This is a genomic window from Ruegeria sp. HKCCE4148 (assembly GCF_017872495.1).
Classification (GTDB): domain Bacteria; phylum Pseudomonadota; class Alphaproteobacteria; order Rhodobacterales; family Rhodobacteraceae; genus Ruegeria.
The window spans coordinates 57,672-115,342 of record NZ_JAEDOS010000008.1 but is presented as its reverse complement, the minus strand read 5'-3'; the positions used below and the strand labels follow the sequence as shown (position 1 = coordinate 115,342).

General features: G+C 56.8%; 49 protein-coding genes (2 of these 49 cut by a window edge). 21 read left to right on the top strand and 28 right to left on the bottom strand.

Annotated elements, in window-relative coordinates:
* The 3 genes in view from I9187_RS17955 to I9187_RS17945 are tightly spaced (at most 46 nt apart) and all read right to left on the bottom strand, a layout consistent with a single transcriptional unit that may run on beyond the window.
* Window positions 1-479, bottom strand: the start of a protein-coding gene (locus I9187_RS17955) for a PAS-domain containing protein (RefSeq protein ID WP_171177077.1). It extends 1,735 nt beyond the left edge of the window; the window shows 479 of its 2,214 coding nt (coding positions 1-479); its start codon is at window positions 477-479; the stop codon falls past the left edge of the window.
* A 3-nt stretch (window positions 480-482) separates the two neighbouring features.
* On the bottom strand, window positions 483-1,652 hold the full coding sequence (locus I9187_RS17950) for an FIST N-terminal domain-containing protein (RefSeq protein WP_171177079.1): 1,170 nt from the start codon (window positions 1,650-1,652) through the stop codon (window positions 483-485).
* Window positions 1,653-1,698: 46 nt separating this feature from the next.
* Window positions 1,699-2,382, bottom strand: coding sequence for a response regulator transcription factor (locus I9187_RS17945; protein WP_171177081.1), 684 nt, complete (start codon window positions 2,380-2,382; stop codon window positions 1,699-1,701).
* Between the two features lie 230 nt (window positions 2,383-2,612).
* Between I9187_RS17945 and I9187_RS17940 the strand changes: the two genes are divergently transcribed.
* The 4 genes from I9187_RS17940 to I9187_RS17925 all read left to right on the top strand — a co-directional run bounded on the left by I9187_RS17940 (window position 2,613) and on the right by I9187_RS17925 (window position 6,946).
* On the top strand, window positions 2,613-3,137 hold the full coding sequence (locus I9187_RS17940) for a carbon monoxide dehydrogenase subunit G (protein ID WP_171238297.1): 525 nt from the start codon (window positions 2,613-2,615) through the stop codon (window positions 3,135-3,137).
* Between the two features lie 28 nt (window positions 3,138-3,165).
* Window positions 3,166-3,648 carry a (2Fe-2S)-binding protein gene (locus tag I9187_RS17935; RefSeq protein WP_209509363.1) on the top strand — a complete coding sequence of 161 codons (483 nt, stop codon included), beginning with the start codon at window positions 3,166-3,168 and terminating at the stop codon, window positions 3,646-3,648.
* A gap of 51 nt (window positions 3,649-3,699) precedes the next feature.
* Window positions 3,700-6,060, top strand: a complete 2,361-nt coding sequence (locus I9187_RS17930; RefSeq protein WP_171177087.1) for a xanthine dehydrogenase family protein molybdopterin-binding subunit — start codon at window positions 3,700-3,702, stop codon at window positions 6,058-6,060.
* A gap of 94 nt (window positions 6,061-6,154) precedes the next feature.
* Window positions 6,155-6,946: a xanthine dehydrogenase family protein subunit M gene (locus I9187_RS17925; protein ID WP_171177089.1), complete on the top strand. Its 792-nt coding sequence runs from the start codon at window positions 6,155-6,157 to the stop codon at window positions 6,944-6,946.
* A gap of 144 nt (window positions 6,947-7,090) precedes the next feature.
* On the opposite strand, the gene I9187_RS17920 is transcribed toward I9187_RS17925, so the two are convergent.
* From I9187_RS17920 to I9187_RS17840, 17 genes are all read right to left on the bottom strand, one after another.
* Window positions 7,091-8,917: a BCCT family transporter gene (locus I9187_RS17920; RefSeq protein ID WP_171177091.1), complete on the bottom strand. Its 1,827-nt coding sequence runs from the start codon at window positions 8,915-8,917 to the stop codon at window positions 7,091-7,093.
* Window positions 8,918-9,613: 696 nt separating this feature from the next.
* Window positions 9,614-10,177 carry a sarcosine oxidase subunit gamma gene (locus I9187_RS17915; RefSeq protein ID WP_209509362.1) on the bottom strand — a complete coding sequence of 188 codons (564 nt, stop codon included), beginning with the start codon at window positions 10,175-10,177 and terminating at the stop codon, window positions 9,614-9,616.
* On the bottom strand, window positions 10,170-13,124 hold the full coding sequence (locus I9187_RS17910) for a sarcosine oxidase subunit alpha family protein (protein ID WP_209940285.1): 2,955 nt from the start codon (window positions 13,122-13,124) through the stop codon (window positions 10,170-10,172). The genes I9187_RS17915 and I9187_RS17910 overlap by 8 nt, the downstream gene beginning before the upstream one ends.
* Complete coding sequence (locus tag I9187_RS17905; RefSeq protein WP_171177097.1) at window positions 13,121-13,408, bottom strand: sarcosine oxidase subunit delta; 288 nt, start codon at window positions 13,406-13,408, stop codon at window positions 13,121-13,123. Before I9187_RS17905 ends, I9187_RS17910 begins: the two co-directional genes overlap by 4 nt.
* A 12-nt stretch (window positions 13,409-13,420) precedes the next feature.
* The gene (locus I9187_RS17900) at window positions 13,421-14,671 is read right to left on the bottom strand and encodes a sarcosine oxidase subunit beta family protein (protein ID WP_171177099.1); all 1,251 of its coding nucleotides are present in this window, start codon (window positions 14,669-14,671) and stop codon (window positions 13,421-13,423) included.
* A 238-nt stretch (window positions 14,672-14,909) separates the two neighbouring features.
* Window positions 14,910-15,641 carry a response regulator transcription factor gene (locus tag I9187_RS17895; RefSeq protein ID WP_171235114.1) on the bottom strand — a complete coding sequence of 244 codons (732 nt, stop codon included), beginning with the start codon at window positions 15,639-15,641 and terminating at the stop codon, window positions 14,910-14,912.
* 107 nt (window positions 15,642-15,748) lie between these two features.
* Window positions 15,749-16,993 (bottom strand): gephyrin-like molybdotransferase Glp, encoded by a 1,245-nt coding sequence (gene glp, locus I9187_RS17890; RefSeq protein ID WP_171177103.1) that lies wholly within the window; start codon window positions 16,991-16,993, stop codon window positions 15,749-15,751.
* Window positions 16,986-17,471, bottom strand: coding sequence for a hypothetical protein (locus tag I9187_RS17885; RefSeq protein WP_171238294.1), 486 nt, complete (start codon window positions 17,469-17,471; stop codon window positions 16,986-16,988). The genes glp and I9187_RS17885 overlap by 8 nt, the downstream gene beginning before the upstream one ends.
* 14 nt (window positions 17,472-17,485) lie before the next feature.
* Window positions 17,486-19,696, bottom strand: coding sequence for a HEAT repeat domain-containing protein (locus tag I9187_RS17880; protein WP_171177107.1), 2,211 nt, complete (start codon window positions 19,694-19,696; stop codon window positions 17,486-17,488).
* Window positions 19,697-19,837: 141 nt separating this feature from the next.
* Window positions 19,838-22,519 (bottom strand): arsenate reductase (azurin) large subunit, encoded by a 2,682-nt coding sequence (locus tag I9187_RS17875; protein ID WP_171621072.1) that lies wholly within the window; start codon window positions 22,517-22,519, stop codon window positions 19,838-19,840.
* 14 nt (window positions 22,520-22,533) lie between these two features.
* A complete protein-coding gene (locus tag I9187_RS17870; RefSeq protein WP_171177111.1) occupies window positions 22,534-23,103 on the bottom strand; it encodes an arsenate reductase (azurin) small subunit in 570 nt (189 codons plus the stop codon).
* Window positions 23,104-23,108: 5 nt separating this feature from the next.
* Entirely contained in the window at window positions 23,109-24,293 is a 1,185-nt protein-coding gene (locus I9187_RS17865) for a cytochrome c peroxidase (protein ID WP_171177114.1), read from the bottom strand.
* An 11-nt stretch (window positions 24,294-24,304) separates the two neighbouring features.
* The gene (locus tag I9187_RS17860) at window positions 24,305-25,411 is read right to left on the bottom strand and encodes a cytochrome c peroxidase (RefSeq protein WP_245223287.1); all 1,107 of its coding nucleotides are present in this window, start codon (window positions 25,409-25,411) and stop codon (window positions 24,305-24,307) included.
* Window positions 25,412-25,547: 136 nt separating this feature from the next.
* Window positions 25,548-27,785 carry a PAS domain S-box protein gene (locus I9187_RS17855; RefSeq protein ID WP_171238292.1) on the bottom strand — a complete coding sequence of 746 codons (2,238 nt, stop codon included), beginning with the start codon at window positions 27,783-27,785 and terminating at the stop codon, window positions 25,548-25,550.
* A gap of 115 nt (window positions 27,786-27,900) precedes the next feature.
* Window positions 27,901-29,331: an NAD-dependent succinate-semialdehyde dehydrogenase gene (locus I9187_RS17850; protein WP_171177118.1), complete on the bottom strand. Its 1,431-nt coding sequence runs from the start codon at window positions 29,329-29,331 to the stop codon at window positions 27,901-27,903.
* Window positions 29,332-29,412: 81 nt separating this feature from the next.
* Window positions 29,413-30,378: a LysR substrate-binding domain-containing protein gene (locus tag I9187_RS17845; protein WP_171177120.1), complete on the bottom strand. Its 966-nt coding sequence runs from the start codon at window positions 30,376-30,378 to the stop codon at window positions 29,413-29,415.
* A 2-nt stretch (window positions 30,379-30,380) separates the two neighbouring features.
* Window positions 30,381-31,154, bottom strand: coding sequence for an aspartate dehydrogenase (locus tag I9187_RS17840; protein WP_209509360.1), 774 nt, complete (start codon window positions 31,152-31,154; stop codon window positions 30,381-30,383).
* Window positions 31,155-31,299: 145 nt separating this feature from the next.
* On the opposite strand from I9187_RS17840, the gene I9187_RS17835 reads away from it, so the two are divergent.
* The 7 genes from I9187_RS17835 to I9187_RS17805 all read left to right on the top strand — a co-directional run bounded on the left by I9187_RS17835 (window position 31,300) and on the right by I9187_RS17805 (window position 39,897).
* Window positions 31,300-32,253 carry a dihydrodipicolinate synthase family protein gene (locus I9187_RS17835; RefSeq protein WP_171722225.1) on the top strand — a complete coding sequence of 318 codons (954 nt, stop codon included), beginning with the start codon at window positions 31,300-31,302 and terminating at the stop codon, window positions 32,251-32,253.
* Between the two features lie 106 nt (window positions 32,254-32,359).
* The gene (locus tag I9187_RS17830; RefSeq protein ID WP_171177126.1) at window positions 32,360-32,902 is read left to right on the top strand and encodes a 3-hydroxyanthranilate 3,4-dioxygenase; all 543 of its coding nucleotides are present in this window, start codon (window positions 32,360-32,362) and stop codon (window positions 32,900-32,902) included.
* 24 nt (window positions 32,903-32,926) lie between these two features.
* Window positions 32,927-33,901, top strand: a complete 975-nt coding sequence (locus I9187_RS17825; protein WP_171177128.1) for a TRAP transporter substrate-binding protein — start codon at window positions 32,927-32,929, stop codon at window positions 33,899-33,901.
* A 63-nt stretch (window positions 33,902-33,964) separates the two neighbouring features.
* Entirely contained in the window at window positions 33,965-34,498 is a 534-nt protein-coding gene (locus I9187_RS17820) for a TRAP transporter small permease subunit (RefSeq protein ID WP_171177131.1), read from the top strand.
* Window positions 34,495-35,754, top strand: a complete 1,260-nt coding sequence (locus I9187_RS17815) for a TRAP transporter large permease (protein WP_171177133.1) — start codon at window positions 34,495-34,497, stop codon at window positions 35,752-35,754. Before I9187_RS17820 ends, I9187_RS17815 begins: the two co-directional genes overlap by 4 nt.
* 109 nt (window positions 35,755-35,863) lie before the next feature.
* A complete protein-coding gene (locus I9187_RS17810; RefSeq protein WP_171238289.1) occupies window positions 35,864-36,418 on the top strand; it encodes a thioredoxin family protein in 555 nt (184 codons plus the stop codon).
* Between the two features lie 173 nt (window positions 36,419-36,591).
* On the top strand, window positions 36,592-39,897 hold the full coding sequence (locus I9187_RS17805; protein ID WP_171238288.1) for an adenylate/guanylate cyclase domain-containing protein: 3,306 nt from the start codon (window positions 36,592-36,594) through the stop codon (window positions 39,895-39,897).
* A gap of 175 nt (window positions 39,898-40,072) precedes the next feature.
* On the opposite strand, the gene I9187_RS17800 is transcribed toward I9187_RS17805, so the two are convergent.
* On the bottom strand, window positions 40,073-40,765 hold the full coding sequence (locus I9187_RS17800) for a Crp/Fnr family transcriptional regulator (protein WP_171177140.1): 693 nt from the start codon (window positions 40,763-40,765) through the stop codon (window positions 40,073-40,075).
* A 184-nt stretch (window positions 40,766-40,949) separates the two neighbouring features.
* On the opposite strand from I9187_RS17800, the gene hemA reads away from it, so the two are divergent.
* Window positions 40,950-42,173, top strand: a complete 1,224-nt coding sequence (gene hemA / locus I9187_RS17795) for a 5-aminolevulinate synthase (protein ID WP_171235100.1) — start codon at window positions 40,950-40,952, stop codon at window positions 42,171-42,173.
* A gap of 56 nt (window positions 42,174-42,229) precedes the next feature.
* Here the strand turns inward: hemA and I9187_RS17790 are convergent, their stop codons facing one another.
* The 6 genes from I9187_RS17790 to I9187_RS17765 form a co-directional block, all read right to left on the bottom strand.
* The gene (locus I9187_RS17790) at window positions 42,230-42,439 is read right to left on the bottom strand and encodes a nitric oxide reductase F protein (RefSeq protein ID WP_245223281.1); all 210 of its coding nucleotides are present in this window, start codon (window positions 42,437-42,439) and stop codon (window positions 42,230-42,232) included.
* 83 nt (window positions 42,440-42,522) lie between these two features.
* Entirely contained in the window at window positions 42,523-43,071 is a 549-nt protein-coding gene (locus I9187_RS17785; protein WP_171177146.1) for a cytochrome c oxidase subunit 3, read from the bottom strand.
* On the bottom strand, window positions 43,068-44,993 hold the full coding sequence (locus I9187_RS17780; protein ID WP_171177148.1) for a VWA domain-containing protein: 1,926 nt from the start codon (window positions 44,991-44,993) through the stop codon (window positions 43,068-43,070). Before I9187_RS17780 ends, I9187_RS17785 begins: the two co-directional genes overlap by 4 nt.
* Window positions 44,994-45,002: 9 nt before the next feature.
* Window positions 45,003-45,818 carry a CbbQ/NirQ/NorQ/GpvN family protein gene (locus tag I9187_RS17775; RefSeq protein WP_171094613.1) on the bottom strand — a complete coding sequence of 272 codons (816 nt, stop codon included), beginning with the start codon at window positions 45,816-45,818 and terminating at the stop codon, window positions 45,003-45,005.
* Window positions 45,818-47,185: a cbb3-type cytochrome c oxidase subunit I gene (locus tag I9187_RS17770; protein WP_209509359.1), complete on the bottom strand. Its 1,368-nt coding sequence runs from the start codon at window positions 47,183-47,185 to the stop codon at window positions 45,818-45,820. The genes I9187_RS17775 and I9187_RS17770 overlap by 1 nt, the downstream gene beginning before the upstream one ends.
* A 16-nt stretch (window positions 47,186-47,201) precedes the next feature.
* Complete coding sequence (locus tag I9187_RS17765; RefSeq protein ID WP_171094608.1) at window positions 47,202-47,651, bottom strand: cytochrome c; 450 nt, start codon at window positions 47,649-47,651, stop codon at window positions 47,202-47,204.
* A gap of 239 nt (window positions 47,652-47,890) precedes the next feature.
* Between I9187_RS17765 and I9187_RS22145 the strand changes: the two genes are divergently transcribed.
* Together I9187_RS22145 and I9187_RS22140 are read left to right on the top strand one after the other, a co-directional pair.
* The gene (locus I9187_RS22145; protein ID WP_253282816.1) at window positions 47,891-48,505 is read left to right on the top strand and encodes a Hint domain-containing protein; all 615 of its coding nucleotides are present in this window, start codon (window positions 47,891-47,893) and stop codon (window positions 48,503-48,505) included.
* 1 nt (window position 48,506) lies between these two features.
* Window positions 48,507-48,998 (top strand): Hint domain-containing protein, encoded by a 492-nt coding sequence (locus I9187_RS22140; RefSeq protein WP_280922847.1) that lies wholly within the window; start codon window positions 48,507-48,509, stop codon window positions 48,996-48,998.
* A gap of 20 nt (window positions 48,999-49,018) precedes the next feature.
* On the opposite strand, the gene I9187_RS17755 is transcribed toward I9187_RS22140, so the two are convergent.
* Window positions 49,019-50,215, bottom strand: coding sequence for an NnrS family protein (locus I9187_RS17755; protein ID WP_171177152.1), 1,197 nt, complete (start codon window positions 50,213-50,215; stop codon window positions 49,019-49,021).
* 244 nt (window positions 50,216-50,459) lie between these two features.
* Between I9187_RS17755 and I9187_RS17750 the strand changes: the two genes are divergently transcribed.
* From I9187_RS17750 to I9187_RS17720, 7 genes are all read left to right on the top strand, one after another.
* On the top strand, window positions 50,460-52,136 hold the full coding sequence (locus tag I9187_RS17750; protein WP_171177154.1) for a cytochrome D1 domain-containing protein: 1,677 nt from the start codon (window positions 50,460-50,462) through the stop codon (window positions 52,134-52,136).
* A 123-nt stretch (window positions 52,137-52,259) separates the two neighbouring features.
* Complete coding sequence (locus I9187_RS17745; RefSeq protein WP_209940284.1) at window positions 52,260-54,044, top strand: NapC/NirT family cytochrome c; 1,785 nt, start codon at window positions 52,260-52,262, stop codon at window positions 54,042-54,044.
* Window positions 54,045-54,098: 54 nt separating this feature from the next.
* Window positions 54,099-54,500, top strand: coding sequence for a plastocyanin/azurin family copper-binding protein (locus tag I9187_RS17740; protein ID WP_171177158.1), 402 nt, complete (start codon window positions 54,099-54,101; stop codon window positions 54,498-54,500).
* A 188-nt stretch (window positions 54,501-54,688) separates the two neighbouring features.
* The gene (gene cobA / locus I9187_RS17735) at window positions 54,689-55,450 is read left to right on the top strand and encodes a uroporphyrinogen-III C-methyltransferase (protein WP_171177160.1); all 762 of its coding nucleotides are present in this window, start codon (window positions 54,689-54,691) and stop codon (window positions 55,448-55,450) included.
* On the top strand, window positions 55,443-55,823 hold the full coding sequence (locus I9187_RS17730; protein ID WP_245223280.1) for a cytochrome c: 381 nt from the start codon (window positions 55,443-55,445) through the stop codon (window positions 55,821-55,823). Before cobA ends, I9187_RS17730 begins: the two co-directional genes overlap by 8 nt.
* On the top strand, window positions 55,820-56,965 hold the full coding sequence (locus tag I9187_RS17725) for a cytochrome D1 domain-containing protein (protein WP_171621084.1): 1,146 nt from the start codon (window positions 55,820-55,822) through the stop codon (window positions 56,963-56,965). The genes I9187_RS17730 and I9187_RS17725 overlap by 4 nt, the downstream gene beginning before the upstream one ends.
* Before the next feature lie 3 nt (window positions 56,966-56,968).
* A protein-coding gene (locus tag I9187_RS17720; RefSeq protein ID WP_171177165.1) for an AsnC family transcriptional regulator crosses the window boundary here: on the top strand, window positions 56,969-57,671 show its 5' portion. It continues 287 nt past the right edge of the window; 703 of the gene's 990 nt are visible here — the first part of the coding sequence; it begins with the start codon at window positions 56,969-56,971; the stop codon falls past the right edge of the window.

Sequence of the window (57,671 nt, the reverse complement as noted above, 5' to 3'; positions counted from 1 at the left end):
GTTTGGCCCCAATCATGCGGGGTCATCCCTTCGGGTAGTGACAGGAACTTGGACTGGCTAAGTAATTCGACATAATCCGAAAACCCGAGCCCGGGGTTCATCCGGTCTTGAATGTCGGGCATATGTGAACCGAAACGGCTGTTGCACAGCACAAGTTGATCATCCCGATTGAACAGAGCAAAGCCTTCCTGAACCGTTTCGATTGCGTTGGCGAGGTCGGCCCGCGCCGCCTCGGTTTCCTGATTGGCCTGCGCCAGCCTTGCGTTTGACTCGTTCAGCAGCTCAAGTGCGCGTTCCAAATCGTCTGTTCTGGCTCGAACCTCTTGCTCCAAAACAGCTGCACGCTGGAACTGCGCATATGCAGCTCCTGAAGCATCTGTCGACTCTTCGACCCGCCGCATAAGAGCTTCGACAATTTTGCGTAGCTTCTCGTTTTGACGCTCTATCGTGTCGGAGGGGTCCGTCAGGTGCTCGATCATGAGTTACTCATCCTCCGGCTGATAAATCGCAACACCGGTGAGCGTCTGGTTCACATGGATTGAATTGTATTGTTCGCCATAGGTCGAAAACCCATACACATGATTGCGCGCCAGAATATCCGAGATGTCGCGCGTCTTCTGCTTTTCCTGCGCCTCTAACCGGCGCAGGATGCAGTCACAGCCCAAAATGGTATCCGGTTGGTGCTTTTCGTTCAGCGCACTAATTTCTGTTTGCAGATGTTCGACCATGTCACGAGGTTCAGCCAGCGTCAGAACCAAACCTTCATCAATGGCCGAGAAAAAAACCAGATCCCCATTGCCAGCCACCTGTTGGATCGCGCGGACGTGATGCTGCCCGCCAATTTGCACGACCACTGGATGGGCGGCAAAGGTGAATGTTGTCAGTTGCTCGGGGTCTTTTCCAAGAATGCGCGCATATTCGCGCGCGGCTGGTTCTGCGTTGATCTCCTGTACAATCCGCTTTGCCGGATCAGCCTTGGTGACAACCATGCGCCGTTGGGCCGGCACTAGGTGATCGGTTTTGAACACTTTGATCGGACAGCGGGTACGAACCTGAGCCAGAATGGCCGCATTGCTGAGCGCACGACCTTCATGCAACACAAAAGTTTGCCCAAATCGCGTTCCATCCCCGGCCGAGCCGCCAAACAAAGGCACCGGCCCCAAGCCAACTGCAAGTTCAGAGGTCAGTGCATCTTCTTTGGTCGACAACCCGTCGATCATCAGGAATGTGAATTCATGCGCCCAGTCAGGCGATGACTCCATCATGGCATGACGATTATTAATCATCTCGTTAATAATGCTCTGCGCATCAATGTTGTTCAGATCGGAAATAAGGACAGTGCGGGCTTCAAAGTGGCTTTGCGGCATGGCAATCGCGACGATTTTGCCTTCACAATAGCCATCATTCGCCAACTCTCCGGCGGTGGTGCAGCCGACAACAGGTGTTGGCGCAAAAATACGCTGAGCTTCGGAAATGACGGCAGACGCATTTGACTTGGAGCTTACGAAAAGAATGACAAGCGCAAAAGGCCCATCACCCAAATCGCGTTCAAGTGATTTGACCGCCTGGGTGCTGTCATAATGTACAAATGCCGTTTTAACGATGCCTGGCGCACGGGCCTGAGCTGTCGCACACCCGACTGCTTGGTCCATCGTGCGTCCTCCCTCAAAGCGCGACGGTTGAATGAGACTATGCCGCTTAGCCCTGCTCTTGCAAGACGCTGGCAAACGACGCTTTCTTGGCGATCAAAACCGCCTGCGTGCGGCTTTGCACACCCAATTTCCGCATGATTGCAGTAACATGCGCCTTTACCGTGGTCTCGGCAATTGAAAGGTCATAGGCGATTTGCTTATTCAATTTGCCTTCGCAGATCAGTTGCAGTATTCGCGATTGCTGATTTGTCAGCGTCGCCAGCCGGTTTACTGCATCGCTGTGTTCGTCGTCTTCTTCCGCCTCGATCAACACGCAGCCTTCGGGCACAAAGATGTCACCTGCTTGCACCGCTTCTATTGCTGTTCGAAACACATCCCGCTGACTGTGCTTGGGCACATAACCAGACGCTCCGGCTTGAATAACTTGATTGACAACACGGCTGTCCGTCAGGGAAGACACCACAATGACCGGCACATTGGCAGCAGCTTTAAGACGCACAAGCCCGTCCAACCCGTCCACATCCGGCAGGTTCAGATCCAGCATGACCGCATCCGGTTTTAATCCTTGCGCCAGTAGATCCATGGCACCTTCCAGCCTGTCCACAGTGTGGATGTCGCCAATCTTCGCCACCGTCTGTAAGGTCATCGACAGAGCGTCGCAAAACAAAGGATGGTCATCAACAATCAGCACATTCTTGAAATCTGTCCGTCGGGCGGAATCGGCAAGCATTTGGTATCGCCTTTTGTAATCCATTTGGTCCCAGCCTAACCAATCCTAACACTCAATGAAAACCGTCCCTACTGGCCGATGGTCGTAGACGACAAATGGTTTGCTTACAGGGAAATGCAGCGTCACAGTGGTCTATATTGGCCGCGCGCAGGGCGGCGACTACACCCAAGGTCTTATAGGCAGGGCAGCCAACACCGCGTAGCGTAACAAAAAATGGTTGGAGACATTGAATGGAACTGAGTGACAGCCGCGTCATAGCTGCGCCACGATCCAAGGTCTGGGATGCGCTCTTGTCGGCGGAGGTTCTGAAAGACTGCGTTCCGGGGTGTCAGGAGATGACAGGCTCGGTTGAAGACGGGTTCGAAGCAACGGTTGTGCAAAAAGTGGGGCCTGTCAAAGCGACCTTCAAAGGGGCCGTCACTCTTTCCGATCTCGTGGCGCTTGAAAGCGTGAAGCTCTCGGGTGAAGGTAAGGGCGGAGCAGCAGGGTTCGCCAAAGGGTCTGCAGATGTGAGTCTGGCAGACGCCCCCGAAGGTACTTTGCTGACATACAGCGTCGACGCTCGTGTTGGCGGCAAGCTGGCCCAGTTGGGAGGACGGATCATCGACGGCGTTGCCAGAAAACTGGCTGATCAGTTCTTTGAGAATTTTCAGAACGCGGTCGAACCGCAACCAGCGCCCGAGGCGGAAACTTCGGATGACGGTGAGGAAAAGGAAGAAAAGAAAGGCTGGTTCAAACGCGTATTGGGCGATTGAACCAAGGGAATTCAGGGAGGAGAAATTCATGAAGATTTCAATGACCGTGAACGGCAAGGCCGTAAGCGGAGACGTTGAGGGCCGGACATTGCTGTCCGGTTTTCTGCGTGAGCATCTGTCTTTGACGGGCACCCATGTCGGTTGTGACACTGCGCAGTGTGGCGCCTGCGTCGTGCATGTGAACGGTGAGGCGGTGAAGTCGTGCAACATGCTGGCGGCTGAGGCTGACGGGGCCGACGTTGGTACAATCGAAGGCCAGGCCAATGCGGATGGATCGCTGAACGTGATCCAACAGGCGTTTCAGGACCACCATGGCCTTCAGTGCGGCTTTTGCACGCCAGGCATGGTGATGAGTGCGGTAGCACTGCTGAAAGAGAACCCGCGCCCAACCGAGGCTGAAATCCGGAAATATCTGGAAGGCAACCTGTGCCGATGCACCGGGTATCACAACATCGTCAAAGCGATCATGGCCGCATCTGGCCAAGACGTTTCCAGCATCGCCGCCGAGTGAGGCGCACAAGAATTTTCGCCGAAAATTCTTTTCCAGGGAGGAGAACAAGCAATGCCCAAAGACAGTGGCATCGGAGCCAGTTCCAAGCGGCGCGAGGACGTGCGCTTTCTGACCGGAGCAGGTAATTACACCGACGACATAAACGTACATGGCCAAGCTTATGTGCATTTTCTGAGATCTGACATTGCGCATGGTCGGATCAAATCAATAGACACCTCTACCGCCGAAGCCATGCCCGGCGTGGTCAAGGTGTTCACCGGCAAGGATTTTGAAGGCGTCGGCGGGATGCCTTGCGGATGGGAAGTGACCGACAAGCATGGCGCTCCGATGCAGGAACCTCCGCATCCTATTCTGGCGCAGGGCAAAGTGCGCCATGTGGGCGATCCGATTGCCGCAGTTGTGGCCGACAGCCTTGAGCAGGCGCGTGACGCTGCCGAAGCCATCGATCTGGACATCGAAGAGCTGCCCGCTGTAATCGACATGAAGGCTGCAGCGCAGGATGGCGCAACGCTGGTTCATGACGATCTAAAGAACAACATCTGTTACGATTGGCAGTTGGGTGAAACTGACGACGCCAAGGTCGATGAAGTCTTTGCCAATGCCGCGCATGTGACGACGCTTGATCTGGTCAACAACCGTCTGGTCGCGAACCCAATGGAACCGCGTGTCGCCGTTGGCGAATACAAGCGTGGAACGGACGAGTATACGCTTTATACCACGTCGCAAAACCCGCACGTGATCCGCCTGTTGATGTGCGCTTTTGTTCTGGGCTTACCCGAACACAAGGTGCGCGTTGTGGCCCCAGACGTTGGCGGTGGCTTCGGCACCAAAATCTTCCACTATGCGGAAGAGGCATTCTGTACCTTCGCTGCCAAAGCTTGTGGCCGTCCGGTCAAGTGGACTTCAAGCCGGTCCGAGGCGTTCATGTCAGATGCCCATGGCCGTGACCATGTCAGCAAGATCGAACTGGCGCTGGATGCAGATAACAATTTCATCGGTCTGCGTACCAACACCTTTGCCAATCTGGGTGCGTATCTGTCGACCTTCTCAAGCTCGGTTCCAACCTGGCTGCATGGGACTCTGATGGCAGGCAACTACAAGACGCCGGTCATTCAGGTGAATGTGAAAGCGATGTTCACCAACACGGTTCCGGTGGATGCCTATCGCGGTGCGGGTCGTCCCGAAGCGACGTTCCAGTTGGAGCGCGTAGTGGATAAGGCAGCGCGCGAGTTGGGCGTCGACCCGATAGCGCTGCGCCGTCAGAACTTTGTCACTCAGTTCCCCTATGACACACCAGTAGCGCTGACCTATGACACCGGGGATTACAACGGAACGATGGACAAGCTTGAGGCCGCTGCTGATCTGGCAGGCTTTGCCGCGCGTCGTACGCAAAGCGAAGCCAAAGGCAAGCTGCGGGGCTTGGGCATCAACTGCTACATCGAAGCGTGTGGCATTGCGCCATCCAACATTGTTGGGATGCTTGGGGCCCGCGCGGGTCTTTATGATGCAGCCACTGTTCGCGTGAACGCCACCGGTTCAATCAGCGTCATGGTCGGCGCACACAGCCACGGACAAGGGCACGAGACCGCCTTCCCACAGGTTGTGGCCGACATGATCGGCATTGATGAGTCGTTGGTCGAAATCGTACATGGCGATACTTCGAAGATTCCGTTTGGAATGGGCACATACGGCTCTCGTTCGTTGGCTGTCTGCGGCTCGGCTATGGTCAAGGCAACTGAGAAGGTGATCGAAAAAGCCAAAAAGATCGCCGCGCACCTGTTGGAAGCGTCCGAGGCCGATATCGAGTTGAAAGACGGTCAGTTTAGTGTAGCAGGAACCGACAAATCGGTGGCCTGGGGCGATGTAACCCTGACGGCCTATGTTCCACACAACTTCCCGCTAGAAGTGGAGCCAGGGCTGGAAGAGACTGCGTTCTATGACCCGGCCAATTTTACCTTCCCGGCTGGTGCCTACGCCTGTGAGGTTGAGGTCGATCCGGATACCGGCCAGGTCAGCATCGAAAAGTTCACGGCGGCGGACGACTTTGGCAACATCATCAACCCGATGATCGTCGACGGTCAGGTGCATGGCGGTATTGGCCAGGGCATCGGCCAGGCTCTGCTTGAGAACTGTGCCTATGATGAGAACGGCCAACTGCTCAGCGCCTCGTACATGGACTACGCCATGCCGCGCGCGGATGATGTGCCGTTTTATGGTGTTGACCATTCCAGCCAGACGCCCTGTACGCACAATCCGCTTGGAGTGAAGGGTTGTGGTGAAGCTGGTGCAATTGGCTCGCCACCTGCAGTGGTCAATGCGGTGCTGGATGCGTTGAACTCGGGCGGGAAGGCGGTGGATCACATCGACATGCCGATGAGCCCGGCTCGCGTCTGGTCGGCGATGAACAGCTGAGGTGTTGGGGTGCGAGGGGCCAGCCCCTCGCGCTCCCCGAGATATTTATAGCCAGATGAAGGGCGGATCCGCGCCTTTCGGAAAGGAAGACGAAATGTACAGTTTCGATTTTGAAAAACCCTCGACCATCGCCGATGCGGTTGCCGCGTTGGGGGCTGAGGATGCGCAGGCTTTGGGAGGCGGGCAGACACTGATCCCGACACTGAAGCAGAGACTTGCCGCGCCATCCAAGCTGGTGTCGATGAGTGGGATAGCCGAGATGCAGGGCGTTTGCGCTGAGGATGACGGGTCCGTCTCGATCGGTGGCGCGACAACGCATGCCACTGTGGAGCGTGACGCTGCCGCTACGTATCCAGCCCTGGCGGCGCTTGCCGGTCAGATCGGTGATCCTGCAGTGCGCAATCGGGGCACCATTGGTGGCTCTGTGGCCAACAATGATCCGGCAGCTTGCTATCCAGCGGGGGTTCTGGGGTCCGGGGCAACCATCGTGACAAATGCGCGTCAGATCGCTGCGGATGCGTTCTTTGAGGGCATGTTTACAACTGCGCTTGACGAAGGTGAAATCATCACCTCGATCCGTTTCCCCGTACCGCAGGCAGCGAGCTATCAAAAGTTCCTGCAGCCCGCGTCACGGTTTGCGTTGGTCGGCGTCTACCTGGCTCGTTTTGCGGATGGCGTGCGCGTTGCTGTGACGGGTGCAAGCGAAGATGGTGTCTTCCGTTGGTCCGAGGCCGAAGAAGCCCTGGACAAGGAATTCCGCCCAGATGCTTTGATGGGCCTTCGGATCAATCCGGCGAACATGATCGCCGATTTGCATGGCAGCAAAGAATACCGCGCGCACCTTGTATCGGTCATGACAAAGCGCGCAATTGAAGCCTGCATGTAAGCATTGTTGAAACGAGAGTCCGCTAAGCCCCGGTTCGCCCCGGGGCTTTTTTTGCGGAAACTCAAAGCTGGCGCGGGAACTTACGTAAAAAGTCAGGCCGCCCGTGACAGAGCGGCCTGACCAAACGATCTACAAATCGTGGGCTTACTCAGCAGCCTGTGTGCTTACAGTGCCGTGTTTGTCGCGCTGGCTGTCGCGGAACAATGCCTTGCCCAGCGAAACGCACATCAGACCCATCACCATTGTGAACGGCAGCGCGCCAATGATCATGGCATTGCGCAATGCATCCATCGGGTTGTTTTCACCCGCTGCCAGGATCAGCGCACCGATCACTGCCGTCAGGATCACGCCCCAGATAATGCGGTGCTTGACACCCGTTTCCTGGCTGCCACCGGACATAATGGTGTTCATCACCAAAATACCCGAGTCAGCAGACGTGACCAGAAAGGTCATGATCAGGATCACGCACATGACGTTCAGCATAGACAGCAAACCACCGTCGATCATGTAGGACAGCGTCACGAACAGCTTGTTGGTGTTCGATGCCCCGATGATCGCACCTTCAGCGGCGCCTGCCAGTTCCAAATCAATCGCAGTACCGCCCAATACGGTCATCCATGCAAAGCAGACCAGTGCCGGTGCGAACACGCAGCCCAGGATGAACTCACGGACAGTGCGACCTTTGGAGATACGCGCCAGGAACAGGCCCACAAAGGGCGAGAACGCGATCCACCAGGCCCAGTAGAAGGTAGTCCAACCAGCCTGCCAACCGAACTGACGGCCTTGCTCACCGGCTGCATAAGCTGCGGCCAAGGTCGCTTCGTCCAACTCGGCTGCTGCGCCTTCCAGCCCGCCCTTGAAGCCGTCAAAGCTACCCCAGGCGTTGGTTGCACCACCCATCAGGTCTGCTGCGTGAGCTTGCGCCTCGGCGGGTAGAGCCGCAGCAAATGCTTCGGCCGACAGGGGGCCGTAGGCATTAAAGCTAAGCGACAGGAAGTGAAGGATGTAGTCGATCATCGCTGAGCCATATGTGGTCATGGCAAAGACAAACGAACCGAATACGATAAATGTGCCCAGCAGGATTATCGACAGGACGAGGTTCAGGTTCGACAGGTATTTCACACCCCGGCCAACACCCGATACAGCCGAGATGATCGACAACGTCATGATGACGATCAGACCGGTGATCAGGCCAACTTTGCTGGGAGTCGGAACTTCTCCGCCCAGATCCATGACCCAGCCCATACCGGTGATGGCGTAGACGCCGTCAATAAACTGGCTGACCCCGTAACCGATAGTAACGGACACACCTAGGATCGTTGCAACAACGCCCAAAACATCGACCACATGGCCGAAAAAGCCGTTGACGAAACGACCAAACAGCGGTGTCAACGCCGAGCGGATCGTGAGCGGCATGTCGCGCGTGTATGCGTAGTAGGCCAGCGACAGACCAGTCACGACGTAGATCGCCCACGCATGGAAGCCATAGTGCAAGTAGGTGAAGCGGTAAGCCGATTGCAGGGCTTCAGGCGTGTTGCCTTCAACCGCTCCAGACACGACCACGGGGTTTGATCCCCAAAGGCCCAGCGGTTCTGCTGTGGCGAACACCATCAGGCCTACACCCAGACCGGCTCCAAACATCATGGAAAACCATGAGAAATTCGAGAATTCAGGTTTTTCTCCAGGAGTACCCATGACCCGGCGACCCGTTGCCGGAATGATGGCCACGATGGCAAGGAAGAAGAAAAACAGGCCTACAATTACGACATAGAAACTGTTGAAAACTTCGAGCAACTGTCCGTTCAGGCTGCCCAGCGTGCTATTCGCATTTGCGGGGAAAACCAGAGCCCACAAAACCAAGCCAACCATGATCGCCTTACTGATAAGGGCAATCGGGACGCTGTAGTTTTCATAGAAACCGGCATCCGCCGTTTCTATTTCAACGTCCGTAAAAGGTTCAGGTATCGACATGTTGGGTGCTCCTCCTTGCGTATGCCGTTTTGGATTATGTAACTGAGCAGGTTGATTTCCCGGGTCACTAAGCGAAACGCTCTGCTCCACAGGCCAGATCAACTGAGAACCTTGCACAGTTCAGATTTGAGCTACGGTCAATTGACCACGCTTGGCTGCATGGCTTACCGTTTATCTTCTCCCGGTTTTTTAACCACTTGCATACGCCTCTGGATTTTCCGGCATACGTTGAAGCCGCTTGACCAAAGCGCGCAAGCACAAATATTTTTGCGTTTTTCAACTTGGAATAAATATATGCTAGGTGAGGGTAGCTCAGTCAAAAAGGCGACACTTACACCTCAGTATACGACTAACACATTCGCTCATTTTAGTGTTAGCGACACCATCAAGCGCTGCAACGCGTCACTGAGGTTTTAGACAGTTGTTGTTGGGCTCTCAGTGGCGCCTGGTATTCCTTGAAGAGCATGAGAACACTTGGACACCGGGCCTTCTTGTTTTCGCGACATAGGTTTTCAGGGTGAAATTCCTGTTTAACCCCGCATGCACAGTTATGAATTGGTATTACAGGCCGCGCGCAATGAGGCGAGTACAGCGCTGGCATGGAAACGCCTGGTTCAGTCTGATCGGGCGCAGGCGCGTTTAGGCGCGACCCAAATCCGTTTCACGCCCTTGCGAGCAAGCATCCCAGCACGCCGCCTACAAAGCCTTGGATACTTCAACCAACGCGTGGTGAACTGAGATCGCATAGCTGCGCGGCGCGTACACCGAAAAGGCCATCCCAGCCTCATTGCAACGCAGCAAGCATCCCACGTGGTGAATGGCGGTACGACTGAAAGCCCCGGCGAGCATCTGTTCAACATCCAGGACGGTCAGGCGTTGTAACAGATCGACTACGCCTTGACCCGATACGTCCATCCGCACAAAGGCATCCGTCTGATCAGTGACCGAGGCGACACCTGCCAATTCATCCACGAGCCGACGGGCCAAGACCAACGGGCCGGAAAGCGCTTCTTCACACAGGTTTTGATCAGCACCCAACCAATGCAAGCTTCTGTTTTCGCCTTGTTCGCTGCGCCCCGGCTTTGGAGCGACAACGGAACACACGGTCTCTAGCCTGGCTTTTAGCGCTTCTTCCTGACCCAAACGGGCAGAGATTGAAGCCAGGGCGATATCATCTCGTTCCTGAAGGGTAAGCGATCCAATCACATCTTTGCGGGGCTCAATGCCGCCTAAGGCAGTCTTGGCAACAAAATCACGCACGGAGCCTGTCTCCTTCAGGGTCAACGAAATGGGCACTGACAAGGGTTGCTTTGATGTTCGAATTGTCTACCGGGCTCACAACCTGAACAACTTCACCCAGACGTTGCGATCCGCGTTCCACAAAGGCAAGACCGATACTGCTGGACAAGTGTGGAGAGTATCCTGCTGAAGTGACATAGCCCTGATCGTTCTGCCGCAAATGCGGTGCACCCTCGGCAAAGACATGCGCCCCTGCCAACACAGTGTCAGAGTTCTCAACGGGTTGAATGCCAACCAGCGCCAGACCCTCGGGATCAACCAAAGCCGCGCGCGCGCTGAGCGGCGCGCCGATACTGTCTTTTTTGGTCGAAACCATGCGCCCCATACCCAGATTATGGGCGCTGATGGTTCCGTTCAGTTCATTCCCCGTGACATGGCCTTTTTCGATCCGCAATACGCCCAAGGCTTCCATCCCGTATGGGGTTACACCCAAGGGTTTGCCAAGTTCCATCAGATGCCGGATCAATGCGTCGCCGTACCGGGTGGGAACCGCCAGCTCAAACGCCAACTCGCCGGAAAACGAGATGCGGAACAGTCGGGCGGGGACACCGCCTGCAATGGTGATTTCTGCACAACCCATAAATGGGAATGCCTCATTGCTGATGTCAAATGTGTCATCAACAACTTGCTGCAACAGCTCTCGAGATTTCGGGCCCGCCACGGCAAACTGAGCCCAGGCGTCTGTGGTCGAGATCAGCTGCACGTCCATGTCCGGGAACAGGCATTGATGCACAAATTCCATATGGCGATAAACACCAACGGCATTGGCCGTCGTCGTAGTCACCACAAAATGGTCCTCGGCCAAACGCGCGGCGGTACCGTCATCCATAACAAGACCATCTTCGCGTAACATCAGCCCATATCGGGTCTTGCCCACGGGCAGCTTGGCAAACCCGTTGCAATAGACCTTGTTCAGAAACGCCGCTGCATCGGTGCCCTGTACGTCGATTTTACCCAGCGTGGTCACGTCACAAACACCGACGCCGCTGCGCACGGCCAGAACCTCGCGGTCTACCGATTGACGCCAATGGGTTTCACCGGACTGCGGGAACCATTGTGCGCGCAGCCAGGGGCCAACTTCGACAAACACCGCGCCCTGTTCTTCAGCCCATTGGTGGCTGGGCGTCAGACGGGTGGGCCTGAATTCCTTGCCGACCGAGCGCCCGGCCCAAGCTCCCAGCGACACCGGAGAATACGGCGGGCGGAATATGGTAGTACCGGTTTCTGGAATACTCTTGCCGGTGATCTCGGCCATCACGGCCAAAGCACCCACATTAGCCGTCTTGCCCTGATCGGTCGCCATTCCAAGCGTGGTGTACCGTTTCAGGTGTTCAACGCTGCGAAACCCTTCCTGTTCGGCAAGTCTAACGTCCTTAACAGTCACGTCGTTCTGGAAATCCAGCCAGGCGCGGCCTTTGCCAGGCACATGCCATAGCGGCGTGATCCGAACCGCCTCGTCATTGCTCTTTGGCAGATCGATTGCGCTGGCTTTAAGCCCCAGCCCCTCCAGCGCCGTAAGCGCTGCGTTGCAGCCCGAAACTAACGCGCCAGCTGTGGTAAGATCACCGGCTGCTGCCCCTGCCACGTTCATGCCCTGTGGCAGATCAGCAGAAGGCACGAAAGCCGCAAGTTCCTCGGACCATTGGGGACGACCGCGCTGGTGGCATGTCAGCTGTACATTTGGGTTCCACCCGCCCGAGACGCCCAATCCACTTACTTCAATCGGCCGGGTTTTACCATCAGACAGCTGCACGGTGATCATTTTCAGGCCCAGTCGGCCCTGCGTATCCGTGACCTGTGCACCCGCCAGCAACTCGCATTCTGCAATGCGCGTGACATCGCGACGGGGATCAATCACGGCGACAACCTTAACACCGGCGCGGATCAGGTCTTGCGCAACAAAGTGGCCTTCGTCGTTATTTGTGAAGATTGCAACGCGCTGACCCGGCGTCACTGCCCAGCGGTTTGCGTATTCACGCATCGCGCCTGCCAGCATAATGCCCGGACGATCGTTATTCGCAAACGCGATGGGCCGCTCGGTCGCACCGGCGCACAGCACCGACCTTTTTGAGTAGATCCGCCACAGGATCTGACGCGGCTTGCCCACCTCGGGCGTAGCAAGGTGATCCGACACGCGCTCGAGCGCGCCAAAGATGCCATGGTCATACACACCAAACACGGTGGTACGCGTCAGCAGGCGGACATTGTCCATCGACGCCAGCTCGCCCAGAACCTGCGCGACCCAATCGGAATTCGAAACATCCTCGAACCTGTCGCTATCGGCTAGCGAGCGACCGCCCATCTGACTGTCTTCATCAGCCAGAATGACCCTTGCTCCAGCACGAGCCGCCGTCAAAGCGGCGATCAAGCCCGAAGGTCCCGCCCCGATCACCAGCACGTCACAATGCAGATACCCTTTATCGTAAATATCCGGGTCATCCTTTTGCGACAGGCTGCCCAGACCAGCGGCCCGGCGGATCATCGGTTCGTAGAGCTTTTCCCAGAACGCTTTGGGCCACATGAACGTTTTGTAGTAGAACCCCGCCGTCAGAAAAGGAGACAACCGGTCATTGATAGAGAGTACGTCAAACGCCAAAGAGGGCCAACGGTTTTGCGAGCGCGCCTCAAGCCCGTCAAACAACTCAACGGTCGTTGCCCGCGTATTGGGTTCCTGTCGGTCGCCCGTGCGCAATTCGACCAGCGCGTTGGGTTCTTCAGAACCCGACGCCAGAACACCCCGCGGTCGGTGATATTTGAAAGATCGGCCAACCAACCGCACATCATTGGCCAAAAGGGCCGAGGCAAGCGTGTCGCCCTGATACCCTTCGTATGACTTCCCATCGAAGGTAAAACACAGCTTTTTCGAGCGGTCGACCAAGCCCCCTTGCAAGCGATTTTTCTGAGTCATTTCCCGCGCCCCATCTTGCGGGCAACATCCCGCGCCAGTTCCGTTGCCAGAATTTCATGCGTCATTGTATTGCGGGTAACCACCAGCCAGGACCGGTCCCCCTGCTCATGAAACCAAAGCTCGCGATGCGTCCCCGCAGGGTTGTCTCGCAAGTAGACATAGTCGTGAAATTCGTCTTGCGCCGTTTCTGACTGCCAATCTGGCCGTTCGATCAACGCGGCATCGCCCAGATAGGTGAACTCGGATGCATCACGCGGGCCAAGCAGTGGGTGATTAATGATCATGTCCTGGCTTCCTCAGTGCAGATTCGGTTGCGCGCCCGCGCCTCTTTCGTCGATCATTCGACCCGTTCTGAAGCGGTCGAGACGATACGCGGTGGCGACTTCATGCGGGCGATCTGTGGCCATCAAATGCGCAAAGCAAAAGCCCGAGGCCGGCGTTGCCTTGAAGCCGCCATAGCACCAACCGCCGTTGAAATAGAGACCGTCTACACCGGTGTGGTCAATAAACGGCGACCCGTCCATCGACATGTCCATCACTCCGCCCCACATGCGCAGCAGGCGTGTTCGGCCGATCATCGGCATAAGGGACATACCCCCTTCAACGACATCTTCGACCACCGGCAGGTTGCCGCGTTGTGCATAGGTGTTGTAGCCATCGATATCGCCACCAAACACCAACCCCCCTTTGTCAGACTGGCTGATATAGAAATGCCCGGCCCCATAGGTGATCACACCGTCCAAAACTGGTTTCAGCCCCTCGGACACAAAGGCCTGCAGCACATGGCTTTCGATCGGCAGACGCAGTCCCGCATGGGCCATCACCCGGCCGGACGAACCCGCAACTGCAACGCCCACTTTCTTGGCGCCGATGTAACCCCGCGTGGTTTCAACACCCAGAACCTTGCCGTTCTCGATGCGAAATCCAGTGACCTCGCAGTTCTGAATAATATCGACACCGCGTTGGTCCGCTGCACGGGCATAGCCCCAGGCCACTCCGTCATGCCGCGCTGTACCACCGCGGCGGTGCAGCAGTCCGCCGAGGATCGGGAAACGTGCATCATCAAAATTCAGGAACGGATACATCGCACGCACACCGTCGGTGTCCAGCAATTCGGCCCCCGAGTCGGTGAACATCATCGCATTGCCCCGACGGCGATACGCATCGCGCTGTGAATCCGTGTGGCACAGGTTCAGAATGCCACGCTGACTGACCATCGCGTTGTAGTTAAGGTCCTGCTCAAGGTTCTCCCAGAGTTTCAGCGACAACTCATAGAACGGCTGATTGCCGTCCAGCAAGTAATTGGCTCGAATGATCGTGGTATTCCGGCCCACATTGCCACCACCGATCCAGCCCTTCTCCAACACTGCAACGCGGGCTGCATTATGTTCCTTCGCCAAATAGTAAGCCGTTGCCAGACCGTGACCGCCGCCACCGATGACGATAAAATCATAGTCCGATTGCGGCTCGGGATCCCGCCACGCGGGGCCCCAGCCCCTGTGTCCGTTCAGAACCTGTCGCAAAATAGCGAGCGCCGAATACCGCATGTGGAAGTGTTCCTAACTTTCTGTGCACCAACGCATCGTGACGCACTCCAATCGCCTCTGTCAGTGCATATTCCGTCATGCACTTTAACAACAGCGACAAATTTAGGATGTTCAGGGAACGTTCGCCGCAGAAATTAAAACGCAAGTCCTTCTTTTCGCCAAATAGTTCATTAGCTCAAAGAAAGAAGCAGAAGAGCTGGTGTCTTAGCACCACCTGACGCCCGGAAAGCCCTGCGCTTCACGCCCCGGACTTTTGCACATTCGCCGCAAAGCAATATCCGATACCGTGAACCGTCTTGATATATGTGGGGTCGGTCGGGTCGGGCTCGATCTTCTTGCGAAGACGCAAAACATGAACGTCTATTGTTCGGTCGCCTACGACAGTGTCCCGGCCCCGCGCCTTGTCCAGCAACTGATCACGGGAAAACACAATATGCGGGCTTAGGACAAACGCCTGCAAAACATCAAATTCCGTTGTGGTCAAAGGCGTTTGCTGACCACTGTCTTTGGATGTCAACGTCCGTTCATAAGGGTTCAGAACCCAGTCGCCGAACATGATCAGTGGAGACCCAGACCCATTTGCAGAGCTCACGTCCTCGTCCCCGCGGCTTCGACGCAACACAGTCCGGATGCGTGCCAGCACTTCACGCGCTTCGAAGGGCTTGGTGATATAATCGTCAGCACCAAATTCCAATCCTACAACGCGGTCAAAAATGTCGTCGCGGCCCGACAAAACGATGATCGGAATATTCGATTCGACCCGTAACTGGCGGGTAATGTCAAAACCACTGCGTCCCGGCAGGCCAATGTCCAACAGGATCAAATCCACGCCACCTTGCGCCAGGATCGCATCCATCGCATCGCCGTCCGCCGCACAGGTGACCTGACAACCCTGCTTCTCCAGATACCTCTGCAAGAACGAGGTGATCTGGGGATCATCATCAACTACAAGAATATGTTCTTTGACCATAATGGCTTTCTAGCGTTTTTTACAGGCTGGCGCTGATCCGTTGTACCGGCGGCCACCTGGGTCGTGCAAGCCGCGAACGGTAACAGAATTCCTCGCAACAAACGGCATCAGAACCGCAAAAAATGCAGCCCCTGCCCCTCGGGCATGGCTTCGATCTCTGCCGGAATTATGGCTAAACCGTCGGCTTGCGCCAACAGTGCGACGCGCCCGCTGTAGGATGGGGCCATTAACCGAAGGCGGGGCGCACCTTCTACGGACACGCCTTCGATCTGGACCGGGCGATACTCCTGACGACCCGCGCGGCGCTGAAGCGGCTCGGCCAGAACCGCCTGCTCTGGCATTTGAGGCGTGCGATGCAGCCCGGCCCGCCGCGCCATCATCTGCGATCCAATGATCTGCCAGGTCACATAGGCAGACACCGGGTTACCCGGCAGCCCGATATATAAAGCACCCTCTCGCCGTCCGAACATGATCGGTTTTCCGGGTTTCATCGCAACCTTCATCACATCAGTCTGGCCGCCTATTTCCGCGAATAGGCGTGGCATATGATCTTCATCCCCGACAGATACACCACCCGTGGTAATAATCAGATCAGAGGTTTCACAGGCTTCACGCAAGACCTGTTCCAGCAAGACCGGGTTGTCTTCAACCGGGCCCTTGTCGGTCAGCTCGATCCACGGCTTGTCCAACAATGCCAACAGCATATAGCGGTTCGAATTGTAAATCTGGCCGGGGCCCAACTCTTCGCCCGGCTGCTTCAACTCGCTTCCTGTCGAGAAGATTGTAACTTTCAGTTTGCGGACCACTTTCACCGCTCCGTACCCGGCCGAGGCCAAAGCGGCTGCTTCACGCGCCGTGATCTCGCATCCCCGGCGCAAGATCGGGGCACCTGCTTTCAGGTCCTCGCCCACGCGGCGGATATGCTGCCCTGGTTTCGGGCGGCGGGTGAACCGGATGCCGGTTTCGGTCGTCTCGCAGTCCTCCTGCATCAGCACCGCGTCGAAATCATCAGGAACCGGAGCACCAGTGAAGATGCGCAGTGCACTGCCTGCCGGGGCCGAATGCGCGCCGCTGTCGCCAGCTGCAATACGTCCAGCGACGGGCAAATCGAACAGTGGGCCATCGCTCAGATCCTGAGTCCGAACCGCATAGCCGTCCATCGCCGAATTATCAAAGGCTGGCATGTCGACCTTGCTGACACAGTCCTCTGCCAGAACCCGTCCAATCGCTTGAATCAACGGCAATGTTTCCGTGTCGGTCAACGGATCAGAAACGGCCAAACCGCGGTTCTGTGCCTGATCGACAGATAGGTACATGTGAGCGTGGCGGTCACAGGCGCATCCATCAGCCATTTTTGTTCTCCAATTGTTCGAACAGCGCTTCAAATCCAGCCTGCTCAGCCTCGCCGAGTTTGGGCAGATAGGCGCGCGCTTCTTCCAGGTTCGAGTTGGGATCGCCGACAACCAGCAGCATGACCATGCCATGGCGGCCATGCACGCGGCAGCGGATGCCATACACACCCTCTTTCTCGAAGGTCAAGTCCATCTCGGGCTTGCCTCTGATCTCGAAACTACGGGCTCTGACGGGGATCATTCGGATAATCGACGTTACCGTGTGACGCCCAGTAGACCCTTTGAAACGCACGGTTGCCCCAGCGGGGACACGCAACAGGTTCGGTTCAAACCGAAAGGTATGCGCCGGGGTATCGGCGTTCAAATCGATGATCTGATGCACAACGGCAACCTCGGGAACATCCGAGGCCTTCGCGACAGGAGCAAATGCCAATACCCCTGCCAAAATCGCTGCACATGGTTTCAGCGAAAATACCATCTGTCCCTCCGGGTTCAGGCCGCCCGTGAAGGTTCCCCCAACAAATCGGCCAGCGCGCTTATCATTACCGGCCATTCGGCGCGGTGGTCTTCGTCGCGCAACTCGGTCAGCAATTGGCGACCAATGGACATCACTGCAGGGGCGTCGTCTTTGACATAGGTCAGGATTCGTTGCTCGGGGTTGGCCAGAAGGAACGGCACAATAGCAGCGCCTGCCTGATCCGGAGCAGTTACCGACAAAAGACGCATCGCTGCTTGCCGCACCGGGGCCGAAATGTCATCCAGCAGGCTACGCGCCACGTCGGGGGTGCCATCCCATTGGGTCAGGACGTGCATGGCATCGATGCGAAAGGCGGTGTCTCCGGTTTTTACCATCGCCCGCAACTTACCTCTCAGCGCGTCTTGCGGTGGCAGATCGGCCTTTTGCAGCAATTTCAATGCTTGCAGCGAAAGTGTTGAATCTGTGTGCGAAAGCCCCTGAGTGATCAGATCGATCAGTTGCGCTTCGCCCAGCTCTAGCCCGTTGCGCACAATTGAAACGCCAAGCGCTGCAAAGGCTTGTTGTGCTATATCGCTTTCGGGGTCCTTGGCGATCTGAGCAAGCATGATCTGCATCCCGCGAATTTCGCCCAACAGGCGGATGGCGGACATGCGGGTCTCTCTGTCCAGCGCTTCGGCGTCGTCGTCCAGCGCGACGCGACGGCGCTTGGGATGACGGGTTGCCTTGGCCAACAGCGCCTGCTCGCGCGGTGTCAGGGGTTGAACCGTGTCTTCCTCGGCCTCTTGTGTCATCTCAGCGGCGATAGCGTCATGGCCGAGGATTGCACCGAGGCTTGATGTTGGACCATTCTCGCCCCCTTCTGAGACGTCCAGCCCAGCATCTTCCAGCGCGGCGATATCGTTCTGCGGGGCGTCTTCCTCGGTCTCCTCTTTTTCCGAGGCCACTGGCATCGGGGCCAACGCAAAGGACAGCAGCAACTCTCGGCCCTGTTGTTGGTTCACATGCGGGCGATCCACATCAGTAACAATCAAGGCAAGTGACGCCACAGCCTTGAGCCGAACGGACCGGAAGGGAGAGCGACATGCACGCTGCAACCATTCAGCCGCTTCGCGCAGGGGAGAAGTTGCAAGAGCATCTACGATAGCCCATTGCAGGCGCTCAGCCTTGAGGTCATCGCTTTCAACAGAAAAAAGCGCATTCAGGCGATCCGCCACCAAAGTCGGCGCCAAAGCTGACAACAGGCCCAACGCCTGCGCCGATACCTCGGGCTGTTGACCGGTGGCAAGGAAGTCCAGCACTTGCCAGCGCAAGTCTTCCTGATCCGCGATAGGCTGGCTACGATCCAGTCGATCGATCAGCGCCATTTGAACCTTGGCGCCGGGGTCACGCATCATACGGTCCAGCAGTTCGGGTTCTGAAAAACCGGACTGATTGAGCGCGGCAATCCGAATTTCTTCCACTGAGTCCGTCAATGCTTGCTCGACCAAAACCGGATCGTTGGGCATCAGTGCCTCATGGGCAATCAAACGAACAGCTCCATCCTTATCATTCAAAGCCTTGCGCAGAAGACCTTCGGCTTCGGCACCACCAATCGTTGCCAGGGTACGTAGGGCGCGGTGGCGCAGGCGGCGGTTTGAAGACTGTGTGAAAACGCCCAGAGTTGGCACGGCTGGTACGCCAATCCGTCCCAAAGCCTCGCAGGCAACATCGCCCAACTCCTGCCCGTCTTCGTCCATCAAAGCAATGACAATGGGCTCAATCGCAGTCGCATCCGCCATCTGCCCCAGCGCCCTGATCGCAGCGATCTGGGTGTCGAGCCAGTCATCCCATTCGTCCTGGTGCAACTCGTCTTCATCCCATGTAATCTCATCCCCGCGTCCGGTGACGAGGGTGCGCAGGTAAGGCGCGGCATCTTCGGCCTTAAGCTCGGCCAGGGCCGTCACGCAGGCCAGTTTGACCTCGCCACAGGGATCGTGAATCAGATTCTCAAGTAGCTGCGGGGCTGCTTCTTTCACACCCAATGCCCCCAGAGCTTGGGCGGCATCCTGCCGGACGTCCTCATCGTCGTCCAGCAGCGCTTCGATCAGGGCCGGGCTGTTGCTGGCGCCTATGGTGGTCAGGGCCTGAATCGCTCGCAGACGAATGACGTCATATTCGGATTTTGCATATTCGGAAAACAGGCCGGTGGCCTCATCTCGCAGGGCGGTATTGGTCTGAATGTTCATATCAAGCTGCCATGTTTGTGTTGGGAGGGTTGGGAAGTGGAAGGCAGGTTTCCCAACCGATACCTGCCTTCCAGGTGGTCCCTTCTGCACTGGGACCGAACCAGAGGGGCGGCATGGCGTCCGCCCCCCGGCATGCTTTCATCAGGCGATATCGCGCGGCGCAAAGGACATCGTGCGGAACGAGGTCTTGTAGGGGCTCGGCCCCAGTTTGCGCAGCTTGGCAACGCCCATCTTGTAATTGTAGTTGCCGCTGATCCAGTCGACGATCCGGCCCTCAAGCGCGTTCGCAGGCTGCTGCATGTGCAGGAAGTCCATGTAGACCACGCTTTTCTTGATGGCGGGCGTGACCATGGCCACGGCGGTGATCGCCGCTTTGGTCAACTCGATATGCCCGTTCTCCATTAGTTTCGAGAACTGAAAGTCATCGCCCTCCACACCCAGCAGCGTGTGTTTGTTGCCCGGAACGCGTTCCGAATACACCATCACATAGTCGCCGCTTTCGATGCCGCGTTCAGCCGCATCGTCGGGATGGATTTCGACCCAGTTTTCCGGCCAGCGCTGCACGATATACGGGCGGCGACGGTCGTCGAAGCCGGACTGCCAGCGTTCGTTAATACGACCCGAAGTGGCCCAAAGCTCGCCTTCGTCCTTGTTGGGTTTCAGCCATTCCCAATAATCCGAGAACAGGCCCCACGGCGATTTCTGAATGTTGCACTTGCCGGTTTGGCTGTTGAAATGCGTCAGCTTCTTGTTGAACACATCCGCGCCGGCTGCACCGGTATCGGGCAGCGTGCGGGTTGTGTCGTGCAGACGCTTGGTTTCAATCAGCGTTACGCCATCGGCATCCAGCATGACCGGGCATTGCACACCATCAGTGCCAAACTCACGGACCTTCTGGTGCAGGCCTTTGCCCTCTTTCTTGGCCAAACGATAGACAGCGTGGAAGTCCTTGCGCGACCCGCGGGTAAAGCGCACGGCTTCTTCGGCGACTTCGTTCGAGCTCTGCCAGTCGAACCCGTCAAAACCCATCCGCTGTGCCAGTTGCGCGATGATCCACCAGTCGGGTTTTGCCGCACCGGGAGCATCATAGAACTTCTGATAGAGACGCAGACGGCGTTCACCATTGGCGCGCAAGAAGTCCTCTTCACCCCAGGTCGCTGCGGGGAACACGATGTCGGCGTAGCGGTTGCCGATCGGGTCCTGCAGATAGATGTCCTGGTTGATCACCACCATGCCACCGCTGTCGGCGCGGGCCTTCAACGTGTCGATCATCTCTTGCTTGTCGAAAGAGGCGATCTGGTGCGGGTTGCGAACGGTTAGTTCCTCGAACTTGTCGGCCAGCTGTTGGCTGCCGCACATGGCCTGGATCCATGTGGTGCCGATCACGTGGGCCATACGGGTATGACCTGCGATCAGGTACCGGTCGGTATCCATGGCGCGGCGACGGCGACCCGGCAGCTTCTCGGGCGATTTGTTGCGCGGATATTTCCCGCCCTTCACGCCGCCACGCTGGTGTCCACCGGCCCGGCCAATGACCTGACCCGGACGACCACCACAGCCACAGATGATGCCTAGCGCGGAAATCGCCTGTGTGTTGCCGGTGTTGTTGGACCAGTAGAACCCTTTCTCGATCATGACCGAGGTTTTGGGCCGCGTGCCATCCGCCTTGGGTTTGGCAAGCCATTCGGCGGCAGTATAGATTTTCTGCACATCGATTTCGGCCATGGCGGCTGCGTTCTCGGGCGAGAACTCGTCTTGCGACAGCAGCCACTCTTTCCAGTCTTCAAAGCCTTTGGTCTGGAACTTGCCCCAGGTCGTGCGCCACTGCCATGGCGTGTTCCGGGTGCCCTGACCAAAGCCGGAGGAGCTTTCCCATTTGTTGTTGACCCATTTCTTGATCCAGTCGCTGTCTTCCCAGCCATTTTCCACGATGACGCGGGCGATGGCGTTGACGACCAGCAAGTCGGTACCGGGCAGAACATCGATATGCAGACCACCCATCTTGACTGCATGGGCCACACCGGCCGAGCTACGCGGGATCAGATAGATCTCTTTCTGGCCGTTCTGCATCCCCTTCATCATCCACTGGGTATAGAGGATAGTCTTGGTCTCATATGGATCAGTGCCGCAGACCAGCAGGGTTTCCGCGTCACGCCAGTCCTCATAGGAGGGGCCAAAGTTGTCAAAGCCCGCATCCCTGAAACCGGGGGTCGAGGTCACATCGGACGGCGTGTCGTGGAAAGTGAAGTTGGCGGTGTTGATATGGCGCAGCGCGTATTTCGAGATCGCATAGGTGTTCTCGATATACTGATAGCTGAAGGTTTTCACGCCATAAGCGTTGGTGCCGTGCTTGGCGATGACGTGGTTGCCCACCTCGGCCGCCACATCCAGCGCCAGATCCCACGGAACTGGCATCAATGTGCCGTAGATCCGCATCAGCGGTGTCTTCAGACGGTCGCGTGTCGGTGTCTGCGGGTTATAGCATTTCTGCGCGATACACCCGCCCCGCAAGGAACTGTCGCCGTCAGTGTTGACGTATTGCGTGTCCTTGTCAGGAATGATCACCACATGGTGCGGCTGGCCTTTGTGCAGCACGATATTGTGCTGGTTCGGCGCGACCCAGGCACCCAGAGGTGCAACAGGGAAATCCTCGCCAAACGCGTTTTCGTCCGCAGTTGGGCCACCGGGTTTGGCCGTCACGGGCCAGCGGTAGACTTTGTAACCACAGGCCACGATGCAGTAATCACAGGCGGTCGAGATGACCTCGGCGCCTTTGGGCGGCAGCGGGACGTTTGTTTCGGGTACGTAATACGGGGTTGCCATGATACCGTCTCCCCTTATGCAATCAGGTTGTCGTAACGGCCATAGATCAGGCCGAACATGCCAACGGCGTAGATGTCATCACCGTCCAGTTCCAAAAGAACCTGCGGTAAAGACTGGTAGGCTTGCCCCGAAACGAGGATGCCGTGCCGTGTCACGTCATAGGTGGACAGGTGCAGCGGGCACGGGCCCAGCACCTTATGTTCGGGCTTGTAGCTGTCATACATCGACCCGCCCTGGTGGGTGCAGGTGAGGTTGAAGGCCACAACGTCCTTTTGCGGACCGATGCCACCGCCGCTTTCCACGCCGGTCTTGACCAGGATCGAGTCCGAATAATCGCCCTCATCCGGGTAGTAAAACTCGACCGGCTCATCCTGTTTCAGTTCGGACAGTTTGCCGATCAGCTTGCGCGGATAGGTGGATACAAGGGCGGGAACCTGTTCGGCCTGGCCGTGACGGGTGGGCATGGCCACCATCACGGCAAAGGTCGTGGCACCCGAGGCGAACAGGAACTGGCGGCGGTTCACGGTGCAGGCCTTTTTGGCCTCACCCGAACAGCTGCATCCGGTTGCGTTATGATCTTTCATGACGCTTACTCCTCTGCTGCCGCGGGAAGCGGCTGGTAATCCGGCAGATCAGGTTCTTCGACCAGAATCTCGTCACCGGACAGGGATTTCAGGAAGGCCACCAGATCCGCTTTTTCCTGATCGTTCAGGCCAAGCGGCTGGATCAGATCGGATTTGGTTGCTGCGAATTCATTTTCGCCGCCGCCCTGATTGTAGAACTCGACCACATCCTCGAGCGTCTCCAACATGCCGTTATGCATGTAGGGTTCGGTGTAGAGGGTGTAGCGCAGGGATGGTGTACGGAACTTGCCCAGATCGGCCTTTTCCTTGGTGCGGAAATAGAAGCCGGGGTCGTCTTTGGTGTGACGATAGAAATCCTCGGTCGAGCCTTTGGCATAGAGCTCATACCGGAAGGTCACTTGTGCCAGACCATCATCTTCCCAGCCGCTATAGGGCGGCACGCCGGTGTTGTAGTATTTCTCATCCGACAGCAGCGCGCCGTTGTGGCATTCGGAACATTGCGCCTTGCCGGTAAACAGCTCAAGCCCGCGTTTCTGTTCCTCGGTCAGCGCCGCATCATCCCCGCGCAGATAGTTGTCGAAGGGCGTGTCGGTCTGAACAATGGTCCGCTCAAACGCGGCGATGGCCCGCCATGCGTTGCTGATGCGCGGCCATTGATCACCGAAGACATCGTTAAAGCGTTCGACATATTCGGGAACAAAGGCCAGACGCGCCTCCATCATGTCGGCCTCGCCGTTGCCTGCTACCGCACCGCCTGCGGCGGATTTGGCCTGGCTTTCAAGGCTTTTGCTTGAGCCCGCCCAGAACAGTTTGCCGTAATAGGCCGAGTTCACGATGGTCTGGCTGTTGCGCCAGTGGGTCGTGCCCGGATAGCCGAACGAGATCGGGGCTTCGACATCCCAGCCCACGTCCGGCAGATGGCAGGACGAACACGGGGTCGATGGGTTACCGCCCAGACGGGGATCGAAAAACAGCATCTTGCCCAGTTCGATCTTGGCCTCGGTCTGGGGGTTGTCCAACGGGATTGGGGGCTCACCCAATGCCACAAGCGGCGCATCAGGGTCGGGGTCTGCCCCACCGATGCCGGCCTCAATCTCCATGCTGGTTTCCGCGATAGCCTGCGAACCAAGGACCGCAAACAGGGCAGCGGTGGCGATTGTGCCTGAAAGGTAAGACTTAAGGTCTTTCATGGGTCCACTCCTCAGTTTGTTGCGTCTTGCCAGTTTTCGATCGGCGCATAGTCCGTATCGATCTCTTCGGCGACGAAGTCGGGGCCGGTCAGCGGATCGCCGGACAGTGCCTTGAGGAAGGCCACCAGCTGTGCTTGCTCGGTCTCGTTCAGGTTCAGCGGTTTGATGCGCGGATCCTTGTTTTCGTCGTCACCACCACCTGCGTTGTAGAAGGCCACCACATCTTCAAGCGTCGCGATCGAGCCGTTATGCATATACGGAGCTGTATAGGTCAGCTCGCGGAGCGTGGGTGTCATGAAGGTGCCGAACGTGTCGGCGGTGTGGGTACGGATATACGCACCAGGATCGGCGCGCAGGTTCATGTAGTTCTCGACGCCGAGGAACTTCATCATGGTCACGAAAGTGATGTGACGTTCCGGAGTTGCCCAGATATCGGGATTGTCGCCAACGCCGATATTGTGCGGCAGGTCATCGGTGAAGCGCTCGCCCGAGTGGCACGAATTACAGCCGCTCGCGTTGAACAACTCGTACCCCGCTTTGGCCTCATCCGACATCTCACCGGTGTCGAAGGGTGCCCCGCGCGAGATCAGCGTTTTTAAATATTCCGGAATCGCATTGCGGACACCGCCGTTCGAAGGCTCGCCAAAGCCGGCGGCTTCGAACATCTCGACATAGACGGGGTCCTGCTTGATGCGTTCTTGCATCAGACGCATGTCCATATTCATCGAGTATGTCTCGGTGATGCTTTCGCGGGTCACGTCGTTGAGGTTGGTGCCTATGCGCCCGTCATGGAACCACGCTGCCCGCTTGGCGCTGTTGATCAGCGTGGGAACATTGCGGAAATGCAAGCTGCCGGAATAGGCATCCGACAGGGCCTGCCCGTCGGTAAACCCGTTTTCCGGCTGGTGGCAGCTGGCGCAAGACAGCTCGGTGTCGCCGGACAGGCGCGGATCAAAAAACAAACGTTTGCCAAGGGCCGCCTTGGCGGGGTCGAACTCTATGGCTTCTACCGGTCCCGGCTCATCCGCCAGGGCCTGGTGAACCGGGAACGCGACGCTCATCGTCAGCAGCGAAGCTGTCGAAAGCGCCGAGAACCATGTTCTGGCTTTGGTCATCATCTAAAAGCCCCTTTATCGCTAATCCGATCTCTCCGGGTGATTGGGGATCGGTATGGCGAACACTAAGGGTCAGTTGTTTCGTGAGAATTTGACCTTTGTTAAGTTTTAAGAAGAGATGTTAAATAATGTTACAAACTCAGGTCATCTGAGACCGGATAATTCGGGCAAGTGACTGAATTTCCAGCGGCTTTTGAACCATGATTGGGGAAGCCCCGGCAACGGACACCTCGGCATCATCGAAATAGCTGCTGATCAGAATAGCAGGCAAGTCTGACCGGATTGCGCGCACGGATTCGATCAGGTCCGTCCCCCGCAGGCCGGGCATCATCAGGTCGCTGATCAGGATGTCATAGCTTTCCGGAGCTTCACGAAACGCCTCGCGCGCTTTCAACGGATCGGAATAAGCTTCGACACGATATCCGTATCGCGTCAGCAGCCGCCGCGTCACGTAAAGGATGTTCTCGTCATCGTCGACCAACAGGACATGTTCGTCCCCTGCCACTGCTTCGACCTCAGCCTGATCTTCGGGGCTGAGCGCGGGCATCAACGGATAGAACAAGCTGAAACATGTGCCCTTGCCCGGTTCTGAATGCAGTTCGACACGACCATGACATTCCTCGACGCTGTTGTGCACGATGGTCAGACCCAGACCTGTGCCTTTGCCGACGGGTTTTGTGGAAAAGAAAGGTTGGAACACTTGTTGCTGCAAATCCTCAGCAATGCCAGGGCCGGTATCGCTGACGTCTAAACGGATCACCCCAATAGCGCCGTCCGGCAAATCGTCCAACGCACCCTTGTCGACCAGGCCGATACGCAACGCAACCTCACCTGGCTGATCGCCCATAGCCTCAAACGCATTGTGACACAGGTTCAGAAGGGTCTGAAAGAACAGTGTGCCATCAAAATCGGAAAAGGCAGTTTCGACCTCGATATCAAAGCGCGTCTGAACGCTAGGCGGGGCAGATACCCGGATCAGATCCAGCGCTTCTTGCGTGGCTTTGACCATATCGCCGCGACGGGGGTTGCGCGGTCTTTGTCGGGCGAAGGTCAGCATCTTGCGAACCAATGCCTGAGCCCGGCGCGCAGCGATGCGAATATGGTTGACCGAGGTCTGGATGTCGTCAATCCCTTCCGCATCCAGTTCGATCAAATCGGCGTTTCCAGTGATACTCATCAACACGTTGTTGAAATCATGCGCGACCGAGCCTGCCAGAATACCCACAGCTTCCATCTTCTGCACTTGGGCAAATTGCTCATGCGTGCGCCGGGTTTCGGTAATGTCTTCGCCAATCCCGATATAGTGCGTGACTTTGCCGTTCTGATCGACCAGCGGGAAAATCGCAGTTGAAACCCAATAATGGCTGCCATCCTTGCTGAGATTCCGAAACACGCCATACCAGCTTTTACCACGTTGCAATTTCTGCCTTAGATCGGCGTAAACCCCCTGTCCCGAATGTCCCGATTGCAGCATTCTGGGCGTGTGCCCATAGACCTCATCCGCCTCATATCCGCTGAGGTCAAAGAACTTGCGATTGGCATATTCTATCTTCAGCTCGGTGTCTGTGATGATGATCGAAGCCGGACTTTGTTCGACAGCCCGCGCAAGCTTGCGCTCGGCCAGTTCCACTTGCTCGCGCAGTTCCAACTCAGCCTTCAAACGACGATTGGTCCGCAGGATGTTTGAGATCAGCAACGTGGTCAGGATGGCAATAACCCCAACCACCGCTATTAAACCGACCAGCAGAACCGAGAAGCGGCGCACCAGCTGTTCCCCTTCAGAGAACGCCTGAACCATGTCCGACAAGCTTTGATCGCGCTCGGTGATCCACAGTGCCTCCAGCGTAGAAAGCGCCGCAAGCGCGTCACTGTCGTCGACCCGCACCAAAGCATCTATTTCTTCGGCACGCAGGCCGGCTGCTATGCCCGCCTCAATCTTGGGAATATTCCCGATATATTCCAGCGCCACCCGTTCGATGCGTTGCAATGCATCCAATTCAGTCTGCGACGGCGCGGCGTTGCGGTAGGTTTCGATGGTTGTCAGAAGGTTCTGCGACTGGGATTTTAAGGTCGGCGAGTATTCTGCGTCGTGCCGCAGGACGTAGTTTTTGAAGTTGTGAATCAACCCGCCATAGCCGAAATATCCCCGGATTTCCGATATCCAATAGCCGCGAGGGGTGGTCTCGACTGAATAGCCCTGCCAGACCTTTCGCATTTCACCGATCCGGTCTGTCGTTTCGCGCGACATGTACAGGAACACCGACAGGATGAAGACCAACGCGACCCCCATGGCGATGGCCACTCCAAGCGGTGCGGCCATAGATCTTTCGGATGTTTCACCTGTGGCCGTCGCGGGAAGGCTGTGCCTGAAGACCATGATACCTCCGACCTGATCCTTGCAGTGTGCGTTTACCCTTGGTACCCGCTTCAAGCGAGTATTGCGAAGAGCCTATAGCGCGGCAAATCGCGCAGAAGTCGGGTTGCTGATTCTCTCAGACGATGCCAGCCGAATGCCAGACGTGTTTGACCGTCATGTAATTCTCAAGCCCCTCTGTTCCGCCTTCACGGCCAGAACCACTGGATTTCACACCGCCGAAAGGCGTTTCCGGCATCGACGCTTCAAGCGTGTTGATCGACAGGTTTCCTACTTCAACCTCATCGATCAATCGGTCGATGTAATCCGCCCTGTTGGTAAAGGCATATCCGGCCAGACCGTAAGGGACAGAATTTGCCTGATCGATTGCCTCATCCAATGAGGCCACGGGGTTTATGACCGCCACGGGACCAAAAGGCTCTTCCTGCATGATCCGCGCGGTATCGGGAACGTTCAACAAGACTGTAGGTTGAAAGAAATAGCCCTGATTGCCTATCGGCGCGCCTCCCGTGGCGACAGTTGCCCCTTTGGCCCGTGCATCCTCGACCAATTCGGTCAGGGCAGGCACGCGGCGTTCATTGGCCAGCGGGCCCATCTCGACCCCTGACTCCAAGCCGTTGCCGACAACTGTGGCCGCTGCCCGTTTCACAAAGTCATTGGCGTAGAGATCAAAGATGCTTTGGTGCACGAAAAAGCGGGTCGGCGACGTGCATACTTGCCCGGCGTTGCGCATTTTTCGCACCGCACCAGATGTCGCCGCCGCCTGAACATCCGTGTCTTCACAGACAATGACCGGCGCGTGGCCGCCCAACTCCATCAGCACACGCGTATCATGCTGGGCCGCAAGGGTGGTCAAATGCCGCCCAACACCTGTTGAACCGGTAAAAGCCACCAGACGCACGGGGTCTTGTGGTATCAGATATCCGGACACTTCTGCTGGCTCCCCAAATACCAGGTTCAGAACGCCCGGAGGCAATCCCGCATCTTCAAACGCTTTGGCAATATGCAACGCCCCAGCAGGGGTTTCTTCCGCAGCCTTAAGGATCACCGAACAGCCCGAAGCCAACGCACCAGCGATTTTCCTTGCCGGTTGGCTCATGGGGAAGTTCCACGGGGAAAATGCTGCGACAACTCCGATTGGCAGGCGATGCACCGCGAATTTGTGACCCGGAGCCGCCGGAATGATCCGCCCATAAGTCCGCATGGCCTCGCCAGCGTCCCATTCAAAAAACTCGGCCCCGCGGATCACTTCCAGCCGGGCTTGCTTCAGGGGTTTGCCGTGCTCCAACGTCATTGAGTGCGCAATCGTGTCGATACGGTCCCGCATCAGGGCTGCGGCGCGCAGGATTGTATCCGCGCGCTCACGCGGAGACGTGCGGCTCCAAACGCGGAAACCTTTGACAGCCGCCTCCAACGCATCATCCAGATCCTTCACCGATGCGCAGGGCAACCGCCCAAGCTCTTCTTCGGTTGCCGGGTTGATCACCGGGATATCGCGGTCGGTTTTTCGCCACGTGCCATCAATGAACAGTTTAAGCTCTGGATACATGAAGCTAACACCTCTTTTAGCGTTGTTTTCAGATCGCTCGATGCTTCGCATTACTTCAAGTGAATTGAACAAATACGGGTATCACTTTGGCGAATAGCTGGCTTGTTTACCCTGCGCTGCCTTGTGCAGTGCCGTTTTAAACGCCCGCCCGGCAGGTGACAGATCATCGTCAGCACGAAAAGAAACACCGATCGGCCCCTGACCGAAGGGCACGTTCCAATCAACTTTGGCAAGGTGACCATGTTCGATATCCTGCGCAACAACCTCGGCTGGCATAAGACCAATCAGGTCGCGCGACTGCAGCAAGGCGCGGTTCGTCAGATAAGACACCGACTCGATCATGACCGGTGGCACATATTGCTGCTGCCCAACAAAGAAATGATCGACCTGACGCCGCAACGTAGTCTCTTGCGGGGGCAGTATCCAGCCAAAGGGTTTGGTTTGAGCAAACGTCACGTCTTTGCGACGGACAAGCGGATGTTGAGGGCCAACAACCGCTAAGATTCGATCCTCGAACAGTTTTTCCTGCCGAATCTTGTCGCGATGCCGGTGTGACGGCAGACGGCCAACAACCATATCGATCTCACCCGACAGAAGTCGAGGCATCAGAACTTCGTTCGTGCCCTCGTTGATCTTGACCGCAACATTCGGACGGTCTTCCAGCAACAGTTCAATGCCTGCAGGCAAGAGACTGGTTGATGCAGCAAGCAATGTACCCACAACGACACGACCCGAGTTACCCTCGTTCAGATCATCCAATTCCTGCGCGGCATTCGAAACCTGCGCAAAGATCAGTTTGCCGTGACGGATCAGGGTCTCTCCGAAAACGGTTGGCACCACCCCACGATTGGTGCGAGTGAACAGTTTGACCTCAAAATCCAGTTCAAGATCTTGGATCATTTTGGTGGCCGCAGGTTGAGAAATGCCCAACTCTCGGGCCGCGTTTTGAATGTTGCCATGCGCACCCACGGCAACCAGCAGACGCAGTTGACGCAGTTTCAGGCGTGTCAAAGCACGATCAACGATGCGAGAGTGACGCCCAACCATGGTTAAAGCACAATCGGATTATTAAGCTGGTTCAGTTTGGACAGCACACTCATCGCTGCAAGCGCCGAGCTTCTTGGATTGTCAGGCAGTGCTGTGCCACTGATCCGAAACTGAAAGGTGCCAAAATCGCCTTCAGCCTCGATCTCGTGAATGTTCTTTTGGATCGTTGGGTCTGCGATCAGACGAACTTGTGTGTCATCAAATCCCAATCCTGCCAATGCCACGGCTGCCGCGACATTTGCATTCTTTGGGTAAGACAGCGCCGCCTCGCGGGCAGAACCCTGGAAATGGGTTTTTGCGTCACTCAACTTGTCGAGATCCAGGCTGTGTTCGGCAAGCGATCCTTTCCACCCCGCTGGCGGCTTACGCCCAACATAGGTAACAGATGTGAGCGAACCGACCGCCGCTGCGCTCAGGCAATCCAAAGCGCCGATGGCACCACTGGCCAGATGCAAGTGTCCCCCACCCTGCCGTGCCGCGCTTTCCAACCGATCTGCGGTCTTCCGGTCCGCCAGTGCACCGACAGAAACACTGATGATGTCGATACCTTTAGCAAGTATGAGCGGCCCCAAACCGGCCAAGGCCTCATGCCCGGCGCAATCCAAAACCATGTCGGTGCCGTCTGGCAAGGCATCAACCGAGCCAACAAATAAAGGCGTTTTTGACTCAACACGATGTGGTCTGACGAGAAACGCCACCACTTCGTGCTCATGCTTTGGTAAGGCGCGCTGAACATATTGCGCAATTGCGCCGGTTCCAATGATTGCTATTTTCATACCTGAATCCTAGACCAGCACAGAAGAAATCTGAATTGGTAAGTTTGCGGTATAATTTTTTCAGATAACCATTTCCCCGAAATCGGGCTGGATCGACTGTCGCAGTGTGCTTTTCATGGGGCCAAAGCCACTGGGACTGCATTCTATGAAATACACCAAACACGACGCAAAAGCTTATGCCCGCGAGAACATGACAGGGATCTGGGCTGCAGCATTGAACCCGTTCAATGAAGATCTGTCCTTGGATGAACCCGGGCTGCGCGCGAATATCCGGCATTGGATAGACGATCTGGACATTCAGGGCCTGTTCGTCGCCGGCAAACAGGGCGAGTTCTTTTCGATGAGCATCGAAGAACGCAAGCGCAACTTCGAAATTGCCGTCGAAGAATGCGCGGGCAAGGCCGGGGTGATTGTCTCGGTCTCGGATCAGAACATGAATACGGCGTTGGAATTGGCCCACCATGCCCAGAACTGCGGCGCGGATTACATCGTGCTGCACGCGCCGGTTCTGAGCTTTGTGCAGGATCGCGGTGAGGTTCTTTACCAATATTACAAGCGGTTCTGTGACGAACTGGACATCGGCATCGCCATGTGGAGCCATCCGGACAGCGGTTATCTGATGCAACCCGAAGAATGCGCACGCATAGCGGACTTGCCGAATATCGTGGCCATCAAATACTCAGTCCCTCGTGAGATGTATGTGAAGCTGACACATATGGTCGGAGACAAGATCCATGTCTCAACCTCAGCCGAACATGAATGGCTGGACAATATCCTGGAACTCGACTGGAAGCTCTATCTCTGTTCCTCCCCGCCTTATCAGCTGCAAAGCAAGGTCGATCAGCGGATGAACGAATACACGCATTTGGCTTTTGCCGGAAAGGCGGATGAAGCGCGACGTGTGTTTGACAGCCTCAACCCTGTCCGGGATGCCATGAAACGCACGCGCCCGGCGGGTAAACCCACGGCCTTTGGAAAATACTGGCAGGAATTATTGGGTCAGGTCGGTGGCCGTGTGCGCCCACCAATGCTGGAACTGACCGAGGCCGAGAAGACGATCATTCATAAGGCATTCGACGAATGCGGCCTTCGCGTCTGAAAAGGCTGCGCACTGAGCTGTATAAAGAAATCTGATAGCTAGATCCTGAAAATTTCTTTGCCGTTGTGGAAAAACACATCAAACTTTCGACGATAGGGAGTGGGACATGTCGAAACTGCAAGCATTTAACTTCAAGGCCTGGATCGACGAACACCGCCATCTGCTCAAGCCGCCTGTGGGCAATCGTCAGGTTTGGGAAGATGCCGATCTTATGGTCACGGTTGTTGGCGGCCCGAACAAGCGAACGGATTATCACGACGACCCGGTCGAAGAGTTCTTTTATCAGCTGGAAGGCGACATGGTGCTGAAAATCTTTGATGGAGAGGAGTTCTATGACGTTCCGATCCGCGAAGGTGAAGTGTTCCTGCTGCCACCGCATGTGCGCCATTCTCCGCAACGCCCACAAGAAGGCTCTATCGGGCTTGTTATCGAACCAAAACGCCAGACGGGTGAGCTGGACGCCATCGAATGGTACTGCTTCGAATGCGGATCACTGGTGCATCGCGCAGAAATGCAGCTAAAGTCCATCGTTGATGACCTGCCTCCGGTTTATCAGAAGTTCTATGCCTCGGAAAAAGATCGCACTTGCCCAAATTGTCAGGCGGTGCATCCGGGCAAGGAACCACCCGAGGGCTGGGTTACATTGTGAAATAAGATCAAAACAGGGGAAGTCATGAAACATATTGTAAAAATTGCCGCCTCTGCGGCTGTGCTGGCAATGTCATCCGTTGCCGCTCAGGCCGAAGAGTTCCGGTTGGGCCTGATCACGCCGCCACCGCATATCTGGACCAAAGCCGCAGAGGCCTTTGGGGCTGAGTTGAATGAGGCCAGTGGCGGCACGCATTCAGTGTCGGTTTTCCCGGCGCGCCAGCTGGGGAACGAAGCTGAAATGCTGCAGCAATTGCAAACCGGCGCGTTGGACATGGCCTTCATGACAGTCGCGGAAGTGTCGAACCGCGCGCCCGAGTTGGGGGCTTTCTACGCTCCTTATTTGGCAGATGACATTGGGCACGCAGGGCGCATTCTTCGGTCTGACACAGCCAAATCCATGCTTGAGCCGCTACCGGGTCAAGTTGGCGTCGTGGGCTTGGGATATGGTATGGCCGGGCTGCGTCAGATCGTCAGCCGAGGCGAAGTTTCATCCGCCGACGATCTGTCTGGCCTGAAGCTGCGGATCACGCCGTTTACACCTATCCTCGACTTCTACAACGCGGTAGGGGCAGCGCCTACGCCGATGCCATTGCCTGCGGTCTATGATGCTTTGGCCAACGGCCAGGTCGATGCCATCGATATGGATGCCGAGTTGATTTGGGTTCTGAAGTATTATGAGCACGCTGACACCATCGTGCAGTCGGATCATATGATGTTCCCGATGGTTGGTCTGGTATCGGCCAAGGTCTGGGCGGGTTTGTCGGAAGAAGACCGGGCGATGATTTCTGAGCTGATGGCCAAACACGTCGACAGCACCATCGACGCCTATGTCGAAAACGATTCTAAATGGCTGGAGCAGATTGAAGGCACGGGCAAAGCCTACAAAAAGGTCGATGCCTCGTTCTTTGGCGATGCGATTGAAGAGTGGAACGGGATCTGGTCCGAGAAGACCTCTTCCCTTGACGCTTTGCGGCAGACTGCGGCAGAAACAAAATAACGAAAACGGCATGACGGAAAGGGCGCAGGTCGATCCTGCGCCCTTTTTCTCGGGAGAACAGCGATGTTGTATCGGCTGTCGGCTGGCTTGGCGCGGGTCGAATTGTGGTGCGCTGCCTTTCTGGCGGTCTGCATAACCGTTTTGATTTTGCTGAATGTCGTCACCCGCACGGCGGGTAACGCCCTGTTCTGGGTCGATGAACTGGCGATTTACGCGATGGTCTGGATGACCTTTCTGGGCGCGTCCGCCGCGTTGCATCATCGCAGTTCGGTGTCGATTTCCATTCTCTCCGACAATGTGCCGGATCACGCAAAACGGGTAATCCGCAAGACGGTCGATGTCGTTGTGTTCGCCTTCTCCGTCACGATGCTGTGGTTCTGTTGGCTCTGGTTTCTGCCGCTGGACATCGCGCTCAGCGGCTTTGACACCTTGGCTTTTCAAGGACAGACGTTCAATTTCATCTATGCCGAGCCGACACTGACCCTGGGCCTGCCAAAATACCTGTTCTGGCTTGTCATGTGGCTGTTTGCGCTTGGTGCAACTTTGCATTCCACCATGCACTTGCTGAGCGCCCCTACGAAGGGAACGCTAACATGAGTCCCATCGTCTTTCTGGCGACCCTGCTTCTGTCTGTCCCAGTGGCAATCGTGCTGGCCATCACCGCCATCTGGTACATCTGGGAAAGCGGCAACACTGTTCTTTATGACAGCTTCGCGCAGAAAATGTTCGGGGGTCTTGAGAACTATGGCCTTTTAGCCATTCCGCTTTTCATGCTGACCGGCGAGCTTATGAATGAGGGCGGAATGACCCGACGCCTTGTCGCGCTAGCGCGGGTGTTTGTCGGCGGGTTTCGTGGCGGGTTGGCTTATATCAACCTGCTGGCCAATATGTTCATGGCGGCGATCATCGGCTCTGCCACAGCACAGATCGCGGTGATGTCGCGCGCTATGGTCCCAGCGATGGATGAAGAAGGCTATGACAAAGGCTTTGCCGCCGCGACCACAGCCGCTGGTGGCTTATTGGCCCCGGTCATTCCGCCATCGATGATGTTCGTGATCTTTGGTGTGCTGGCCCAGATCCCCATAGGTGATATGTTCATTGCGGGTATTTTGCCGGGCTTAATTCTGGCTGGTGCTTTCGCGCTGGTCATCACTTTGATTGGTTGGCAGCAACAGTTTCCCAAAGGCCGCTGGATGACGCGGGCCGAGGCTTTCCGGTCCCTTATCAGCGCCGCTCCGGCCTTGCTGATCCCGCTGTCGATCATCGGCGGCATCCTGTTCGGGATCGCCACCCCGACCGAGTCCGCCGCGATTGCGTCCCTGATCGCCTTTCTAGTGGGCTGGTTGGTGTATGGCGATCTGAAACCGAAAAACCTAGCCGAGATGTTCAAACGCACCGCTGCCAATGCCTCGATGATCCTGTTCATGATTGCGGCCGCCAGTGTGTTTGGTTGGGTCATTATCTACGAAGAGATACCGCAGCATCTGGCCGGTTTGATCACATCCGTCACCTCGAACCCCTTTGTATTTCTGCTTATTGTAAATCTGGCTCTGTTGCTGGTTGGAATGGTGATCGACGGCATAGCAGCGATTATCCTGATCACACCTATCCTTCTGCCCATTGCAACCGGGTCCTATGACATCAGCCCCTATCAATTCGGCATAGTTGCCTGTTTGAACCTTGTGCTTGGCCTGCTGACACCGCCTGTCGGGATCGGATTGTACATCGCCTCATCTATGAGCGGTACCACACCGGGCTCAATCCTCAAATCGCTCTGGCCCTTCCTGATCGCGGTGACATTGGTTCTGCTTTTGCTCAGCTATTTCCCCAGCCTGTCGACACTGCTGATCTGAGGGGGAACCAAACGCTCATCTTCGCGACAGGAAAAACTTGCGCTAAACTTTACAAAAGTTGTCCGCTAGATTGAACCTAACGCCGTTCTTAGCACTCGCAGGGAAGAACATGCTGCTAGACACCCCAATCTGCAATTTTGGCTGGAAGGCCCCGGACTTCACGCTGAAGGATCCCAACGGCCAACTTTTCACGATGTCCGATCATCTGCGAAACGGACTGTTGATCGCCTTTATTTGCAATCATTGCCCATATGTTAAAACGCTGGCAGATCGGCTGACGCAGGACATGGACCTGTTAATGTCAAAGGGGATTGGAGTCTTGGCGGTGATGTCGAACGACTATCGCGACTATCCTGAAGATGCACCGGATAGAATGTTGGAATTCGCGCGCGAAAACGGGTTTAACTTCCCGTATCTGGTCGACGAAGAACAAACCGTTGGCCGAGCATATGGCGCAGTCTGTACACCCGATTTCTTTGGACTGAACGCAAATGGCTTGCTGCAATACCGTGGACGTCTGGACAATCTGCGCCGCGGCGAAACCGGAGCGCGCGTGCCGGAACTTGTCGATGCGATGCTTCGAATCGCCGAAACCGGCCAAGGCCCTCAGGATCAGACACCATCGATGGGTTGTTCGATCAAATGGACCCACGGAAGCGTTTAGGAGCAACGCGATGAACGTGCAGTACCTTGTTGCCACAACACACTCTTGACCCGCGCGGCCCTGTCGTTCTTGATAAGATCAATCGTCCCGCGCGGCCCAGACGCCGATCTTAGGGATCATACGAAAACGCGAAGAGCTTGGCATCGTCGCGTCTGAGTCATTCGCGGGGTCACATGGCAGATATCTCAGACTGGCTGAGCAAGCACGGCTTATCCAAATATGCCGACGCCTTTTCCCGGCATGAGATCGAGTTGAGCGATCTCTCGGAACTCAACGATGACGACCTGATCACAATTGGATTGCCGTTGGGTCCAAGACGGCGCTTTTTGAAGGCCATCCGCGAAGGCACGCAGGGACGTTCAGTTCCCGAACGCAATATTGTCGCCGAACGCAGGCAGCTGACGGTGATGTTCATAGATCTTGTGGGCTCGACGCCGTTGTCGCAACAGCTCGACCCCGAAGATCTGGCCGAGGTTTTAAGGCTGTTCAAGGAAACCTGCGCCGCAGCCGTCGCCGCATATGACGGACATATCGCCAGCTATTATGGCGACGGCATCATGGTGTTCTTTGGGTTTCCTCACGCGCATGAGGATGATCCCGAACGCGCGATACACGCGGGCTTGCGGATCATTCGCGAAATCCCCAACTTGCAGACCCACGCACAGCTTCAGGTGCGTATCGGTATCGCCACCGGCCTGGTCGTCGTTGGCGATCTGCGTGGTGAAAAGATGTTCGAGGATGGCACAGCGATGGGCGAAACCCCAAACCTCGCCGCGCGATTGCAATCCATGGCCGACCCAGGCGCCCTAATCATTGCGCCAACGACACACGAGCTTGCGGGCGATACGTTTGAATACGAACGTCGCGGTACATTTCAGTTGAAAGGTTTCGCCAAAGAGGTTGAAGCCTGGCAGGTCACCGGTACGCGCCAAACTCTCAGCCGGTTCATGGCCTCGGATGACACAGCGATGAGCTCGCTTGTCGGTCGAACGCTTGAATACAAAACCCTGCACAGCAAATGGGATTTGGCCCGGCAAGGGCATGGTCAAGTGGCGCTAGTGTCAGGCGAAGCAGGGATCGGAAAATCCCGCCTGATCGAAGAGCTGAGCCGATCGATTCCCGAAACCAAGTTCCAGCACATCCGGTTTCAATGCTCACCTTATCACGATGCCAGCGCACTGTACCCCGTCATTCGCCAGCTTGAGGCCGCGGCAGAATTGCGAGTGGACGACAGCGCGACGGAGAAACTGGACAAGTTAAAGCGCTTGTTTGGCGCACCGTCTGACCTCACGCTGAAACTGGCTGCATTACTTCTGTCGGTTCCATTCGAGGATCAGTTGGGTCCGCTGGATCTGACGCCTGATCAGTTGATGAAACAGACGCTGGACATGCTGGTGGATCATCTGCTTGAAACAGCCGGGAAGACTCCGCTGCTTGTGCTGTTCGAAGATGCGCATTGGATCGACCCAACAACAAAATTGATGCTCGACCTTGTTGTTGAACGCCTCGCTGATGCACCTGTGCTGATGGTGATGAGTTATCGCACGGGCTTTGATCCGGGTTGGACCTTCACCTCAAATCTAACTCATGTCGACTTGAAGCAGTTGGGTTTTGAACAAATCAAAGAAATCGTGGACGGCGTCGCCAATGGCAGACCTGTTCCAAAAGCGGCTTATGATGTAATCGCGGCCCGTTCCAACGGCGTTCCACTTTATGTCGAAGAAGTCACCAAGGACCTTATTGAGACCAACTTTCTGATTGATGGCACCGACACCTTAGCGGCTGGCGGTGCGTCGGCCTCATCTTCCGTTCCCAAGACACTGCATGATGCCTTGATGGCCCGGCTAGATCGACTGAGTTCGGCCAAAGAAGTGGCCCAGATAGGGGCGGTGATCGGACCAAATTTCTCGTTTCCTCTGATCGCCCAGGTTGCGCGGTTGGACGAAAGGGCGTTGCGGGCAGGTCTGGATTTGCTGGTGGAGGCAGACATCGTGAACAGCTCGGGCACGGTTCCAGAGCAGACCTTTACCTACCGTCACGCCCTCATTCGCGACACGGCGTATAACAGCCTTCTGAAACGCGAACGGCGAGGGCTGCACGCCCGCGTGGTCGAAGCATTGAAACAGACCAAACATCAAGACGCAGCAGTCGGCCCCGAGATACTTGCCCATCACTACACGATGGCAGACATGCCGAAGGAGGCGATCGATCATTGGTATCTGGCTGGGCAACGCTCTGTCGAACGGTCGGCTGCGGTCGAAGCGGTGACACAATTGGGCCGGGCCGTCGCCTTGCTTGAAAAGATGGACGACTCTGTCGACCGGGATCGAAACGAGACCCGCATTCAGGTTCTGCGAGCAGGCGTTCTCCGTTCGACTGCAGGCATTGCGGCCGATAAAACGGGCGCCGCTTACGCGCGAATACGCGACCTGTGCAACCGGCTGGGCGAAACCGAACAGCTTTTCCCGGTTCTCAATGGCCTTTACGCTTATCATTTGGTGCGGGGTGAATACAATCTGGCCAAGGACACTGCAGCGCAATTGCTGGATCTGGCAAAACTTGACGAGGAATCGCATCACACCATGATCGCGCATCGGGCCATGGGCGCCGTGTTGCTGCATATCGGGCATCTGGAATCTGCTTGTGATCACCTAAAACAGGCGCTGAGTTTGTATGATCCGGAACAGCACAGCCGACTGGCCTATGTCTATGGCACTGATCATGCCGCCATTACGTCCTGTTTTCTGAGCATAGCGGTCTGGCTTCGCGGCGAGCCAGACCGTGCCCTTGATATTCAGCTTCAGGCTGTGTCGGCGGCACAGGATTTGAAACATGCACACAGCATGGCGCAGACATTGACCTATCTTTGCATGCTTCATTTGCTGAGGCGCGACCCCCAACAGGTCTATCCTGTTGTGGCACAGCTGGAAGCGTTGGCTGTCAAACATGCGTTCCCGTTTATGACTTTAACAGCCAATGTCTGGCGCAGTTGGGCAGACGCACAGACAAATCCCAACCCAGACACCCTCAGCGTGATGCGCGACGCAGCCGAGGCTTGGTGGGCCAGTGGGGCCGGAAACTACAAACCCTTGTTTCTGACCGCGATGGCCGAGGTTGCTTTGAACGCGCAAGATTCAAGGTCCGCGCTGGACCTGCTGAACGAAGCACGTGCGCAGCAAGATTTAACCAATGAAGGGTGGGCGCAGGCTGAAACAGATCGAATCGAAGCGCTGTTACAGTCCTCGGACAAGCCAGCCGACCACCTGTTTTCGCACGCCCTGCAATCTGCGCGCGATCAGCAAGCCAGAATGTTCGAGCTTCGCGTGGCCGTAGATTATCTGCGGACCTGTCAGCGCTGCGGGCGTGCGCCCAAGGTTCCCCCTGACATCGAAGGCATACTAGACGCGATTACCGGCAGCACGCAAAACAGAGATGTCGCAGACGCCTTGGTTCTGCTCGAAAATACGCGACCTTCATAAGATCTGGCACCTGCTTTTTGCGTGAAGATGCTTGCGAAGGAGTGGCCCCGACCGAGAATAATCAGTCACTACTGTCACCAAAAGACAGACCTGCCGCCACACGGTTGGATCACTGATCCATGCGTCCTGCATTGTTGTGAACAGAGCCGATCAATCAATCCTATCCGGGTTGGCGCTATCTTTCGCTCGGATCGTTTTCAGCATAATCACGCAGAACGTCGATGTCCGCGATATCGGCGTGGTTCCTGTTGATCTTTACGCCAACTGTTTTCAAACGCGAAAACGCGCGGCTCAGACTTTCGGGTTTCATACCCAGACGCCCGGCAATCAACATCTTGTCATAGGGCAATTCAACTTCGCAGGTGCCACTTTCGACTTCACACAAATTCAGCAGGAACTCAGCTACGCGCTGCGCGCCTGTCTGCGCCTTGAGTTGCTCAAGCTGAGCGACCAGTGAATGCAGATGCGTAAAGGTAGCCGCCAGAATTGAGACACCTATTTCCGCGTCCTCTCGCATCAACGACAGCAACACGGGGCTTGGGATGTGCATAACTTCACAGGGGGACACGGCCTCGGCGGATACAGGGTATGGCACATCACGCAGGGCCACGGCCTCACCAAAGCTGTCGCCTCTGGTGAACACGCTCACCACCGCTTCGGCACCTGTCGGAGTAACCCGGAACAGTTTGACCCAACCGGCCAGAACAACATGGACTGCCTTTGCTTCTTCTTCCTGAAGAAAAATTGTCTCACCCCGGTCGTACTGTCGCCAAACGGCCTGACGCAGCAAAGTGTCGACATGCTGCTCAGGCAGGCTGCGCAAAAGCAGTGACTGGCGCGCAATTGCCTTTTGAGCCTCATGTGGCATGCAGGCGTCCCCCTGTTTGTCCGTTCCGGGCAGCGCCCGAATGATCAACCTTGACCAATGCTATGCCAAAGCCCGTTGCGGCGTACCACCCCTATTCTTGTCCCCAAACTTGACAATTGTCATGTCACGACCAGATCAGCTGACTTAAGCTCTGCTCAAAGCCAGTTATCCCGGGAGATGTCAGATGGACTTCGAGCGATTTTTCAGCCAGAGCCTCGATACTTTGAAGAACGAAGGCAATTACCGGGTTTTTATCGATTTGCAACGGCGTTGCGGGGCTTTTCCGAACGCCCGGCAGACCGACGGGCCAGTCCAGCGGGATGTGCGGATCTGGTGTTCAAACGACTATCTGGGCATGGGCCAGCATCCGTCGGTAATCACGGCTATGCACGATGCGCTGGACCGCTGCGGTGCTGGCGCGGGCGGAACGCGCAATATCTCGGGGACCACGCATGACCACGTGCTTCTGGAAGCTGAATTGGCTGAACTGCATGGCAAAGAAGCTGCGCTTCTGTTTACCTCGGGTTATGTTTCCAATTGGGCTGCGTTGGGAACGCTGGCTGCGAAAATTCCGGATCTGATTGTTTTCTCCGACGCGTTGAACCATGCCTCGATGATCGAAGGCATTCGCCACTCACGGGCGCAGAAGGTGATCTGGAACCACAATGACCTTGAGGATCTGGAGGCTAAATTGGCCGCCGCCGACCCCAACGCGCCCAAGATGATCGCATTCGAGTCTGTCTATTCTATGGATGGCGACATTGCCCCGATCAAAGAGATTTGCGATCTGGCCGACAAATACGGCGCAATGACCTATCTCGACGAAGTCCACGCCGTCGGTCTTTATGGCCCTCGCGGAGGCGGCATTGCCGAGCGCGAAGGGCTGATGGATCGGCTGACCGTTATTGAAGGCACATTGGGCAAGGCCTTTGGTGTGGTGGGCGGCTATATCGCGGCCTCTGCCGCGCTGTGCGATTTCGTCCGCAGCTTTGCCAGCGGGTTCATCTTCACCACCGCATTGCCGCCGTCGATCGCGGCTGGGGCTGCGGCCTCGATCCAGCATCTGAAACAATCGAGCGCGGAACGAGACTTGCAAAAACAGCGGGTGGCGCAGGTTCGGGCCCGTCTGGATGCCGAAGGCATTCCTCATTTGCCCAACCCCAGCCACATCATCCCGGTGATGGTGGGCGATCCGGTGAAATGCAAGTTCATCTCGGACACGCTGCTGGAAGAATTCGGCATCTACATTCAGCCCATCAACTATCCCACGGTTCCCAAAGGCACCGAACGCCTTCGGATTACGCCGTCTCCGGTTCATACGGACGAGGATATCGACCATCTGGTCGGTGCGCTTTCAGCCCTGTGGCAGCGCTGTCAGATCGCGCGCATGCCAATGGCCGCACAATAGTTCAAAGCACCCCTTTGCTTGAAAAACTGCCGCCCTTCGGGGCGGCACATTTTTGTTCAGAGCAGATAGAGGACGAAGACGATCAACGCAAAGCCCGTCAGAACCCCGGAAAACCCACGCAGCAAGGCCGGGCTGGTCGCGAGATCCAGATACTGCGCCAGAATGATGCGGCACTTGAGCAGCGCAAGACCCAGAATACCAGCGCCGACGATTTTAGGTCCAAGCGGAAACAGCGTCAGCAGCGCCGATGTTAGGCTGAGCGCCAACAGGGTGAACCACGCGCGTGTGAGCGCGTTTGGGAGCCTCCGGCGGGAGTATTTGTGAAAAGATGAACACGCAGGCATTTTAATTACCCAAGCAGGTAGATCACGGGGAACAGCATGATCCAGACCAGATCGACCATGTGCCAGAACTGCGCGCCTGCTTCGATATTGCGTGGATCGTCGCGCCAGGCCACCACGAGAAGGATTCCGACCCCGGCCAGAACATGGGCGGCGTGGAAGCCCGTCAAAAGGTAATAGAACAGAAAGAAGGGGTGGGTTTCATAGGTGATGCCCTGTGCGGCCTTTCCTGCGTATTCCACACCTTTGATACCCAGGAATACGATCCCCAACGCAACTGCAGCCACTAGAGCAAACCGTGCCTTGAACCGTTCCGCGGCGCGACGCCAGTGCAGAGCTTGCGCGGCCAGGTAACCCGACGTGACCAGCACCGCAGTGTTGAAGGCAGCTCCGGTGCGATAGAGATGCGATTGCGCCTCGGCAAAGCCCACAGGATCGGTCAGTCGCACGCCCATAAAGGCAATGAGGCCAGCACCGAAGACCAGCAGTTCCGATATGATCAGAACCCACATCAGCAACTCGCCAGGTAATTCGTCGATCAAGGAAGCGTTGCTCATGCCCCGACCAGCTGGCGGTAGATTTGAGGCAGGGCCATGGTCAGGCGGTGCGGGTCGGGGATGACAGCGAAACCGCCCTGCCCGAACATGCGTGGGAACCAGCTTTTGCCAGTTTTGTCGATGGTGACGCCAAAAACCGATTGCCCGGCACGGCGCGCCTCACGTACCGCCATGCAGGTGTCTTCAATACCGTGGCGGCCTTCGTAATGGTCGAGGTCGTTGGGCTTGCCGTCTGTAATAACCAACAACAACCGACGCTTGCGGGATTGGCTGGCCAGATCGGCAGAGCAATGGCGGATCGCCGCGCCGAGCCGGGTGTAGTGACCCGGTCGCAGTGAGGCAATACGTTGCTCGACCTTAGCCCCCATTGGTTCATCGAACCGCTTGCAGCGCTGCACATAGACACGTTGACGTTTCAAAGAACTGAACGCGTGGATGGAAAAGTCGTCGCCACAGGCGTTTAGACCCCAGGCAAGCGCGGCCAAAGCCTCGCGTTCGATGTCGATCACGGCGCGACCTGTGACCGCGCTTTCGGTCGAGCGGCTGACATCCAACAGAATCGACACCGCCAGATCACGGGCTTCCGGGCGCGATTGCATCCAGATGCGCTCGTTTGCTTCGCCGCTCGCCATTCGCTCAGTTTCGGCCCGTACCGCAGCTTCGATGTCCAGCTGGTCTCCGTCCAGATGGCCTCGCGTCATCACCCTACCAGGGCGCAGAGCCTCGAACTGGCGTTTCACAGCACGGATACGGCGGGCAGTTGCAGGATCCTTGCCAAACTCGGCCGCGTCTTCGCGGATATCGGCATCTGAAAGCAGAACATTGACGTGATCCGGCAGATATTGCCCGGTCCGCACGTCCCATTCAGGATAGAGAATCCGACCAGATAAGCGTTCGCGATTCACATCCTCTGGCGCAAGGTCCAGATGCAGTTTCAATTTGGTTGGCGGCGCTTTTGAGATCTGACCCAAGCCGATCTCTTCCTGATCGTCAGCGGCTTTCTTGGCATTGTCAGGATCGTCGTCATCGATGCGGCGGTTGATATTCAGGAACTCGGCCCAGCTGAGGATCGCTTCGAATTTGTGCAGTATGAAACTGTCACTGCGCTCGGCCTGATCGGACTTTCGGCGGCGGGCCCGGTGAGTTTTCTCACCAGACTCTTCAGGTTCGCCCTCAGTCTCGGGGTTTTCCACCTCGTTATGTTCGGAAAACCCAACCGCCCGCAATTCGGGCCACAGGGGAACCGGGCGGAAATGTTGATAGCCCCGCGGCGCAGACAGGTCGTTATCTACTGCAGTCAAAAGCTGTTCGGCTCTTGAAGACAGAGGGGCAGGGTCGCCCAGCATATGACGGACAAGCTCTTCTACTGCTGCCTCATCGGGCGGCAGGTCGGGAACGTTACGGTGATGCAGAACGCCCTTGCACAGCTCGGTATAAAGCGGACGGAGCCCGGGGGCGTTATCTAATGTTGCATCGACCATGTGTTGAGCAGCGATCAGGGCGCGCAGGTCAGCGCGTAATGCGTCATCTTCGTCGATGCGGGTTCCGGCATGAGCCGCAGCGGCGGCCAGCCAGACATAAAGCGCGCCATTTGCTTCACGCGCAGGGAACACAGCCAGGCGATCCGGTAGCCGAAGCACTTCACCGTCAAACGATGCGCGGGGCATCAGTTCGACCTCAGTCGCCAATCGGCGCCGCCAGCTTAGGCGGTGGCGCGAAACCTCGGGTGAGACCGGGCGCAATTCAACGCCCGGACTACCCCCAAGTCCTCGAAAAAGGACAGCCAGCCGCCCCGCGACCTGAGACAGGTCAACCGCGGCTCCTTCATGCACCTGGGGTGCATCGAGGCGACTGGCTAGGGTGTGCCACAGTTTCCCGATCGTTTCTTCGGGTTCCCATGGCTCAAAGTCGATCTTGACCATCGGCCGGCCTCACCCAAAGACAGCCGTGACAAGATCGAGGAGCCCGCGTTTGATGTCCTCGTCATCTGTCAGAGGTTCAACCATAGCGGCGAGGATGGCGCGGTCGGTGGACATGCCTTGCGCAATCAGCGTCGCGGCATAAACGACCAGACGGGTGGAAACGCCTTCCTCAAGGTCCTGACCCTTGAGCCCGCGCAGCTTGTTCGCCAGTCGCACCAGCGGTTTGCACCGCTCCAGCGGCAACCCACTTTCCTGAGCGACGACCTGCGCCTCCATTTCAGGCGACGGGAAGTCGAACTCGAGCGAGATAAACCTCTGACGGGTCGAGGGTTTCAGGGTTTTCAGGATATTCTGGTATCCAGGGTTATATGAAGCCACCAGCATGAAGCCGGGCGCAGCCTCAAGCTCTTCACCTGTGCGGTCAATCGGCAGGATACGCCGGTCGTCGGTTAGCGGGTGTAGGACGACGGTGACATCCTTACGGGCCTCGACCACCTCATCAAGATAGCAGATCGCGCCTTCGCGCACCGCCCGGGTCAGGGGGCCATCGACCCAGACGGTTTCGCCACCTTTCAGCAAATAGCGCCCGATCAGGTCGGCTGCGGCCAAATCATCGTGACAGGCCACGGTGTAAAGCGGGCGGCCGAGTTTGGCCGCCATATGAGCGACAAAGCGGGTCTTTCCGCAGCCTGTTGGACCTTTCAGCAGAACCGGCAGGTCGTTGTTATACGCGGCGCAGAACACATCGCATTCATCGCCTTGGGGCAGGTAGAAGGGGGCGTTTGCCGCCCCCTCATTCAGTTTCATGGAGCCGTCCATATCCATCACTCCGCAGGGGTTTCGGCTGCGCCGGGTTCAATGACCTCTTTCCGGGGCACCCAGATCGAGTAGATGAACAGCAGCGCACCAAGAACCACAACCACACCGGAACCAAGACGCATCCAGTAGAAGACCGCGATCTGGTCCTGCACGTCCATGAAGTAGTCACCAACCACGCGCTGCATGTGCGTTTGCACGGTTCCGCCAAAAGTCAGGACGAAGGTCATAAAGACCATACCGCTGGTCATCAGCCAGAACGAGCCCATGTTCAGCACCTGGTTATACGGATCGCGGTTTTTCAGGATCGGCATAGCATAGGTGAAGATCGCCAAGTTGAGGCAGACATAAGCACCGTAGAAGGCCAGATGGCCGTGTGCGGCAGTGATCTGCGTGCCGTGGGTATAGTAGTTCACCCCATGCAGCGTATGCAGGAAACCCCAGACACCGGCGCCGAAGAAGGCAAGCGTGGCACATCCCAACGACCAAAGCAGCGCGGCTTTGTTGGGGTGGTCACGGCGGCCCTTCCAGACCATGACAAAGGCAAAGGCCATCATTGCAAAGAACGGGATCACCTCGAGGCTCGAGAAGATCGACCCGATCCACTGCCAATAGGCTGGCGTACCGATCCAGTAGTAGTGGTGCCCGGTCCCCAGAATGCCCGAGAACAGCGCGGCGGCGACGATGACATACAGCCATTTCTCGACCACCTCACGGTCCACACCGGTCAGCTTCAGCATCAGGTAGGCCAGGATCGAAGCCATAATTAGCTCCCAGACGCCTTCCACCCACAGGTGGACAACATACCACCAGTACTGCTTGTCGAGGGACAGGTTGCCGGGGTTGTAGAAGGCAAACAGGAACAGCAAGGCCAGACCCCACAGGCCCAACAGAAGAATGTTGGAGATGGCGGTCTTTTTGCCCTTCAGGACGGTCATCGACACGTTGTAAAGGAACATGAGCGCGGCCACGACGATGCCCGCCTTGACCCATTTGGGTTGTTCAAGGAACTCGCGCCCCTCTTTGCCCAGCAACCAGTTGCCTTCGAACAGGTTGAAGACATAGGTGACGACGACACCCAAGGTGCCGACCACAAGAATGATCAGCTGAAGGTAGGCCAGCGTTGGCGAATGGATTTCGCGTTCAGTCTCTTCCGGGATCAGGAAGTACGCTGCACCGAAGAAACCGAGCAGCAGCCAGACGATCAGAGAGTTGGTGTGCAGCATCCGCACGATGTTGAATGGCAGAAGCTCACTCAGGAAGTTTGGGAATACATAGATGAAACCGGCCAGTAGGCCGCCGATCACCTGTATTGCGAACAAGGCCATGGCTACAGCGAAGTAGGTGTAGGCGATTTTTTGGGATTCGTATTTCATTGCTCCGTTCCCTTTCTCAGCCTGCCTCGTTGGGCGGCCAGTCCTGAGCGTCGATATTGTCCGTCCAGATCAGGAAGTTGGTCAGATCACGGATTTCTTCGTCGCTGAGGTTGAAATTGGGCATTTGTCGGCGGCCGGGAATGCCGGTCGGTTGTGCTTCCATCCAGCCCTTGAGCGATTCAAAGGCCGATTCCGGGTCATCCAGAACGCCCCAGCGGGTCATCACATTGCCCACTTCGGGAGCATAGTAAGCCCCTTCCCCAAGGATAGTGTGGCAGTTGATACAGGCGTGTTTTTCCCAGACATGCTTGCCGCGGATCACGCTTTCATCAAGTTTGGCGGCGTTTTCCGAGTTAACGATATACAGGTGCGAATGGGCCGACAGGGCCAGAAAGATGAGGATGAAGAACAGTGACCCGCCATAGAATATGTTGCGAGCCATGCTCTTTGTCATGACTTCTCGCATCGCGCTCTCCTTTGCGCAGATTAGCTAGTATTTGCACAATGGCGGGAGGTGCGCAGCGGTGCCTTAACGAAAGTCAAGACCACGAAACTGAGCGCGCGCAGGTGGCTGAAATTGCTGACAGGAAACCAAAATACGCCCTAAAATGACTTAAATTCATACAATGATAACAGGTACGGCGCGAAATGGCGGAAGTGTGAATCAACGCTTCTGATCAGCAGTAATAGGTGACGGGTTAATCAATGGCGAACTATTCATATATCGGCTACGATCCGGGGGTCATTTCGGTCAATTTTACCGGTTTCAGCACTGGCACTATTACGCTTTCCGGGACCTATGATGCTGCCACGGACCGTCGGGGCTTTGACGTAACTGACACGGCCGGTGGCACACTGGTCAATGGCGACCCAGACAACGGAACCGACTTTAACGGCGATCGATTCAACAACGAATTCGGCGACGACCTGACCCAATCCGGGGTCGTGACCAACCTTGATGGGTCAGTTACGATAGATTCGGGCGCTATCTATCTTGAGGAATCTTATAGCCTCGCCAAACCCGGCGGCGGCACCATCGATGTATTTCGGGTCGAAGTTGAAGGTAATCTGGTTGGATACATCACCTCAGAACCGCTGGTCCCCGGAACGAACTATTCCTTTGTCAGATCGAACGTCACCCCGACAAACGCACCGGATACGTCTGACCCTACGGCGATTGTCGATGTTCCCTGCGTCGCAGCAGGAACACAGATCACGACACAGGACGGACCTGTCTCAATCGAAAATCTAAGGGTCGGCGATCTGGTCGCAACTGCGGATAACGGATCGCAAAAAAAATCGCTGGATTGGAGCGCGTAAATTGAATGCTGCGGATCTGGCCCCGCGTCCCAAGCTGAAGCCCATTCGGATTGCGGCAGGAAGCCTTGGCAGTGGCTTGCCCAAACGAGATCTCGTGGTGTCACCACAACACCGCATGATGCTGCGTTCACCAATTGCAGTGCGTATGTTTGACAGCGCAGAGGTTCTGCTTCCGGCGCACAAACTTGTTGGCATTCCCGGCATCACGGTTGAGACAGGTGCGCAAGACGTTGTCTACTACCACATTCTTTTCGACCGGCACGAGATCGTCTTTGCCGAAGGTGCACCTTCCGAAAGACTGTTTACCGGCACACAAGCTTTGGCCAGCATCCATCTAGATGGTCGCGCCGAGATCCTTGAACTGTTTCCGGAGCTTGCGCAACCGGGTTACGTCCCTCAACCAGCCCGTCACATTCCAGAACAAGGCAGACGCGCACGCGCGCTCGTTTTCCGCCATATCAAGAATGAACGCCCACTGATCTCTGACAATTAGGTCGGGCCGGATCGGGTTTTTCAGCTTGGCCTGGATACCCGAGGTCCTGTCAATGCAGGCCACATCGCAAAGACATACAGCCCAACAGCTGCAATCCAAAGGCCATCAGCCGCCAGCATGGCGGCCATGTAGCCGCCTGTAAGCTCTGACCCCAGCCAGCGCACCAGAGCCGCCGCCGCCATAAGACCGTATGCGACCACCATCGGAGAAGGCGCAACCAGAGGACGCCCGCTGTGACCCAAGGCGGCACGACTCATAACGGCCAAAGTCATACCGCCAACACACCCAATTCCCAGAATGTGAAGCGCGCCGATCTCGTTGCCAAACCCGACCGTTGCCAGACCCCAGAGAATCAGCCCCAATGCCAGCATACTCAGTCCCAGATGTAACGCGATAAGGATTGGCCTACGCAGAGCCCAGCCAACCCTCCAGCGCGCCATGCGCACCAGTTGAACACAGCCCAGCAGAAGGGCAACACCACCCGCCACCGGGCTTATGTTAAATGTCAGCACGAGCAGAGGCAAAAGCAAGGCCAAGATCATCACCGCCTTGTCGACTTGCGGCACGGAAACGGGCCAGGACGCCTCGGGCTGACCTTCCCGCTTCATTGCGTTGCGAGTAAAAGCAGGCGTAATCCGACCCCCTAAAATCGCAATCATCGAACATATGGCAAGCAAGCCCGCCCGAACGCCTGTGATCAAGGTGTCCGAAGTGACCCCGATCCAATCCAGATGGATCAAAAGATTGGCGGTCCAGATCAAACCGAGAAGATACAAAAAGACAATGTTCTGCGGCTTGGGACGTCGGATCAACTGGCTTGCAACCTTCAGCGCCAGAATAGGCACGAAACTCAGATCCACCAAAGCGACGGTCACGGGGGACAACGAACCGGAAAACCAAACTGCAATCCGGCCAGCAATCCAGAGTAACGCCACCACAGTGATAAAGCGTGCCCGCGCCTCGGGCGCTCCGGTCCAATTTGGGACGGCTGTCAAGAAAAACCCGCCCAATGCTGCCGTTGCATATCCAAAGATCATCTCGTGCGCGTGCCACATAACAGGTGGCATGGCATAGCTTTGGTTTACAAACGGCAACAACCCGTCCAGTGAAGCCAACCACACGCCCCAGGCAACGCCGGCGAATACACCGTAAAGGCCCGCTAATAGGAAAAAGACACGAAAACCCTCACTGAAAACGCGTGTAATTACGGAAGACATCCCTGCTCTCCATAGCCTCGCTTGCCGTTGATCAAGCTCTATCGCAGCAGCAGGTGCACGGACTTAACAGAAATCAAGACCCCCTTAAAACATGTGTGAAAATGTCAAGTTTTATTGGCGTTTCGACGCTTTAATTTTACCTGGAAGTCTCAGTTTGCGCTCTTGCCGTTGACTTTGGTCAAGGATGACATCTCCGTGATGGCTCAGTCTCTCTCCTGCCTCACCACGCAAATGGAGAGTGATCATGTCACTTGGAATCAGCTACAACAAAACTGGCCGCACATTGGGGGTCGGATTGGCAATGTTGTTGGGCAGCGTCGCTGCTCCAACCTTCGCCGAAGAGCCAACTCTCAGCAAGGAAGCCTTTGAATCATCCAAACAACTGTACTTTGAACGCTGCGCCGGCTGTCACGGCGTGCTGCGCAAAGGGGCGACAGGTAAAAGCCTTGAGCCATTGGTGGAAACCAAAAACGCCGACGGTACCGTAACCGAATCCGGCACCCTGAAGCTGGGTCAGGAACGGCTTGAAAAGATCATCGCCTGGGGGACCGAAGGCGGGATGAACAACTTTTCGGACGTTATGTCCGAAGAAGAAATCCGCGATATGGCAACCTACATCCAGATGGAACCGCCCCAGCCACCGGAAATGTCGCTTGAACAGATGATGGCGACACGCAAGGTCTATGTTGAACCCGAAGACTACCCGACCGAGCCACTACATGGCCGCAACTGGGAAAACTTCTTCGTGGTCATCGAACGTGACGTGGGCAAGGTGGCCGTGATCGACGGTGACACCAAGGAAGTTCTGGCGCACATCCCGACGGGTTACGCCGTGCACGTTCTGAAAGCCTCCGAACACCATAAACTGGAAGAACCGGAAAACCCGGGCCGCTTCTGGTACACGATGGGTCGCGACGGCAAGATGACCAAGATCGACCTGTGGCAGAACCCCGAGAACATGTTGGTGGCCGAAGTGACCATTGGCTATGACGCCCGCGACGTGGCAGTTTCGGGCGACGGTAAATACGTGATCGGTGGGGCCTACTGGCCTCCGCACTTCGCCATTGTCGACGCCGAAACCATGGAGCCGAAGAAGGTTGTCTCGACCCGCGGCTACAACGTCGATGGGGACTATGTGGAAGAGGCCCGCGTGGCTGCGATCTACACCACTCCAAACGAACCCACCTGGATCGTTGCCGTGAAAGAACTGGGTCAGTTGTGGCAGGTCGACTACACCGATCTGGAAAACCTGCGGATCGACAAGATCGACAGCGCCAAGTTCCTGCATGACGGGTTCTTTGACCCGACCGGCCGTTACTTTCAGATCGCCGCGAACGCGTCGAACAAGATGGTTGTGGTCGATACCGAAACCCACAAGCTGGAAGCTCTGATCGACACCGCGCCGCTGCCGCACCCCGGCCCGGGCGCCAACTGGGATGATCCGAATTGCGGCCCTGTTGCCGGTACAACCCACCTGGGTGAAGGCACCGTGACCGTTTGGAGCAACGACCCCGAAGGTCGCCCGGATGATGCCTGGAAGGTCTGCTACGAAGTCGAAACCGACGGACCCGGTCTGTTCATTCGGACACACCCGGAATCAGACTACATCTGGGCTGACCAGACCAAGCACCCCGAGCCTGAGATCCAGCAATCGGTGCAGGTCATCGACAAGGCAACCGGTGAAATCGTGAAAACGATCCAGATCACTGAAGAGGAAGGCAACGTCGCCGTCCACTTCGAGTTCAACCAGGATGGGTCTGAGGTCTGGGTTTCCAAGTGGAACCGCTCGACCTCGAAAGAACCAAACGGTGAGATCGTGATCTTTGACGCCAAGACGCTGGAAGAAATCGGCCGCGTGAAGGGTCTGTTTGCGCCCACCGGCAAGTTCAACGTCTACAATCGGTCAAACCACGTCACCTGACGGATTTACACATGAAACAGAAAGGGCGGGCCCCTCGCCCGCCCTTTCTTCGTTTTCCCCATCAGCTAAACGCGTCGGCCTAACACGCCGCGCCAGTCAAGACAGCCAAGACGGAGCCCGGATATGACCTCCGAACCTGATAAAAAACCACCGATCTGGCGCCGGTATTTCCTATGGGGGATGCCCGTGGCCGGCATTGCCGCAGCCTTTGCTGCCGGTATCATCTTCTGGGGTGGGTTCAACACCGCCATGGAAGCCACGAACACCAAGGAATTCTGCGTCTCGTGCCACGAGATGCGCGATTTCGTCTACGAGGAATACACCGGTACGATCCACGATGTGAACCGATCCGGCGTAGGGGCTGTATGTTCAGACTGCCACGTGCCCAAGGACTGGACCCACAAGATCATCCGCAAGATAAAGGCCTCGAAAGAGCTCTATGGCAAAATGGTCGGCACCATCAACACCCGAGAAAAGTTCGAAGCCAAGCGCGTGCATTTGGCGATGAATGAATGGGAGCGGATGAAAGCAACCGACTCTCGCGAGTGCCGAAACTGTCACGATTTTGAATCGATGATGCCAGAATTTCAAAAACCCCGCGCCCGGCAGCAGCACCTAAACGCGATGTCCGCTGGTCAAACCTGCATCGACTGCCACAAGGGCATCGCGCATTCCGACGCACGTGACCGGGCCGACGAAGAGTATCTCGAAAAACTTGAAGCTCCGAATCCTGATTTCATTCGCGAAATCCCCGCCGAATACCTGGCCAGCCTTGAGCGGGTCGAAGCCAAGGAGGCAGCCGAAGCCGAAGCTGAAAAAGCCGCACGTGTGGCGCAGCAAGAGGCCGTTCAGGCCCAGATCGCCGCGGCTATGGATGCCGCCGTGGCCGAAGAACGCGCCAAAGCAGCAGGTGAAGAGGCCACAGCCCCCGCAGGTGGAGGCAGTGATGTCGGGACAGGCATCGATTGGGCGGCTGTTCCAGGTGCGGACATGAAACTGTTCTATCCTGGTCAGGCTTCGTTTGAATGGGTTCAGAACGGCAGGTCCCACGGTGGCGCGCGGCCGTTGACCAAGGGTGGCGATCAGTGCACCACATGTCACGCTAAGGAACTGGATGCGATCGGCAACAAGATCGTTGCGGGAGGCGAACTGGAGCCTACTCCGATCCCTGGCAAGCGCGGTGTGATCGACGCAACCGTCCAGGCAGCGCATGACGACGAGAACCTGTATATCCGCTTGCAGTGGCCGGATGCTGGTCACAACCCTGCCCCGTTTGTCGATGGTGGCAAGATGGACCCCGACAACCAGATCAAAGTCGCCATGATGATCACCGGTACAGGAATCGAGCTGGGCGATCAGGTGGGCTGTTGGGCATCGTGCCACGCGGATAACTCTTACATGCCGTTTGATCCCGGTGCCGAGGCAATTGCCGCCAATGCGGATGCGGCAGGCCGACTTAACACTCAGGACACCGTGACCAAATACATCAGCGAAAGCCGAACCGAGGTCGAAATCAAAGGCCGTCGCGGCAAGGCGCTGGGCGGTTGGGACAAGCTGCAGGCTGCGGATCAGATCGAGCAGTACTTGGCCGACGGCACCTATCTTGACCTGATGCGCGTCTATGCAGACGGCAGTGCCACCAATGGCTACTTGCTGGAGCAACGCGTGGTCAATGACGGCGAAATCACGGCCTCGGCCAGCTTGGACGCTGGTATATGGACCGTGGTTTTAACCCGCCCTCTGAATTCGGGCGCGCCAGGAGATGTGCCGCTGGAGGCAGGCCATACCTACACTGTTGGGTTTGCCATCCACGATGACTTTGCAGCCGCAAGGTTCCACCACGTGACGCTGGATACCAGCTTGGCACTGGACGACGACAGCGCGTTCATCAACGTGGTCAAACAGTAAAGAAAAAGGGCCGGGCGATCCGGCCCCTTCCACCAAGAAGAGGAGACTTGGACGATGAAACCCCCACGCCTTCTTCCCGCGTTGCTGCTCCTGGCCGCGCCTGCTTGGGCGGGTGAGACCGCCGAGCTGTGTGCCGAGGCAGAAGAGCGTTATGTCGAGCTGTTTGGTCAGCCTTCATCTGCCGTTGAGGACGCCGAAGTGGTGCTGATGTATAAATATAACTTCTGCCCGTTTGAGCTGACCGTGAAGGCAGGCACAACTGTCCGCTGGGTGAATGTCGACAAACGAACCAGCCACTCAGTTCTTTTGAAAGATGGCAGCGAACCGGAAAGCGACCGTTTGTTCCCTGAGGAATCGGTTGATCTGACGTTTCTCACACCCGGCCCGCAGGAATATTTGTGCGGCCCGCATTGGGAAACACAGAACATGATCGGAATGATCACCGTCGAACCCTAAGGCAATAAAATACAGGCAAAAAAGACAGGAGCGTGGGCGCAAATCCCGCGCTCCTTAACTTTTGTCAAGGAGGTTGGTTTGCGATTGCGCCACCTTGCTCTCATGACACGCCCGGCAGGCCCAGCGACGTCCCTATTGCGCAAGGCAGATTCGGGTTTCGATGACATTCAGACCAAGCGAGTTTGCACATGAGCGGTAAGGTTTTTCTGATTGGCGCAGGCCCTGGCGATCCCGAGTTGATGACCCTACGTGCACTACGGATGCTGCAAGAAGCAGATGTGGTGGTCTATGATCGGCTGGTGTCTGCCGACATCCTGAACCTTCACGCGGAAGGCGCACGGCTGATCCCGGTTGGCAAAGCCCCCAAGTGCCATACGGTTCCACAAGACCGCATCAACGACATTCTGCTCGAAGAGGCCAGTGCGGGTCACACGGTTGCCCGTCTCAAAGGCGGTGACCCGATGATCTTTGGCCGCGGCTCAGAGGAGGCCGCCTATCTGATGGCCCACGGTGTTGCTGTCGAATATGCGCCTGGCATTACGGCGGCACAGGGTGCGTCCGCTTCTACCGGCGTTCCGCTGACCCATCGCGGGCTGGCGACCTCGGTGCAGTATGTCACCGGGCACCGTCAAGCTGACAAGGTGCTGGACCTCGACTGGAAACGTCTGGCCGATCCGGATTCGACGCTGGTGGTTTACATGGGGGTTGCCAATATCGGCCAGATCGCCATGGGCCTGATGACTGAAAACCTTCCCGGGTCCACACCGGTTCTGGCTGTGGGCAAAGCGACCACACCGGATGAAAGCCGCATGGTATCTCGGCTGGACCAATTGGCTACCGACGTGCGCGAGGCCGGGTTGAAAGCACCCACGCTCTTCATAATTGGCAAGGTTGTGTCGCTTTACGCAGAACGGCCTGTGGCCGAGCTTTTGGAGCAAGCCAATGGCTAAGCTGGGGTGCAGAACAGGTGCGATAAGCTGTGGCGTACAGCGCCCTGTCGCGCGGCGGCACTCGGTGCCTTCGGTGTTGCTGACAACGGCTGTTCTCATTGCGACATCCGCCTTCGCCGCTGACACCCTCGACCCCAACGCCCTGAAACGCCTTGTCCACCAGGACTGCGGCTCTTGCCACGGTTTGTCGCTTAAAGGCGGTCTCGGCCCCGATCTGCGCAGCGAGACGTTGAAACATTATGATGCGGACGTCCTGACCGGCGTCATCCTTGACGGCATCCCAGACACCGCGATGCCCCCCTGGCGGCCCCTGATCAGCGAAGAAGAGGCCGAATGGATTGCCCGCTACCTGCTGGAACAGGAGGCACAATGAAACATCTCATACTCGGCCTTGCAGCCTCATTGATGTTGACCACCGCACATGCCGAACCCACAGCGACCGGCGATCTTGGTCTTGTGATCGAACGCGCCAAGGGATCGGTCCTTTTGGTCGATCAATCCGACCGTGCAGCTCTGGCCCGTATCGAAGGCTTGGGCGATTTGTCCCATGCCTCGCTGGTCTATTCGCCCGATGAACGCTTTGCCTATGTCTTTGGCCGTGACGGCGGGCTGACCAAGGTTGACATCGTCACCCGCCAGATCGTGAACCGCGTTGTTCAAGCGGGCAACGCCATTGGCGGTGCCATCTCGGACGACGGAACACTTGTTGCCGTGTCGAACTACGAACCCGGTGGTGTGCGGGTGTTTGATGCTGACACGTTGGAAATGGTTGCGGACATACCCACCGACAGCAAAACCATCGGTCTTGTGGACGCGCCAGGACGTCGGTTTGTCTTCACCATGTGGGACACGGGCGAGACATGGATTGCCGATTTCGCCAAAGGCGAGCCCGCGATCACCAAGATACCTGACATGGGCAAGAACCCCTATGACGCGCTGATCACCGCCAATGGCCGCACCTATATCACCGGCCTGTTTGGCGAAGACGGCCTGACCGCGCTTGATCTGTGGGCCGACACCCTGGAACCCATCCGTGTGCTGCCTGACTATGGGCGCGGGCAAGAGGAAATGCCCGTCTACAAGATGCCTCATCTGGAAGGCTGGGCGCTGACCGGGCGCGAATTCGTGCTGCCTGCAGTGGGTCATCACGAGGTGCTCTGGGTCGATGCCGACACTTTGTCGGAAACCGGGCGTACCAAGACACACGGCCAGCCGGTCTTTGCCATGGCCCGCCCTGATGGACGGCAAGTCTGGGTGAATTTCGCCCACCCGTTGAACGATACCATTCAAGTGATCGATAGCGTCAGCAAGGAGATCATTCACGAATTCAAACCCGGCCCCGCCGTGCTGCATATGGAATTCACGCCGCGCGGGCATGAAGTCTGGATCAGCGTGCGCGATGCCAACAAGGTGATGGTCTACGACACGCAAACGTTTGAGAAATTGCGCGAAATCGATGCCGACAGCCCTTCGGGCATCTTCTTCACGGCCCGCGCGCACAAAACGGGGCTTTGACGGATGCAGCATATCACCGACCCAATCGATTGCCGCCTGTTGGACGACTTTCAGCGCGATTTCCCGATCACAGAGCGCCCTTTTCAAGTGCTGGGAGACGCGCTGGGATTGGACGAAACCGAAGTACTTGACCGGCTGACCCGGATGCGTGCCACCGGCCGCATCACGCGGGTTGGCGCAACCATCACGCCCGGCGCGGTGACGGCCAGCACTCTGGCAGCTGTGTCCGCCCCGGAAAATCGGTTGGAAGAAGTTGCCGCCCTGATCGATGCCGAACCTGGGGTGAACCACAATTACCAGCGAGAGGATGCCTGGAACCTTTGGTTTGTCGCAACAGGCCCGGACCGGGAACATGTCAACGAGACACTGGCCCGGATCAGCCGGACCTCGGGGTTGCAGGTGCTGGATCTGCGTCTTGTCCGGCCGTTCAACGTGGACCTTGGGTTTCGCATGACTGCTGGCGCCAAGAACGTCCCTAGTGCGCGCAAAGTCGACGCATCGGCCATGCGCGACGGAGATCGTTGCTTGCTGCAGACACTCAGTTCGGGCCTGTCACTGGTCGCAGAGCCCTATGAGGCTCTGGCTCGTTCATTGAACCGGAACGTGAATGATGTGATGGCGCGGATCGTTGCCTTGCACTCCGCCGGTATCATTTCACGGCTCGGCGTTATCGTGCGCCACCGGGCACTGGGGTGGTCCGCCAACG

What these genes read in the sequence shown, in the direction of transcription:
- I9187_RS17950 (WP_171177079.1), bottom strand. Translation starts at nt 1,652, where the DNA reads ATGGACCAAGCAGTCGGGTGTGCGACAGCTCAGGCCCGTGCGCCAGGC.
- I9187_RS17945 (WP_171177081.1), bottom strand. Translation starts at nt 2,382, where the DNA reads ATGCTTGCCGATTCCGCCCGACGGACAGATTTCAAGAATGTGCTGATT.
- I9187_RS17940 (WP_171238297.1), top strand. Translation starts at nt 2,613, where the DNA reads ATGGAACTGAGTGACAGCCGCGTCATAGCTGCGCCACGATCCAAGGTC.
- I9187_RS17935 (WP_209509363.1), top strand. Translation starts at nt 3,166, where the DNA reads ATGAAGATTTCAATGACCGTGAACGGCAAGGCCGTAAGCGGAGACGTT.
- I9187_RS17930 (WP_171177087.1), top strand. Translation starts at nt 3,700, where the DNA reads ATGCCCAAAGACAGTGGCATCGGAGCCAGTTCCAAGCGGCGCGAGGAC.
- I9187_RS17925 (WP_171177089.1), top strand. Translation starts at nt 6,155, where the DNA reads ATGTACAGTTTCGATTTTGAAAAACCCTCGACCATCGCCGATGCGGTT.
- I9187_RS17920 (WP_171177091.1), bottom strand. Translation starts at nt 8,917, where the DNA reads ATGTCGATACCTGAACCTTTTACGGACGTTGAAATAGAAACGGCGGAT.
- I9187_RS17910 (WP_209940285.1), bottom strand. Translation starts at nt 13,124, where the DNA reads ATGACTCAGAAAAATCGCTTGCAAGGGGGCTTGGTCGACCGCTCGAAA.
- I9187_RS17905 (WP_171177097.1), bottom strand. Translation starts at nt 13,408, where the DNA reads ATGATCATTAATCACCCACTGCTTGGCCCGCGTGATGCATCCGAGTTC.
- I9187_RS17900 (WP_171177099.1), bottom strand. Translation starts at nt 14,671, where the DNA reads ATGCGGTATTCGGCGCTCGCTATTTTGCGACAGGTTCTGAACGGACAC.
- I9187_RS17895 (WP_171235114.1), bottom strand. Translation starts at nt 15,641, where the DNA reads ATGGTCAAAGAACATATTCTTGTAGTTGATGATGATCCCCAGATCACC.
- glp (WP_171177103.1), bottom strand. Translation starts at nt 16,993, where the DNA reads ATGGCTGATGGATGCGCCTGTGACCGCCACGCTCACATGTACCTATCT.
- I9187_RS17885 (WP_171238294.1), bottom strand. Translation starts at nt 17,471, where the DNA reads ATGGTATTTTCGCTGAAACCATGTGCAGCGATTTTGGCAGGGGTATTG.
- I9187_RS17880 (WP_171177107.1), bottom strand. Translation starts at nt 19,696, where the DNA reads ATGAACATTCAGACCAATACCGCCCTGCGAGATGAGGCCACCGGCCTG.
- I9187_RS17875 (WP_171621072.1), bottom strand. Translation starts at nt 22,519, where the DNA reads ATGGCAACCCCGTATTACGTACCCGAAACAAACGTCCCGCTGCCGCCC.
- I9187_RS17870 (WP_171177111.1), bottom strand. Translation starts at nt 23,103, where the DNA reads ATGAAAGATCATAACGCAACCGGATGCAGCTGTTCGGGTGAGGCCAAA.
- I9187_RS17865 (WP_171177114.1), bottom strand. Translation starts at nt 24,293, where the DNA reads ATGAAAGACCTTAAGTCTTACCTTTCAGGCACAATCGCCACCGCTGCC.
- I9187_RS17860 (WP_245223287.1), bottom strand. Translation starts at nt 25,411, where the DNA reads ATGATGACCAAAGCCAGAACATGGTTCTCGGCGCTTTCGACAGCTTCG.
- I9187_RS17855 (WP_171238292.1), bottom strand. Translation starts at nt 27,785, where the DNA reads ATGGTCTTCAGGCACAGCCTTCCCGCGACGGCCACAGGTGAAACATCC.
- I9187_RS17850 (WP_171177118.1), bottom strand. Translation starts at nt 29,331, where the DNA reads ATGTATCCAGAGCTTAAACTGTTCATTGATGGCACGTGGCGAAAAACC.
- I9187_RS17845 (WP_171177120.1), bottom strand. Translation starts at nt 30,378, where the DNA reads ATGGTTGGGCGTCACTCTCGCATCGTTGATCGTGCTTTGACACGCCTG.
- I9187_RS17840 (WP_209509360.1), bottom strand. Translation starts at nt 31,154, where the DNA reads ATGAAAATAGCAATCATTGGAACCGGCGCAATTGCGCAATATGTTCAG.
- I9187_RS17835 (WP_171722225.1), top strand. Translation starts at nt 31,300, where the DNA reads ATGAAATACACCAAACACGACGCAAAAGCTTATGCCCGCGAGAACATG.
- I9187_RS17830 (WP_171177126.1), top strand. Translation starts at nt 32,360, where the DNA reads ATGTCGAAACTGCAAGCATTTAACTTCAAGGCCTGGATCGACGAACAC.
- I9187_RS17825 (WP_171177128.1), top strand. Translation starts at nt 32,927, where the DNA reads ATGAAACATATTGTAAAAATTGCCGCCTCTGCGGCTGTGCTGGCAATG.
- I9187_RS17820 (WP_171177131.1), top strand. Translation starts at nt 33,965, where the DNA reads ATGTTGTATCGGCTGTCGGCTGGCTTGGCGCGGGTCGAATTGTGGTGC.
- I9187_RS17815 (WP_171177133.1), top strand. Translation starts at nt 34,495, where the DNA reads ATGAGTCCCATCGTCTTTCTGGCGACCCTGCTTCTGTCTGTCCCAGTG.
- I9187_RS17810 (WP_171238289.1), top strand. Translation starts at nt 35,864, where the DNA reads ATGCTGCTAGACACCCCAATCTGCAATTTTGGCTGGAAGGCCCCGGAC.
- I9187_RS17805 (WP_171238288.1), top strand. Translation starts at nt 36,592, where the DNA reads ATGGCAGATATCTCAGACTGGCTGAGCAAGCACGGCTTATCCAAATAT.
- I9187_RS17800 (WP_171177140.1), bottom strand. Translation starts at nt 40,765, where the DNA reads ATGCCACATGAGGCTCAAAAGGCAATTGCGCGCCAGTCACTGCTTTTG.
- hemA (WP_171235100.1), top strand. Translation starts at nt 40,950, where the DNA reads ATGGACTTCGAGCGATTTTTCAGCCAGAGCCTCGATACTTTGAAGAAC.
- I9187_RS17785 (WP_171177146.1), bottom strand. Translation starts at nt 43,071, where the DNA reads ATGAGCAACGCTTCCTTGATCGACGAATTACCTGGCGAGTTGCTGATG.
- I9187_RS17780 (WP_171177148.1), bottom strand. Translation starts at nt 44,993, where the DNA reads ATGGTCAAGATCGACTTTGAGCCATGGGAACCCGAAGAAACGATCGGG.
- I9187_RS17775 (WP_171094613.1), bottom strand. Translation starts at nt 45,818, where the DNA reads ATGGATATGGACGGCTCCATGAAACTGAATGAGGGGGCGGCAAACGCC.
- I9187_RS17770 (WP_209509359.1), bottom strand. Translation starts at nt 47,185, where the DNA reads ATGAAATACGAATCCCAAAAAATCGCCTACACCTACTTCGCTGTAGCC.
- I9187_RS17765 (WP_171094608.1), bottom strand. Translation starts at nt 47,651, where the DNA reads ATGCGAGAAGTCATGACAAAGAGCATGGCTCGCAACATATTCTATGGC.
- I9187_RS22145 (WP_253282816.1), top strand. Translation starts at nt 47,891, where the DNA reads ATGGCGAACTATTCATATATCGGCTACGATCCGGGGGTCATTTCGGTC.
- I9187_RS17755 (WP_171177152.1), bottom strand. Translation starts at nt 50,215, where the DNA reads ATGTCTTCCGTAATTACACGCGTTTTCAGTGAGGGTTTTCGTGTCTTT.
- I9187_RS17750 (WP_171177154.1), top strand. Translation starts at nt 50,460, where the DNA reads ATGTCACTTGGAATCAGCTACAACAAAACTGGCCGCACATTGGGGGTC.
- I9187_RS17745 (WP_209940284.1), top strand. Translation starts at nt 52,260, where the DNA reads ATGACCTCCGAACCTGATAAAAAACCACCGATCTGGCGCCGGTATTTC.
- I9187_RS17740 (WP_171177158.1), top strand. Translation starts at nt 54,099, where the DNA reads ATGAAACCCCCACGCCTTCTTCCCGCGTTGCTGCTCCTGGCCGCGCCT.
- cobA (WP_171177160.1), top strand. Translation starts at nt 54,689, where the DNA reads ATGAGCGGTAAGGTTTTTCTGATTGGCGCAGGCCCTGGCGATCCCGAG.
- I9187_RS17730 (WP_245223280.1), top strand. Translation starts at nt 55,443, where the DNA reads ATGGCTAAGCTGGGGTGCAGAACAGGTGCGATAAGCTGTGGCGTACAG.
- I9187_RS17725 (WP_171621084.1), top strand. Translation starts at nt 55,820, where the DNA reads ATGAAACATCTCATACTCGGCCTTGCAGCCTCATTGATGTTGACCACC.